Origin of the sequence: uncultured Abiotrophia sp. (assembly GCF_938010525.1) — a bacterium.
Lineage (GTDB): Bacteria > Bacillota > Bacilli > Lactobacillales > Aerococcaceae > Abiotrophia.
The window spans coordinates 57672-115342 of record NZ_CALLVK010000024.1 but is presented as its reverse complement, the minus strand read 5'-3'; the positions used below and the strand labels follow the sequence as shown (position 1 = coordinate 115342).

The following is a 57671-nucleotide window of genomic DNA, read 5'->3' as shown; positions in this document are numbered from 1 at the left end:
TGATATTGAAAAAGCTCAACACGGCATTATCTATGTCGATGAAATCGACAAGATTGCCCGCAAGAGTGAGAATGTCTCCATTACCCGCGATGTCAGTGGGGAAGGGGTCCAACAAGCCTTGCTCAAGATTTTGGAAGGGACAATTGCCAACATCCCACCTAAGGGTGGCCGTAAACATCCTAACCAAGAGTTCATCCAACTGGATACCTCGCAAATTCTCTTTATTGTAGGGGGCGCCTTTGATGGCATTGAGACCATCGTCAAGGAACGCTTAGGTAGCAAGGTCATTGGTTTTGGTAGCAGCAATGGCAAGTTGGATCAATCCAAGTCGCTTATGCAACAAGTCACGTCAGAAGACCTCTTGAAGTTTGGTTTGATTCCAGAGTTTATTGGGCGTTTGCCTGTTATGGCCATGTTAGAGAAGTTAACCCAGGATGACTTGGTTCGTATCTTAACAGAACCTAAGAATGCCTTGGTTAAACAATATCAACGCCTCTTCCAAATTGATGGTGTAGAGCTAGAATTCAAGGAAAAGGCCCTGATTGCCATTGCCAAGCAGGCCATTGAACGCAATACTGGCGCACGTGGCCTCCGTTCTATCTTGGAGTCCGTTATGTTGGATATTATGTTCATCGTGCCAAGTGACGAAAATATCAGCCGTATTGTGATTACGGAAGATACCGTTTTAGGCAGCCATCAACCATTTTATTACAACAAGCACAACAAACGTATGAAACCACAAAAGGAGACTGCTTCATGAAGGTAAGTCAGGCAGAATTAGTCATTAGTGCTGTCAGTCCAAAGCAATATCCACAAGATGCCTTGCCTGAAGTAGCCCTAGCGGGTCGCTCTAATGTGGGCAAGTCTTCTTTCATTAATAAAATGATTGGTCGAAAGGGTTTGGCGCGTACATCCAGCCAACCTGGTAAGACCCAAACCCTTAATTTCTATGACATTAATCAGACTTTCCGATTTGTCGATGTGCCTGGCTATGGCTATGCTCGGGTCTCCAAAACAGCGCGAGCAGAGTGGGGCAAGATGATTGAACATTATCTCCTTAATCGGGACAATGTTCGCGTGCTCTTTCTCTTGATGGATTTCCGCCATGAGCCAACCGAGTTAGATAAGGCCATGAAGGATTTTGCTGATGAAGCAGAGATTCCTTATGCCATCATCTTGACCAAGGTGGATAAGATTAAGAAGAGCCAATGGAATAAGCATTTATCCATGTATAAGAAGGCTCTAGATTTGCCGACGGTCGATGCGCTCTTCCCATTCTCAGCCGAAACGGGTTATGGCGCGCAAGATATCTGGGACGTCATTGAAGCCCAAATTCAAGACTAGGGAGGCTTGCTATGAAGAAATTTCTCTCAGGCTATACGAAGAAGGAGTGGGCTTGGATTCTCCAAGACTGGGCTAACTCCGTCTATTCTTTGATGATTACAGCCGCTATTTTTCCTATTTTCTATAAGGCGGTCACGGATAGTGTGAGCATGGCACCGGCCACTTCCACAGCCTATCTGGGTTACGCCAACTCCCTGTCCACCATTGTGGTGGCCGTCATGTCGCCTTTCTTGGGGACCAGTGCTGACTACAAAGGCGTACGGGGACCGCTCTTTACCTTCGGGACCCTGCTTGGGGTCGGGAGTGTATTGGCCATGATTTTTGCTGGGCCAAATGCCTGGCTCTATCTCTTGGTGGTTTATACCTTATCTGCTATTGGCTTCTCCTTATCCAATGTCTTTTACGACTCTTCCATTATGGATGTGACCACTGAACAACGTTTGGATATGGTCAGTTCAGCAGGTTATGCCTATGGTTATATTGGCAGTGTCTTTGCCTTTCTGATTTTCTTTGCTTTGCAAGTGTCTGGTTGGCTGTCATCGCGTGATCTAGTCAATGTTGGCTTCTTAATTACGGCCATTTGGTGGTTTGTTTTTACGGTGCCATATTGGCGTCATGTTAAGCAAGTCTCCTACATTGAACACCACGATGGTTTGGTTAAGTCCACCTTGCGCTCACTTAAGGAAACAGTGGGAGAGCTCAAACACTATCCAACCATTTTATGGTTCTTAGTGGGTTACTTCCTCTATATTGACGGGGTAGGGACCATTATCAAAATGGCGACCTCTGTGGGTAGCGATTTGGGCTTGCCTGCTAACCAATTAATTATTATTCTCCTAGTGGTTCAGGTTGTGGCCTTTCCGTCATCACTGGCCTATGGAGCCTTAGCTAAACGTTTTGGCAGCCGCACTTTACTCTTCGTCGGCATTGGGACCTATGTGGTCATCTGTGTCTTTGCACTAGGCTTGTCTGGTTTCCGGGATTTCTTGATTTTGGCTATCTTAGTAGGGACTGCCCAAGGTGGCATTCAGGCGCTGAGTCGTTCTTACTTTGGCCAGTTGATTCCTAAGCAAAAGACTAACCAATTCTTTGGTTTCTATAATATCTTTGGTAAATTTTCTTCCGTACTAGGGACCACCATCTTGGCCTTGGTCGCGCAGATGACAGGTGACTCGCTCAAGGGGCTCTTCGCCATCATTATTCAATTCTTATTGGGTGCTTACTGTCTCTATCGGGCTAAGCCCCGCAACAACTCTGTTTAAAGTAGTTCAGTAAGGGAGGGCGTCAGATGGCTGGTATTCCTAATGAAATTATCGAATCGGTAAAAAAAGAAGCCGATATCGTGGCCATTATCAACCAATATGTCGCCCTGACCAAGCGCGGTAATAACTATACTTGCTCTTGTCCCTTCCACGAAGACAACAATCCATCCTTCTCGGTTAGCCCGGACAAGCAGATTTATAAGTGTTTTTCCTGTGGTAGAGGGGGCAATGTCTTTGGCTTTCTGCAGGAAATGGAAGGAATTAGTTTTCCAGAAGCAGTTAAGAAGGTAGCTGAACTTTCCAATATTGCCCTCGATAGTCGCTATTTTGAGACGGGACAGGCTGTCAGTCAGCCCCATCAACGTTTGCTTGATTTACATGAAAAAGCCCGTGACTTCTATCACTTCTACCTAACTCAAACGGTAGCAGGGGAGGCAGCCTATGCTTACTTAAAGCAACGTGAGCTTAAGGAAGAAACACTGGCAGACTTTCATTTGGGACTAGCGCCTGATAATCCTCAGTTGCTGATTCAGTACCTGACGGAAGCGGGTTTTAACCATGAAGAAATGCTGCAATCAGGGATTTTCTATGAAGCTAGCCAAGGTTTGATGGATCGTTTCCATGGTCGGATTATCTTTCCCTTGGAGGACCGCCAAGGTAGGACGGTCGCCTTTTCCGGGCGTATCTACCAAGCCAATCCTGGCGATGACCCAAAAGTTGCCAAATACGTCAACTCTCCCGAGACCGATATTTTCCATAAATCATCCTTGATTTATCATTTTGCTCAAGCTCGGCCACATATTCGCCGTCTCAACCAGGTTCTAATCTGCGAAGGTTATCTGGATGTGATTGCCCTGAGCCAGGCCGGCTTCCCGCAGGCTGTGGCGACCATGGGGACTAGCTTGACCAGTCAGCACCTTGGTCAGTTAGGCAAGGTGACTCAGGAAATTATTTTTGTCTTTGATGGCGATGCTGCAGGTCAAAAGGCAACTGCTCGGGCTTTTGAATTAAGCCTAACTTTACCGCGTCATACCATTAAGGCTGTTTCCATTCCTGGTAAGATGGACCCTGACGAGTGGATTAAGTCCCGTGGGGCTGATAGCTTCAAGTCGCTGATTAACCAGGCTATTCCGCGTTATGAATTCCTCAAGCATTATCTTCAACAGGAATACCAGTTAGCAGACCTTGAACAGCGAGCGCTCTATATCAATCGACTTCTAGACTTAGTTGCCCAGTTACCTTCGCCAATCGAGCGAACCATGCGCTTGCAGGCTTTAGCCGAGGAATTTGGTTTAGACTTGGCCATGTTGGAAGAGCAACTGGCTCAAGTTTCCTATCGCCATCGCAAGGAAGAGGCTAAGGAGAGCGATAGACCTAAGCAAGATTCACCTGACAAGTGGGATAAGGCCCAATCTTCGGGATTCTCGGATCAGGCACTTCCTTCTAATCCAGTCCAAGCTAAGCCAGGGGCATTAGATGACCAAATCAAGTCGCTTAAGGCCTATCATTGCGAGCGTTACATCCTGTCTAATCTAATTTTTAATGAGCCAGCTTGGCAGTTTATTGAAGGGTTAGAGCAGCCTCTGCTCTTTGTCCATCCAAGCGCTCAAGCTATTTATTATCAGCTGGAACACTTCTATTATGAAAAAGGAGGCCGACTGCCTCTGACCGGTATCTTAGATGTGGAAGCCAGCCCTGATGAGCAACAATACTTGGCCAATCTGATTTGGGATTATGCCCAAACCGATTATTCGGAGCAGGCCATGCAAGATTGCGTCAAAACCATTGATGCTGCCTTTACTGAGATTCAGCTTAAGGAGCTACAAAACAAACTAAAACAAGCCCAAATACGTGGGGATAAGACCAAGATGAATGAATACTTGGTTGAAATACTGCGCTTAAGCCGGCAATTAAAGAAAAACTAGGAGGTTCTTATATGGCTGAAGAAAAAGATCTAAAGTTAACTCCAAATCAAGACATGACCTCACCCTATCTAGAGGCGGTCCAAGCCCTTATTCTGGCTAAAAAGTCAGAAGGACAAGTCCACTATGACGAATTAACGGAAAAAATTGCGAGCCCTTATGGACTAGATGCTGACGGGATTGATACCTTAATTCAAATCGTCGAAGATAATGGGGTTTCTGTTGTCGGTGATGATGGAGGACCAACCAAGCAACAAATGGTCCGTGAAGAAGAACAATTGCAGGCTGATTTAGCGGCTGAATCTAAAACTGCGACTTCCAAGCTCAAGGTTAGTGACCCTGTCCGTATGTACCTTAAGGAGATTGGGAATGTCCCTCTCTTAAGTGCCGAGGAAGAAATCAACCTGGCCGTTCGTATCCAAGGCGGTGACGACATCGCTAAGCAAGAACTGGCTGAAGCCAACCTACGTTTAGTGGTTTCCATTGCCAAACGTTATGTTGGCCGAGGCATGCAGTTCCTAGATTTAATTCAGGAAGGCAACATGGGCTTGATGAAGGCCGTTGAAAAGTTCGACCACACCAAGGGCTTTAAGTTCTCTACTTATGCTACCTGGTGGATTCGTCAGGCTATTACTCGTGCTATCGCAGACCAAGCCCGTACTATCCGGATTCCAGTTCATATGGTAGAGACCATTAACAAGCTGGTTCGGGTCCAAAGACAGCTACTGCAAGATTTAGGTCGCGAACCAACACCTGAAGAAATCGGGGCGGAAATGGACCTGCCAACTGAAAAAGTGCGTGAAATCCTCAAGATTGCCCAAGAGCCTGTTTCCTTAGAAACACCAATCGGGGAAGAGGACGACTCTCATTTAGGCGACTTCATCGAAGATGAAGGGGCAATGAGCCCAGAAGTCTTCACTTCTTCGGCTTTATTGCGGGAGCAATTGGAAGATGTCTTGGATACCTTGACCGACCGCGAAGAGAATGTCTTACGTCTGCGCTTTGGTTTAGACGATGGTAACATTCGGACCCTAGAACAAGTAGGGAAAGTCTTCGGTGTGACTCGTGAGCGGATCCGTCAGATTGAGGCCAAAGCCTTGCGCAAACTCCGCCATCCAAGTCGCTCCAAACAATTGAAAGACTTCTTAGAATAAGCAAGATAACTCAGCCTGATAGGCGTCCTGTTTGATCAAAAAAACAGGACGCCTATTGGTCATTAAAAGCGCGACTTTGCTTGACTTAAAGGCCGTCATGCCCTATAATAAAAGGGATTAAAAGCGCAATTATAAGAAGATAGCCTAGCGACTCTGGGACGGTGGAAGCCAGAGCAAATCGATGGTAGTTTTTAAGTCACTCATAGGCATAAATGAAGCGCTAGTTCAATGTAACTAGAAATAGGGTGGAACCGCGAAGTTATCTTCGTCCCTATGGTGATCAGTGGATTACCATAGGGACTTTTTATTTGTCGCCAGGGGTTTGCCGTCCCCGCTATAAAGGAGGAAGCATCATGAAGAAGAAAACCATGCAAGATATTATCATGACCTTACAGCAATTCTGGGCTAAGCAAGGCTGTCTGGTTTTACAAAGCTATGATACGGAGAAAGGGGCAGGGACTATGAGCCCTTACACCTTCTTACGTGCCATTGGCCCAGAACCCTGGAATGCCTGCTACGTCGAACCTTCCAGACGTCCAGCAGATGGTCGTTACGGGGAGAACCCTAACCGCCTCTTCCAACACCACCAACTGCAAGTCGTCATGAAGCCATCGCCCCTGAATGTGCAAGAGCTCTATCTAGAGAGTTTAGAAGCCATCGGGATTGATCCTTTGGAACATGATATTCGTTTCGTTGAAGATAACTGGGAGAATCCTTCCCTAGGCTGTGCCGGCTTAGGTTGGGAAGTGTGGATTGATGGGATGGAAATTACCCAATTTACCTACTTCCAACAAGTAGGGGGGCTTAAGTGCCATCCAGTGACGAGCGAGATTACTTATGGTCTAGAGCGTTTGGCTATGTATATCCTAGACGTTGAAGATGTCTATGAACTGGAGTGGGTGGAAGGCGTCAAGTATGGCGATATCTTCCGTCAACCTGAACGTGAGCACTCCGTTTATGCCTTCGAACAAAGCAATAGCGACTTGCTCTTCACCTTGTTTACCGAGTTTGAACAAGAAGCACTTAAATTGATTGACTTAGGTCTGGTTCATCCAGCCTATGACTACATCCTCAAGTGTAGCCATACCTTCAACTTACTCGATGCGCGGGGCATGATTTCCGTGTCAGACCGTGCCGGCTACTTAGGTCGCATTCGTAAGATGGCGCGTTCTGTTGCCCAAGCCTTTGTGGCTGAACGTGAAGCCCTTGGCTTCCCACTTCTTAAAAAATCAGAAAGCGAGGCCTAGACCATGGCAGAATTTTTACTTGAAATTGGCATGGAAGAAATTCCTGCACGCTTCCTCTTAGATTTATCACAACAATTAGAAAAACGGGTGGCTGATTTCTTAGCAGAAGAGCGCTTAGCTTACGAGAGCCTCAGCGCCTATGCTACGCCACGTCGTTTGGCGGTCCTAGTCCATGGCTTGGCTGAGCGTAGCCAAGATGTGTCCACTAAGGCAAAAGGCCCATCCCTTAAAATTGCCAAAGACGCGGAAGGTAATTGGACCAAGGCGGCTCTTGGCTTCATCAAAGGCCAAGGTGCTAGCCAAGAAGATGTGATTGTAGAAAGCATCAAAGGCGAAGACTATATCTTCGTTAACAAGCATATACCTGGTCAGACTGCTGACCAAGTCTTGTCAGGACTTAATCGTGTCTTGGAGGCCATGACCTTCCCAGTTACTATGACTTGGCATGACTATGAGACCCCATTCATTCGTCCTGTTCACTGGATTGTGGCCCTCCTAGACCAAGAATTGGTGCCTTTAGAGTTTGTTGGCGTAAAATCAGACCGTATCTCTCGTGGCCATCGTTTCTTAGGCCATGATGTGACCTTGGCAAAGGCCACAGACTATGTAGAGGCTTTGCGTGAGCAACATGTCCTAGTAGACTTTGAAGAACGTCGGGCTAATATCCGTCAACAATTGGCTGATTTAGCTTCTGCTCAAGGCTGGCAAGTACCAGTCGATGAAGATTTGCTAGAAGAAGTGACTGCCATTGTCGAATGGCCAACCGTCTTCTATGGCGACTTTGAAGAAAAATACTTATCAGTGCCACACTGTGTCTTGATTACGGCTATGCGTGATCACCAACGTTACTTCTATGCCTTGGATGCTAAAGGTGAGCTCTTGCCTGTCTTCATTTCAGTACGTAACGGGAATGATCAGCACCTAGCCAACGTCGTCAAAGGTAACCAAAAAGTCTTGCGGGCTCGCTTGGAAGATGCCTTATTCTTCTATCAAGAAGACCTCAAACATGACTTGAACTTCTTTGTCGATAAACTGGCTAACGTTAATGAACACTTTAAGTTAGGAACTTTGGCTGACAAGCAAACTCGCGTCGGCGCCTTAATTAGCCAATTACAAGGTGACCTAAACTTAGATCAAGCGTCTTATGAGGCAGCCTTACGGGCTAGCCAAATCTACAAGTTTGACCTCATGACCCAAGTGGTCGGTGAGTTCGACGAACTCCAAGGACAAATCGGTGAAATCTACGCCCGCCATTACGGTGAAGAGGCCTTGGTTGCCCAAGCTATCGGGACCCAATACCTGCCAACTACTAGCGGTGGCGCATTGCCAAACCAAGATGCTGGTGCACTCTTGGCCCTGGCTGATAAGCTTGACACCTTGTTCCAATACTTCAAGGTTGGCTTAATCCCAACAGGTTCTAACGACCCTTACGCCCTTCGTCGTACGGCCATGGGGATTGTGGAAATCCTCTTAGATCGTGGTTGGGAATTGGACTTGTTACCAGTCTTTAAGCAGTTAGTGGAAGCTCATGAGGGCGACCAAGAGCTTTTGAAGCAGCTTACAGACTTTGTCTGGGCGCGGGTCGCTGTGCATTTACGTAACCAATCAGTCGATATGGACCAAATCCAAGGGATTGGGGCGGCTAAGCACTTAGAAGTTGGCAAGGCCGACTATGTGGCGCATTTCCTCAAGACCCACAAGGATAAGAACCCAACGGCCTACAAACGCTTCTTAGAAGCCATTACCCGGGTGGTCAATCTGGGAGCTAAAGTTCAAGAAGAGGCTGAGCTTAACTTAGACCTAGCCCAAACTGATTCTGAGGCTAAGCTTCTTGAAGCCGCTGCTAAAATTGACCAATACAAGATTTCAGTTGATGCCCTCTATATGTATCTGGATAACCTAGTACCGGTGATTGAAGCCTACTTCGATGACAACAAGGTTAATGCCGACGATGAAACCATTCGAGCTAACCGTTTGGCTACGCTCAAGGTGCTGACAGAGGCTGTCTTGGAACTCTTTGATTCACGCTTATTGATTAATAAATTTTAAGACTCAGCTAGATGAGTTAGAGAAAGGAGTGCTTTCAATGTCGACCTTTTTAGATCGTGCAAGGGTCACAGTCAAAGCCGGTAAGGGCGGCGACGGAATGGTGGCCTTCCGACGCGAAAAGTATGTCCCAGATGGCGGGCCGGCCGGCGGTGACGGCGGTCGAGGTGGCAGTGTCATCTTCCGAGTGGATGAAGGCCTGCGGACCCTTATGGATTTCCGTTATAATCGTCACTTTAAGGCCAAGAACGGCGAAAATGGTATGAGCAAAGGCATGTATGGTAAGGCTGCGGAAGACTTGATTGTGTCAGTTCCACCTGGTACCATCATCCGCGATGCTGCGACCGATAAATTGCTAGCCGACCTAGTAGAGCAAGGCCAGGAATGTGTGGTTGCTAAGGGCGGTCGTGGGGGACGTGGCAATATTAAATTCGCTACCCATAAGAATCCAGCTCCTTCCATCGCCGAAAATGGTGAACCAGGTGAAGAAGCGGACCTGCAATTAGAGCTCAAAGTTCTGGCCGATGTAGGCTTGGTAGGTTACCCAAGTGTAGGGAAATCGACCCTCTTGTCTGTCATTAGTAATGCCAAACCTAAAATCGCAGACTATCAATTTACAACCTTAACCCCTAACCTGGGTGTGGTCAAACTCAATTACGACCAGGAATTTATCGTAGCCGATATGCCAGGTCTGATTGAAGGCGCCTCTCAAGGGGTTGGCTTGGGGATTCACTTTCTGCGCCACATTGAGCGGACCAAAGTCTTGTTGCATGTCATTGACATGGCAGCGACTCATGAACGGGATCCCTTCCAAGATTACCTCGATATCATGCACGAGCTAGCTTCTTATCACGAGAAATTACTCTTACGTCCTATGGTCATTGTGGCCAACAAGATGGATCAGAGCCAGGCCCAAGAAAATTTGCCTAGCTTCAAGCAGAAGCTAGAAGACTATTGCCAAAAAGAAGGCTTAGACTTACCAGCTATTTTTGAAGTATCTGCTTGGCAAGCCAAGGGGCTCAAGCCACTCTTGGCCTTTACCTATGACTTGGTCCAAAATTCTGACTTTATACCTTTATTCGAGGAAGAGCCAGAAGAAGTGCACTACCAATTGGAAGAGGAAGTGCCATTCACTTTAACCAAGCTCGATGCCGGTTACTGGCAATTGTCAGGGGCTAAGATTGAAAAACTCTATGCCATGACCAATATGGCCCACGATGAGAGCGTGGCACGTTTTGCCCGCCAATTACGTTCCATGGGTGTGGACCAAGCCTTGCGTGAAGCAGGGGCCGAATCCGGTGATTTAGTCGATTTAGCCGGCTATCAGTTTGAATTCATGGATTAAGGGGAGGGGATGTGCATGACCGATAAAACATCTAGTAAAAGTCCTCGTTTGGCCTTTTTCGACGGCTATCGTGGGGTCTTAATCCTCTTAATTCTGACCTATTATTTCTTCCAACACATCTTGCCTGGGGGCTTCCTAGCCGTTAATGCCTTCTTAATGGTGGCAGGTTTCTTCGCCTTCCGTCATTTCTATACGGCTCCTACGCTAAGAAAATCAGTCTCGATTAAATCCTACCTCAAATCCAGGCTGGAACGGATTTTCTTTCCGACCTTGTTTATGGTCTTGCTGGTAGCAGCCTATATTGCCTTGTTTGCGCCAGATTATTTCTATAATTTGCGTAATATGGGCTTCTCTAGTCTTTTCTTCGTTAACAACTACTATCAGATTTTGTCCAACCAATCCTACTTTGTCCAGGCGGCTAATCCTAGTGCCTTTACCCATCTGTGGTACATTTCCATCTACGCCCAGCTGATTCTCTTAACGCCTTTTGTGGTCAAAGTAGTCTATTCTTGGCATCGCAATCCGGCTACTGCTGCCATTATGTTGGTGGCTCTATCCATTGCTTCGGCAGTGCTTCTAGGTTATCTCTACCAAGATGGTCAGGATCCGAGTCGGATATATTATGATTTGTTGACGCGGGCCTTTGCCTTTACCTTTGGTGGGGTATTAGGTTATCTCTTCCCAGTGCATTTGAAGCCAAAAGTCATATCCAAGCGTCAGCAACAAGTCTTTAATGGGATTGGGATTGCCAGTGTCATTTTGATGACTTTTATGTTGCTCTTTATGTATGGGACTCAACCCTTTGCCTATCGTTTTGGTATGCTGCTATTCACTTTACTGTCCATGGTTTTTGTCATTGTCAGTCTCCATCCCTCTACTTGGTTACATAAGCTCTTAAGTCTGCCAATCTTTACCTTCTTCGGTAAACGCAGCTTATCCTACTACCTATGGTTTTATCCGATTCACTTAGTCATTCCAGACCGTTTGAATGGCTTCCATAATATTTGGATTTCAGTCGGTGTTCAGTTCTTACTGATTATGCTGATGGCGGAAATCTCCTATCAGCTCTTTGAACGTCGTCGCTTAATCTTGCCGTTTGGTCAGGATTTCAACTGGAAACAAACCCAAGCGCGGGTGCGTTACCTCATTCAACACCGGGCTAGCCTATGGGGCATTAAGACACTAGCGATTAGCTATCTCTTAGTTTCAACCATTGGTTTAGTGGCTTTGGCCATTACGCCAGAACAGAAGAACAAGGCTGCCGATGAGCTAGCAACGGTCATCGAATCTAACCAAAAATTGGTGGAGGAGACCAAGGAGCCTGAAAGTCAGGAAACCAAGGTTATTAATAATATTGAAGGCCTAAACCGCCAAGAACTCCTACAAGCCAATGCCCTTGAAGTAACCTTTGTGGGGGACTCCATCTTATTGGCTTCGGCTGACAAGATCAAAGAAGTCTTTCCTAAGGCAATCGTTGATGGCCAGATTGGTCGGCAGCTTTACCAAAGTAACGAAGTGATCAATAGCCTCAAGGCCTCTGGTAAACTCAAGGGAACTGTAGTGACGGTCTTAGGTTCTAATGGGACCTTTACCGACGGTCAGCTTAATGACTATATTAATGCCATTGGGACGGACCGGGAGCAGTACTTTGTAACTTCCTCGGTTGATAAGGTCTGGGTAGAAGATGCCAATAATCGTCTCTTCGCTGCAGCTAATCGCTTCTCCAATGTCAAAGTGATTGACTGGCGAACCTTTGCTAAGGGCCACGATAATTGGTACTATGAGGATGGTATCCATCCAAACCCAACCGGCGCCTTGGAATTTGCTAAATTCGTTGCCAATCAGATTTCGCAAAATCGCTAAAGGATTGGCAAGTCTAACAGAAAGGAAATGAGCATGAAGTTATTATTTTTAGGTACTGGGGCGGGTGTCCCAAGCCGCAATCGTAATGTGAGTGCTCTAGCCCTCAAACTCCTTGATGAACTCAATGAGGTTTGGTTATTTGATTGTGGTGAAGCCACCCAGCATCAAATTTTAGAAACCTCCCTCAAACCTCGCAAAATCACTAAGATTTTTATTACCCACCTACATGGCGACCACATCTTTGGTCTGCCTGGTTTCCTTAGCTCGCGTTCCTTCCAAGGGGGCGATCAGCCCTTGACCCTTTACGGGCCACCGGGTATTAAGGATTTTGTCGAATCAGCCTTACGCTTGTCTAAATCGCGCCTCTTATATCCTTTAGAAATCGTCGAACTGTCACCTAAAGGAGGGCGTTTGGATTTAGGTAAGGGCTGGCTAGTTGATTATCAAGCACTCAACCATGGTATTCTAAGCTTTGGCTACCGAATCATGGAGCCAAGAACCAGTGGCGAGCTCTTAGTAGATCGCTTGGCTCAGTATCAGATTCCTAATGGCCCGATTTTTGGTCACCTTAAACGCGGTGAGACTGTCACCTTAGCTGACGGCACCGTCCTTAACGGACAGGATTTTCTAGCGCCAGCCAGAGAGGGAAGAGTAGTCACCATCTTGGGAGATACCAAGACCTGTGATGCTATTCAAGAACTGGCTCAAGATGCGGATGCTTTAGTACACGAATGTACCTTTGAAGAAAATGAAGCTCGAATGGCTGCGTCCTATCACCATTCGACTAGCCGTCAGGCCGCTCAAGTGGCCCAGGCAAGTAATGTCAAAGCCCTCTATCTAACCCATATTAGCGCCCGCTATATGGGAAGAGAGGCCAAGCAATTAGAAGACCAAGCGCGCCGTATTTTTGAAGGAGCGAAATTGGTTTATGACTTTGATGAGTTTGATGTGATAGGAGGAGATAGCTCATGTCAAGAAACTTAGATAAGCAAGTCGTAATTATCACCGGTGCAACCAGTGGTATTGGCCAAGCTGTGGCCCGCCAATTGGCCCAAGAAGGCTGTAAGTTAGTATTGGCTGCCAGACGTCAAGACCGCCTGCGGGCCATTGCACAGGAACTTGAAGGGCGGTGGGGGACAGAGATTCTGGTCCAAGTAACGGATATGTCTCAGCCTCAAGCTATTGAGGCATTAGTGGCAGCTACACTTGAAGCATTTGGTCGTATTGATATTCTCTTCAGTAATGCGGGTTATGGAGACTTCCAAGCCTTCTCGGAAAATCAACCTCAGCAAGTAGTGGATATGTTCCAAGTCAATGTCTTCGGCATGATGTACTTGAGCCAGTTGGTGGCCATCCAGCAGTTAAACCAAGGTGGGCTAGGTCAAATTCACTTAGTAGGGTCTATTGCAGGGAAAATCCCGACCGCTATGACTAGCGCTTATGCAGCGTCTAAGGCGGCTATTATCGCTTATGCTGACGCCTTGAGACTGGAACTCTATGAGACAGCTATTCAAGTCTCCACTATTAACCCAGGCCCTGTTCAGACAGCCTTCTTCGACCGCTCACCGCAAATGCTAGCCTATGCCCAAGTAGTCGAGGCCTTCAGTCTTGAAGCAGATGAGTTGGCTGGTCGCATTGTAGCCAATATGAAACGCAAGCAAGTCAAACGAGAATTGAATCTGCCTTGGCAGTTAGCCTTTGCCTCAAAACTCTATCACTTATGCCCACAAGTCGGTGATTTTTTAGCTGCCCGCTTGTTTAATTTGAAGGAGGAATAGCCTATGCGTCAACAATGGAAATTAATCTTAGGTGTCTGTGCCGTTATTCTAGTGGTAGTATTCGCTCTACAAAACGTCAATAATGTGCAGGTCACTTTCTTGTTCTTCCAAACTCAAATGCCGATGGTCTTAGTCTTATTGATTTCGATTTTGTTCGGTTTATTAATTGGTTTCTTGTCCTCTTTATCCAGTCACATGGCTAATCGTACAGCCATTAAGAACCTAAATAAGGAACGCGAAGCCCTCAGCAAAGAACAGTCTACTTTTGAGACGACGAAGGCGGAATTAGAAGCCCAATATCAGGCCAATCTTGAAGAAAAGAATCAAGAAATTGCTAGTCTTCAAGAAGCCTTAGCTGATTTGAAGACACAGCTTGAAGCCCAGTCTCAAAGCCAATCGCAAGAAGAGACCAGTGATTTAGAGGCTGATTTGGACCAATCAGCTCAAGAACTTGAAGACAGTGTGGATGAATTTGAAGAGAGTTTGCAAGATGATGAGGATCCTCAGGTTTCGAGGGGGTAGAGCATGAACTTGACACACTATGAGTGGCACTACCGCAGCTTGCCAGACAATTGGCAAGACAAGGTGGCCGAATGGCAGCAAGCCGGTTTAGGCTATAGTGACACTTTTCTGCGGCTATGTTTGGCGCGTGGACTTGAGACTTTAGAAGAAATCAAGGATGCGACTAATCAGATGCCCCAAACCTTCCACGATGCCTTCCTCCTTCATGACATGGATCGCGCTGTGGAAAGAATCCAAGCAGCCATTGAGGACCAAGAAGTCATCTTAATTTACGGGGACTATGATGCTGACGGCATAACCTCAACCTTGATTCTCTATGAGACCTTGGAGATGTTAGGTGCCCGGGTCATTTACTATGTCCCCAATCGCTTGGTGGATGGCTATGGGCCTAATTTGACTCGCTACCAGGACTTTGTGGCGCAAGGCGTTCAGTTGATTTTAACTTGCGATAATGGGGTGGCAGGTTTTGAAGCCATCGAATGGGCTATGCAGGCTGGTGTGGATGTTATTGTGACGGACCATCATGAGGTCCAAGCCACCTTGCCTTCAGCTTATGCTGTGGTTCATCCCAGACATCCACAAGGCCATTATCCCTTCCCGGATTTGAGTGGAGCAGGGGTGGCCTTGAAGTTGGCAACTGCCTTATTAGGCGAGGTGCCAACGGAACTAGTGGAATTAGCTGCCATTGGGACAGTCAGTGACGTGGTCTCCCTTCGTGATGAGAACCGGACCATTGTCCTGAGCGGACTCCAGCTCATGCGTGATACCATGCGCATTGGCTTGCGCTTACTGCTTGAAGAAGATCAAGTCGATATGGAAAACATGACGGCTGACACGATTGGTTTTACCATCGGACCTCGGCTCAATGCTATTGGCCGTTTGGGAGACCCGACTCCCGCATTGGAACTGCTTAAAACCCAGGATGAGGAAGAAGCCCAAGAACTATTAGCGTTAATTAATGAAAAAAACCAAGAACGTAAGGACTTGGTAGCTAATATTATGGATCAGGTTAGCCAAAGACTGGGACAGGGACCAATTCCTCCTATAATTATTGAGTCAGACCCTAGTTGGCCAGCTGGGGTTGTTGGGATTGTGGCCGGTCGCTTGAGCGAACACTACCAACGTCCAGCCCTAATCTTCCAGTATCAGGCAGATAAAGGCCAATACAAAGGGAGTGGACGTTCGACAGAAGCTGTCCATCTCTTTGACTGGTTGACAGATATTAAGGAGCATCTGGCCCAATATGGTGGACATGCTCAGGCGGCAGGTATGACAGTTAATCAAGATCAATGGCAAGACTTTGTCACAGCCCTGCATGCCAAGGCTCAAGCTCAATCAGCAAGTGAGCCTAGAAAAGCACCCTTGACCATTGATTTGTCCTTGAAACTTTCGGAAGTAGGGACTGATTTTATCCAAGAAGTCCAGTTACTGGGTCCCTTCGGTATGGATAATGATAAGCCAGTCTTTGCCTTTGAGGAGGCAAAGCTCAACCAAGTGCGCTTGATAGGGACTAATGGCCAGCATGCTAAGCTAGTCCTAGGACAGGATGGTCAAGAGCTTAATGCTATTGGCTTTGACTTTGCAGATCGTATGCGAGATCGCCAAGTGGGAGATAGTCTGACGGCCGTAGGTCATTTGGACTTAAACAAATGGCAGAATCGGGTCAGCCCTCAATTGCTTCTGTCTGATCTTGGGGTCTCAGGTGCCGCCTGGTACGATTGGCGAGCCAGCGGTCAACAAGGCCGCCTCTGGCAACTGGATCAAGTGGTCTATCTTTGTCAGCGTCAAGCAGTCAAGGCCCAAGTCAGTTCCAGACTTCAGACCGCTTCTGCTCTCATGACCTATCAAGAAGCACAAGAAGCCAATCTTACCCATTATCAAGGCCTGGTGCTCTTAGAACCACCCAAGCAAATGGCGGATTTCGACCACTTGGTACTTAATCAGGACTGGCAGACCTTTTACTTGGTGCTTTACGCCCAAGAATCTAAGTATTTGGCAGGTCTGCCGCAAAGGGCTGACTTTGCTAAACTCTATCGCTGGTTAGTCAGCCAGGAGCCCTTCAATTTGCGGGCTAGGTTAGCAGAAATCAGCCAAGGACTGGCCATTAATCCAGTTCAACTCAAATTAATGTTTCATGTCTTCTATGAAGCAGGTTTTGTGTCAATTGAAGAGGGGCAAGTGGCAGTCCAAGAGGCGAGTCGCCATCAGAACACTAACTTGGAAGAAACTGCTGCCTACCGGGCTTATCAAGCTGCTATGTTCAGCGAGGAAGCCTTAGTCTTTGCCACCCTCGGCCAAATAAAAGAATATGTAAAAAGAATTAGGAGTTAACTCATAATGGAATTGAAGAATTATATTGCTAAAGTCATGGACTATCCAAAAGAAGGCATTGTTTTCCGTGATATTACCCCTCTCATGGCAGACGGTCCAGCTTACCACGAATCTGTTAAACAATTAGTGGACTACGCTCGTGAATTACAAGTAGATGTGATTGTAGGTCCAGAAGCGCGTGGCTTTATCGTAGGCTGCCCAGTTGCTTATGAATTAGAGATTGGTTTTGCCCCAGTTCGTAAGAAAGGCAAATTACCACGCCCAACGGTCGATGTAGACTATGAATTGGAGTATGGTACCGCGACTTTAACTATGCATGAAGATGCTATTAAACCAGGCCAACGTGTCCTCATTACCGATGACCTCTTGGCAACAGGTGGGACCATTAAAGCCTCTATCGACCTAGTTGAAAAATTAGGCGGCGTTGTCGTTGGCTGTGCCTTCTTAATTGAACTCGTTGACTTAAACGGGAAAGAAAAATTAGCAGGCTATGACTACAAGGCTTTAATGCAATACTAAGAGAAAAGAAAAATATGCCCCCAGTCTTAGACTGAGGGCATGGCTATAAGAGACTTAGAAATAACGGTAGAGGGAGACAACCTTACCTAGGATGGTCACCTGAGGCAAAATGATATCGTCCATGTGGTCGTTTTCTGGCCGTAGGATGACGTGATCGGACTTCTTGAAGAAGGTCTTACAGGTGGCTTCATTATCCTCGGTCATGGCAACCACGACATCACCATTATTGGCGCTTGCTTGACGGCGGACCGTGATGTAGTCCCCATCTAGAATGCCAATATTAACCATAGACTCACCCTTAATTTCTAGCATGAAGAGTTCGCTAGGTTCATAGCGCTCTAATCCAGGTGGTATAGGGTAGTAATCTGTGGCATGTTCGATGGCCAGAATAGGGGCACCGGCAGCAACTTGACCTAGCAAGGGAATTTGTTGGGGTTGGATACCTAAGGCTTCCTGAGCTAGGGGAGAAAGTTCGATGGCCCGTGTCTTGCTGGCGTCACGAATAATGTAACCAGCCCGTTCTAGGCGTGCTAGATGGCCGTGAACAGTTGAAGTAGAAGCAAGTCCTACTGCTGCACCGATTTCTCGAACTGTAGGGGGATAGCCGTTGGCTTCAATAGCCTCATGGATACATGAGAGTATGGTTAATTGTTTAGTGGATAATGTCGTCATGTCCTCACCTTCCTTATATCTTAAGCTTATTATAGCACACCTATTGTCCAAAATGCAAACGAATGTTCGTGGAGGTATCCAATGTTATCACCAGAAAAAATTGAGCGTATTAATGTCCTCGCGCGTAAGAAGAAAAGTCAAGGTCTGACACCTGAAGAAGCCCAAGAACAGGCCACTTTGCGTCAAGAGTATTTGGCTAGCTTGCGCCATGGCATGCGCAATCATATTGAAGGTATGAAGATTGTCGACCAAGAGGGGACCGATGTGACTCCTGACAAACTCAAACAGATTCAAAAAGAAAAGAAAATTCATAACCGTCATTTAGAAGATTAGACTAGGCTTTTGACGGAAAGTTGTGTAAAATAGAAGAGTAACATGAAAAGAAAGTGAGGAGAAGGCAGTGCAAACATGGATTTGGTTAATCATTGTCGTAGTCGCCTTAATCGGCGGATTTGTTGGTGGCTTCTTTATGGCGCGCCGTTACATGATGAAATACTTTAAGGAAAACCCACCGATTGATGAGCGCATGATTACGCAAATGATGGCTTCAATGGGTCAAAAACCATCTAAGAAGAAGGTTCAGCAAATCATGGCCCAAATGAAGGTTCGTCAATAATCAAGAGAATCAAAGTCCACCTAGGGTGGACTTTTTCTTTATCTAGGCACGTTACTTACAGATGAAAAGTCCTAGCAAACGTGGTACACTATAAGAGTATTGAAAGTTAAATCGAGGAGGAAGCTCTATGTCTATTATCAAGGAAAATTTCGACAAACTCATTGCTGAGAAAGAACTACCAGCTGAATACTTGGAGATTGAGGGAGGTCACCATCTCTATCGTTTCCGTTTTGGTGTAACCCCAGTACGTGACCTGATTGTGGAAGTCATCGTTCAAAATTCAGATTTACCTTATTGTGATGCTCAAGTCATCTACCGCCATGTTCATATGCTGAAAGACTATAAGCAACGTGCGCAAGCCTTGGAATTGATTAACGAATTAAATGAAACCCGTACCGGTTATTTTGCTCTTTATTTAGCGGGCGATGGGGAAATTTTCCAACGTAACTTGATGCGCGCTAGCGTGGATCCACAACCGCTCTATGAAACGATTGTCTATGGTTCAGCTATCGCTAAGGATATGGTAGAAGCCTTAACTGCTGGTTTAGGTCCTTCTGCTGAGGTGTAAAACTTCATGCTGACGTCTTTTGTTCGCTCCAGTCAAGGACAAAGAATCCTGTCCGGCGTCGTATTATGGCTTTCAGCCCTTTGTTTTGCAGTTGCCCTTAACTTATTCTATGTTCCGAATCTGATTTTTTCTAATGGCGTGCCTGGTTTGGCGCAAATTATCTTGGCCATCTTCAAGGATACTCCCTTAGCAAATCTCTTAACAGCTGGTAATCTCTATTTCATTCTCAATATTCCCTTGATGATTTTGAGTTGGCTCTATTTAGGACGGCGCTTTTCTATCTTGACCGTGACCAGTATTTTCTTGTCCACCTTGGTAAGTAACTGGGTGCCGATTGTACAAGTGACCGATAATACCTTGTTAGCTGCAATCGCTGGTGGGGTGATTTCGGGTATCGGGGTCGGCCTCTTGATTAAGTTTGGTATGTCCAGTGGAGGCTTTGATATTATTGCCCTCTTGATTGCTAAGAAAACAGGTCGCAATGTCGGCTTTATGTCCTTTTTGACCAATGGTTTGGTCATAGTAGGAGCTGGCTTCCTTAATAGTTGGGAATATGCTCTCTATAGTTGCATTGCCATCTTTATTGCGGGGATAGTCATTGATGCGATCCATACAGGTGAGCAACGTTTGACTGCTTTTGTAATTTGCCAAGACCCTAACCAAGTGGTTAAGGCCATTCAGGAACGGGTCATACGTGGCGTTACTTTGTTAGAAGGGCAGGGTGCCTTTTCGCAAGAACCCAAGCAAGTCCTAATGGTAGTCTTAAGTCGTCATGAACTCTATGATTTGCAGCAAGCAGTGCTTTCAGTTGATTCCCAGGCCTTTATTAACGTGGTCCAGTCCACCATGGTGACCGGCAATTTCTTAAATCGAGAGCAACAGGCCAACTTTAGAAAAGAATCAGTTGTTTAATGATCAAATCCCTTCTGATAGTTTCAGAGGGGATTTTTAGTTTAAATCGTTTCAATCAGAGTCAGAGTTTGTTATAATATAGTGGAATTTGAAGACAGGAGGGCTTGGCATGGCTGACTTAAGTAAGGTGCCTGCGCACGTTGCGCTAATTATGGATGGAAATGGCCGATGGGCTAAGAAACGTTTCCTACCTCGGGTAGCAGGACACAAAAAAGGTGTCGATACCATTAAGAAAATCACCAAACGTGCCAATCAATTGGGCGTTAAAATGCTGACGGTCTATGCCTTCTCAACCGAGAACTGGAAACGACCTGAACAGGAAGTCAGCTTCTTAATGAAGTTGCCTAAGGAGTTTTTTGCCAAGTTTGTGCCTGAATTACTGGAACAGAATGTGCGGATAGAGACTATTGGCGATTTGGAAGGCCTACCTGAAGGGACACGCAAGGTCCTCAAGCAAGCTATTGCCGATACAGCTCATTGTACCGGCCTGATATTGAACTTTGCCATCAACTATGGCTCTCAAGACGAAATTAGTCATGCGGTTCAGACTTTAGCCCGTCAAGTAGCTGGTGGGACTTTGAAGCCGGAAGACATCACCCCTGACTTAATTGGACAAAATCTAGAAACCGCCAAGTTTGGGGCCTTAGCCAATCCAGACTTGATTATTCGGACTAGTGGTGAAGAGCGTCTCAGCAACTTCTTACTCTGGCAGGCGGCTTATAGTGAGTTCTATTTCACTGAACGCCTATGGCCTGATTTTGATGAAGGCGATTTTGACCAGGCCCTAGCGGTCTATGCCAACCGACAACGACGATTTGGAAAGGTGTTGGATACTGAATGAAAGTAAGAGTAATCAGCGCCCTAGCGGCCTTAGCCGTCCTAATTCCGGTTGTGGTGGTTGGGGGCAAGGTCTTTACGGGTATGTTCTTAATTTTAGGGATTATGGCCCTCTTTGAATTAGCTAATATGAAGAAGATTGAATACTTCAACTTGGTCGGGGTCATTGCAACCATTGCGGTTGCCCTCATGATTCTACCCAGTAACTACCAATCTGCCTTGATTCCAGGTCTGAAATTCACTTATCTCTTCTATATTTGCTGTATGTTGCTTTTAGTCCTGACGGTCTATGAGTACAAGACCTTCAATATTGAAGAAGCAGCCCTTTTGATTTTTGGTGCCCTCTACATTGGCTATGGTTTCCGTTACTTGATTGAGTTACGACAAATTAGTTTAGACTTAGTTATTTTCCAATTTGCTATTATTTTTGCAACGGATTCCGGAGCTTATATCGTTGGTCGACGTTTGGGCAAGCATAAGCTGGCGCCTCAATTGAGTCCTAATAAGACCATCGAAGGTTCGCTAGGGGGGATTGCCAGTGCGGTAGTCATAGCAGTGCTCTATAATTACTTCTTTGATCCACATTTAGGTGGTTCGGAACACTATATATTACTAGCCATCGCCTTGTCAGTTTTAGGTCAGCTAGGAGATTTGGTAGAGTCAGCCTTTAAGCGACATTTTGGGGTCAAGGACTCCGGTAAGTTCTTGCCGGGCCATGGCGGGGTCTTAGACCGTTTTGACTCAACCCTTTTTACCAGCTTTTTTCTTATGACCTGGTTTAACTGGTTCAAATAGCAATCATGTCAGCCAAACTCTATGATTTGGAGTCTGGTTGACTATTTTTGCATTATGGGCCTAATTAGGGTATATTTAAGAGGTTAAGTTAAGCAAATTTTTGAATTGAAATAGATAAAGGAAGTTGACCATGCAAGCATTGATTGTATTTTTACTTGTTTTTACCGTAATCGTAAGTATTCACGAATTCGGCCATTTTTACTTTGCCCGTAAGGCTGGTATCTTGGTGCGCGAGTTTGCCATTGGGATGGGGCCTAAGCTCTTCAGCCATCAGGGAAAGGACGGGGTCCTCTATACCATTCGAATGATTCCCCTAGGAGGCTATGTTCGTCTAGCCGGGCTAGGGGAGGATCAGGATGCAGTTCAAGCCGGTATGCAAGTAGGCCTTGTCTTGAATGAAGCTGGGCTAGTAACCCGCATTAATACCTCAAAAGTAGCCCTTGAAGACGAAGTGCCAGTTCAAGTGGATCAGTTGGATTTAACGGATGCCATGACCATTACAGCCTTACCGCTCGGTAGTCAAGATCTGGTTACCTATCAAGTAGACCACAAGGCCCGCATCATTGAAGCAGACGGGTCTAGTATCCAAGTAGCACCGCGTCAAGTCACTTATGGAGCTGCTAAGCCATGGGCTAAGTTCATGACCAATGTAGCGGGACCTATGAATAACTTTATTCTTTCTATTTTGATCTTTGTTGTGGTGGCCTTTGTCCGCCCAGGTGGAGTACCGGTTGAGGCCAATGTCTTAGGTTATATTGAACCAGATTCTCCTGCAGCCCAAGCGGGTCTGCAAGCAGGTGACCGGATTGATGCTATTGGTCAAACTAAGGTTTCCAACTGGCGTCAAATGGTGCAAGCCATTCAATCCAAGCCAGGTCAAACGGTAGATTTCTCGGTCCATCGTGGCGACCAAGACTTGACATTACCAGTTGCTATCCGGGCTGACCAAGTGGAACAAGCAACAATCGGTCGGATTGGCGTAGCGCAACCAGAGACTCAAGATCTCTGGGCTAAAATTGCTTATGGCTTCACCGCAACTTGGTCTCAAATCACGGGTGTAGCTGCCGCTATTGTGGGTATCTTCCTTCGTGGCCTCAACCTCAATCAGTTCGGTGGGCCTGTGGCAATTGCTCAGATTACCTCTAAAGCAGCCTCTGAGGGCTTCATGCCAGTACTGTTCCTAACCGGCTTGCTGTCAGCTAATATTGGCGCCTTCAACCTATTACCAATTCCTGCCTTGGATGGTGGTAAGATTGTTCTCAATGCCATTGAGGGTGTGCGGGGCAAGCCCCTATCCCAAGAAAAAGAAGGAGTTTTAACCATCATTGGGGCTCTAATCTTAGTCGCCTTTATGCTGGCTGTCACCTGGAATGATATCAGCCGACTCTTCCAACAATAGTGATGAATAAGAGATCTACCCAGGGTAGGTCTCTTTTTTAGCGTGACCTCAGGTGATTTTAGAGGGGGCTTATGCTATAATAAGAAGGTATGCAAATCACCGTGGACGGAGGGAACTTATGGCCAAGAATCGCCAATTATTTGAACATCTATTGGACCAAATTGGGCTGCAAGACGCAGACATGCTGGCCGAACTATCCCAGACTCAGATAGAGTCTGTTAAGGTTCACGCTAAGTCTGGTGAATGGCATTTTACCTTAAGTCAGGTAGAACGTCTCCATCCTCACGTCTATGAAGCCCTTATGCACCATATGCGTTTAGCCTTCGAGGGGATTGCCAAGACAGAAGTCTGGTGGAAGTATCAATCACCGACTAGCCTAGATGATAGCCAAATGCTAGATTACTGGCAGTCTATTCTAGGGGTAATGGGCCAGGAATCGAGCTTTATTAAGCGTGCATTAGCTAATGCTACCTATCAGGTCAAGGATGGCCAAATTCAAGTAGGTTTAGCCACTGAAGACCAGGTCCAAGTGGTTAAAACCCGCTATGACCAAGCCTTCAAACTCAAACTAGCTCAAAACCAACTGAATGACTGGCAACTAGTCTACCTAGTAGATGATCAGGTAAGTGAACAAGCTAAGCTACAAGCTCAGCAGCATCTGGCTTCTGAAGTAGAGCGCGAGCGGCAAGAATTGGCTCAATTAGAACAACGACGCCAAGAACAAAGCAAGGTGGTCGTAGAGAATACCGATATTCCTCAAATTGGTAAGGACATCCCAGATATGCCAGCCATTTCGATTCAGGAAGTCTACGACAATCCTTTTAATCAGATTATTGAAGGTTATATTTTTGACTATGAAGTCCGCGAGCTCCGCTCAGGTTCCCAGCTCATGATTATGAAGGTGACCGACTATACTTCCTCCATTACGGCTAAACTGATGGCAGGGCGTAACATTAAGAAGGAATCCTTTGGCCTCTTCAAGAAGGGGGATTGGGTCCGTCTGGAAGGTAGCCTTAAGGCTGATAACTTTACGGGAGAGATGGACTTCTCGCCGCGTAGTATTCGCAAAATCTCCAAGGCCTCACGCCAAGACCGAGGGGTGGACGGCGCTAAGCGGATTGAGTTGCATTTGCACTCTAATATGAGTCAAATGGATGCCACCAATAAGGTAGGGGATTTGATTGCCCAAGCAGCTGCCTGGGGCCATTCGGCTATTGCCATTACCGACCATGCGGGCGCTCAGGCCTTTCCTGATGCCTATGCAGCAGGTAAGAAGCATGGCATTAAGGTTCTCTACGGGATTGAAGCTAATGTGGTCAATGACGGTGAACCTATTGCCTATAACCCGCAAGCCATTGACTTAGATCAGGCGACCTATGTGGTCTTCGACGTAGAGACCACGGGTCTGTCTTCTGTCTATGACCGCATCATTGAGTTAGCAGCGGTTAAAATGCGGGATGGCGAGGTTATCGACACTTTCGAAGCCTTTATCAATCCTGGTTATCATTTGTCGGCCATGATTACCGAATTGACCGGGATTACGGACGCTATGTTAGCCGATGCACCACCAGAAGAAGAGGTCATGGCGCGATTCGCTGATTTCTCCCAAGATACCATTCTTGTCGCTCACAATGCTAGCTTCGATATGGGCTTCCTCAATAAGACCTATGCGCGTCTTGGCATGCCAGTGCCTAATCAGCCCGTTATTGATACGCTAGAGTTGTCGCGTTTGGTTAACCCTGACATGCGGTCTCATCGTTTGAATATCTTGGCTAAGCATTATGGTGTGACCTTAGAACAACACCACCGGGCCGTTTACGACTCTGAGACAACTGGATATGTCTGCTACAAGCTATTGGATCAAGCCAAAGAACAATACGGCATGGTCCGTCATGACCAGCTCAATGAACAAGTAGGGAAAGGTGATAGCTATAAACAGGCTCGACCTTTCCATGCCACCTTGATTGCTAAGAACCAAGAAGGGCTTAAAGACCTCTTTAAGTTAATTTCAGCCTCCAACGTTCAATACTTCTTCCGTGAACCCCGTATTCCGCGCAGTTTGTTGACCAAGTATCGAGACAATCTCTTAGTTGGAACAGCTTGTTCCAATGGAGAAGTCTTTACCGCCATGATGCAAAAGGGCTACGATGAAGCGGAGAAGTTGGTTGATTTCTATGATTACATTGAGTTACAACCTAAGTCTGTCTATGGTCCCTTAATCGAGACGGAATTAATTCGTAGCGAAGCTGACTTAGAAACCATCATGAAAGAAATGGTCCGTCTGGGTCAAGACAAGAACAAGCTAGTAGTGGCGACAGGGGATGTCCACTACTTGGAACCTAAGGATGCTATTTACCGTGAAATTCTCTTGCGTTCCATGAAGATTAACGCCAATCGGACCTTACATCTACCGCCTGTTCATTTCCGCACGACAGATGAGATGATGGCAGAATTCGACTTTATGGGACGGGACCAGGCCTATGAGCTTGTCATCACCAATCCTCAGAAGATTGCGGATATGGTGGAAGAAGTCGAGGTTATCAAGGACAAACTCTATACGCCAAATATTCCTGGCGCCAACGAGGAGATTACTGAACTTTCCTATAAACGAGCCAGAGAGCTCTACGGTGATCCTCTGCCTGAGATTGTAGAGAAGCGGATTGAAAAGGAACTCAAGTCCATTATTGGTAATGGGTTTGCCGTTATTTATCTGATTTCGCAGAAGTTGGTCCACAAGTCAGTATCCGACGGTTATCTCGTTGGTTCCCGGGGATCGGTGGGTTCTTCCTTAGTGGCGACCTTGACAGGTATTACCGAGGTCAACCCATTGGCTCCACATTATTATTGTCCAAAATGCCAATATTCAGAGTTTATTGCGGATGGTTCAGTCGGTTCGGGTTATGACCTACCAGCCAAAGGCTGTCCTCACTGTGGCCACGCGCTAAACAAAGACGGACAGGATATCCCATTCGAAACCTTCCTTGGCTTCTATGGCGACAAGGTACCCGATATTGATTTGAACTTCTCTGGGGCCTATCAACCGCGCGCCCACGCCTACACTAAGGAACTCTTTGGGGAGGACTATGTCTATCGGGCAGGAACCATTTCGACGGTTGCGGAACGAACGGCTTTTGGTTATGTCAAAGGCTATCTAGAAGTAGCCCAACAATTCCTACCACAAGCTGAGAAGGAACGTCTAGCTAAAGGAATTGAAGGGGTCAAACGCACGACCGGTCAGCATCCGGGTGGGATTATTGTTATTCCAGACTATATGGATGTTTATGATTTTACGCCAATTCAATATCCTGCCGATGAAGTGACAGCTGAATGGCGGACTACCCACTTCGACTTCCATTCCATTCACGATAACGTGCTCAAGTTAGATATTCTAGGGCACGATGATCCAACCGTTATTCGTATGTTGCAAGACTTATCGGGGATAGATCCTAAGACCATTCCACCAACCGATCCGGATGTCATGAAGATCTTCTCCAGCCCCGAAGTTCTAGGGGTAACACCAGAGCAAATTTTCTCTAAAACTGGAACGCTAGGGATTCCAGAGTTCGGAACAGGCTTCGTACGAGGTATGTTGGAAGAATCCAAACCAGCGACCTTTGCCGAGCTACTGCAAATTTCTGGGCTCTCCCACGGGACCGACGTTTGGCTAGGCAATGCCCAAGAGTTAATTAAAAACAAGATCGCGCCTCTTGCTAAGGTAATTGGCTGTCGTGACGATATTATGGTCACCCTGATTTACTATGGTTTAGAGGACGGCTTGGCCTTCAAGATTATGGAGTCCGTCCGTAAAGGGAAGGGGATTCCAGAGGATTGGCAGGCAGAAATGCGGGCCAAGAAGGTGCCTGAATGGTATATTGATTCCTGTTTGAAGATTAAGTATATGTTCCCTAAAGCCCATGCGGCTGCCTATGTCCTCATGGCCTTGCGGGTTGCTTACTTCAAGGTTCACATGCCTATTATGTACTATGCCGCTTACTTCTCAGTGCGGGCAGATGACTTTGACATTGTGGCCATGCACCAAGGGAAGGAAATGGTTAAGCGCCGTATCAGGGAAATCAATGATAAGGGCTTTGATGCTTCAGTTAAGGACAAGAACCTCTTAACGGTCTTAGAATTGGCTAATGAGATGTTGGAGCGTGGCCTTAACTTCCAGATGATCAGTTTAGAGAAGTCTGATGCTGATCGCTTTATTATTGAGGGTAATAGCCTGATTCCACCTTTCCGGGCCGTACCTGGTTTGGGTGCCAACGTGGCCCAACAAATTATTAAGGCCCGTCAGGAAGCCCCATTCTTGTCTAAGGAAGACTTGCAGAAACGTGGCAAGGTCTCTAAGACCATACTTGATTACCTAAGTGAACAAGGCGTCCTTAATGGCTTGCCTGACTCAGATCAATTAAGTCTCTTTTGATGAATTAGCGCCCGCACCATGCGGGCGCTTTTTTATAATCGATATTGTGTATACAATTACAAATTTGAAACTTGATTGTAATAAAATGCAGGACCCCTTAAGTAAAGGATACGTGAATATTCAATCTATATAGCTAATCTTATATCATAATATTTTATCACTCAGTCAACAGAAATGTTCGAACAACATCTAGGTTAGCTTATTGAAATTACATTTCGTTAATGGAGGAGTTTGAAAAATTTAGCTTATCTAGTTAGATGTCTAATTATATAGGCGTAAATCTGTTATAAAAATAGCTATTCACCTCCTTTTTTGTATAAGCAAATTTATTGCAATGCATAGGTCTGTTTGTTACAGATTAAATAGGCATTTAGACTGATTTAAGTGTCTGAAAACCTTGATTAAACGCTATTTATAGGCTTTTTTTACAGGTGTTAAGAATGTTTCAGTAAAATGAATTAAGGGCATGAAGCATTGTGGTGGCTGAAAAAACTAGATATAATATTTGCATAACTAAAATTTATTGGAGGTTTTAAAATGAAGCTAACCAATACGGTCTATCGCTATGCGATCCGTAAGCTCAAAGTGGGAACTGCCTCAGTTGCGGTTGCTGCTTTGATGTTCTTGGGCTCTGGGAATGCTGTTGTTAATGCAGCAGACTTGAACCAACAATCAGCCTTAGTCGCTAAGGCAAGTTCACCAGAGATTACTCAAGTGAAGGAGGCAAGTCCAACTGAAGATAATCTTAAAACAGATTTAGAAGTTGACACCAAAGCCCTTGAGGCTGATAAGTCACCTGAAACTGATTTAGACGTCACTAAAGATTTGCCTAAAACAGAAGCGGAATCAGTTGCATCTGACTTAACTAAGTTGGAGGAATCTGAGGGACTTGCATCACAAGATGAACCTAAGCAAGAAGTATCAGCTGAGGACTTAAGCTCACAAGCTACTGAAGCAAAGGCAAGTGTTGATGAAGCAAGCACTAGCTCAGAAGAATCTGCACCAAGCGTTAAAGAAGCGGAAGCGACAGTTGCTAATCAAGTGGCAGCTGCCAATGCAGCTAATCAGATAGAAGAAGTAAAACCTTTGGCCAACGCAAATAGTGCGGCTGAAAATCGTATTATCTTGCCACCAGGCTTTACACCAAGTCTATTTGAACCAGGTGCCTATAGTGCGAGTCATATTGACGCAATTGCTAAGCCTGGACGTGCTCTCAATACTTACAAATCTAACGAAGCAGATAAGAAGGAAATCGTTGATGTTACGAACTTGACGGAAGCACAACGTAAAGAACTTTCGCTCTTCGTTGCCAACCTGATTAATCCGATTCGCCAACAATTCGGGAAAGAACCCTATAAGGTTAATGCAGGCTCTGTCAATGCCGCGCAAAAAGTTGCCAATGCCTACAAAGAGGATAATTGGTATGCATGGACAAGGAGCCATGATACGAATGCCACTTCCCGAGCTTTAGCAAATGTTGCCAATGGTTGGGGGGAGAACTTAGCAACCATTAATCCAAATACCACAACAATGGATGATCTTAAAAAGCAATTCCACTACCAAACAGTTTGGATGCTTTTCGATGATAGCCATGCTAATTTTGGGCATGCTAGAAACTTCTTACTTTTTGAAAATCCTTATGGTAATCACGATGTTTACTTAGGGATTTCAACAAACCGCGCGGGTGCAAGCGATGCTAAATCTTTTGGTACTCAGTATTACACCATGTTTGCACCAAAGGATGGATCTAGCGAGTTCACACCAGGTAATGATTATACGTCTGATCCGACTCCAAGCCAACCAAGTCAACCAACGACTCCGAGTCAACCGAGTCAGCCAACGACTCCGAGCCAACCGAGTCAACCAACGACTCCGAGCCAACCGAGTCAACCAACGACTCCGAGCCAACCGAGTCAGCCAACGACTCCGAGTCAACCGAGTCAGCCAACGACTCCAGGTCAGCCGAGTCAGCCAACGACTCCAAGTCAACCGAGTCAAGTAAGTGACCTTGCTGCTGATAGACTTGGTCAGGCCAACGCTAGTGATCCAAATAAGCCAAGTGAAATGGCACCAAAAGACAATGGTCAAAGTCCAGTAGAACAGGCATTGCCAAACACTGGAGAGAGCTCTAACCTGCTAGCGCTTGGAGCTGCCATTATGACAGCTATAGCAGGGATCGCATTATTGGTATTCAAGCGTCGTAAAATATAATTTGAAAAAGACAGCTTAGGCTGTCTTTTTTCATTTCGTCCATAATGTTAATAATATGACAGTAAGGTAAATTTTGGGTGTTAAGTCAGATTTAAGGTAGGTTTTGAGCCAAGAGATTGCTATAATAGGACACAGAATACTGAAGCGATAAGTGAGGAGGTTACCCCCATGAAATCCAGAATTAACCGCTATGCTATCCGTAAATTAAGTGTGGGTCTTGTGTCCGTTGCGGTAGCATCCTTCCTTTGGCTGACGTCTCATGGTCATCATGTTAGCGCTCAAGAAGAGAAAGGATCTGTCACTAGCCAAGAGTCTTCAGACGATCTACAGGTTGAAATCTCAGCAAGTCCTGCTAAGCCCATTCAATTAGATAAGAGTGGACATTCAGACAATTCGCAGTCATCTGAGCAAAACACTCGGTCATCCATCACTTTACCTGAAGGTTATACTGAGGAGGAACTCTTAAAAGATGAGCTAAACTTGATAGAAGCTAGTCAACGCGGCTTAGAGCAAAATTCTGGCTATCTACCAAGTAAACTAGACTCCGAAACTTCCCTGGCTATTGATAATCTGCAGGATAAAGAGAGGATGCAGTTGGCAAAGTGGCTGACTGATTTAGTCAATCCTTTGCGTGCTAAATGGGGCCATCAGCCTTATCAAGTTGATGCTTCTCTTCAAGAAGCCAGCCAAGTATTGGCTGATCGTTATCAATCACAGAATTGGCAAGCAAATGAGCAAGGGTATCATGGCCAATGGGAATACGAACTATTTGGCCCCTACGATAGTGCCTGGTATCAATATTGGATGCCAATGAAGACGAATTTTGCAGAAGCTAAGAATCTTGGTCAAGTAAAAGGCGCAATCTATCAGGGCATTATCGGAATGTTATTTGAAAGTCATGCAGATTCTTATCTGCCGGCGCGCTATTTGCTCAGTGTTGACAGTGCTAGGTCTAGCCGTAAGCCGCTTTTAGGCTTAGGTTTGACGCGTATTGTAAGCGAAAATCAAGAAAGTCAATATTTCTTGACACTTAATTTTCTAACAGCTAACAAGGTATCAGAGCCCAACCAACCAACGGATCCTAACAATCCTTTAGATCCTTCAGGACCTACTGAACCTAATTTGCCTACTGATCCAGTGGAGCCACAACCTCCATTAGATCCAATATCTCCTATTGATCCTATATTACCACAACCTGATCCTAAACCAAATCTAGAGGAGCCCAAGCCTCTTCTAAATCCAAATCAAACGTCACCTAATGAGGATGAAACGCCTAGTCCGCTGGAACAAAGGCCTCGTAGAGAATTACCAAGCTTAGTGGAAAAAGGTAACGTGATGGCCCAAAGAACACAAGCAAGTGGTGAATCAATTGAAGAAAAAGAAGAAAACGCAAGTGTGAGTTCAAGTCAAGTTCCCCATTCAAGCGCGAGTTCTTATAATGCGTCTAGCGATTCAACAGAACCTAATAGTAGTGGGAGTACGGAGCCTATATCATCATCGGCTTCTGAGGATGAAAGCTATTGGTTACTACTCGGGGGTGTCTCTGCTGTAGCGGCAGCTGCTGGCCTTATTTACCTCAAACAAGTTGAAATTAGACGACGCCAAGGATAAATTAAGTATTGTCTGACTAGAGAGTAAGTACTTTCTAGTCTTTTTTAGAATGACTTGTAGATGAGTGGCAACTTTGTTATAATAATGCCAAGTTCTATGAAATGAGGTATAGGATATGAAACAAAAATTCGCAATTCTTGTGGCTTTGGTAGCTTTAGCTATGAGTCAACCTTTGACTCTTATTCAGGCTAGCGAAAGTAGTGATCTCGCTAGTAGCACAGGCAACAATAGTCAAGATGAATCTCCTTCCAAGGAAAAAGGCTCACGACAAAACCCTATCCCTCTAGGGGAGGCCCTAGACTATGAGAAGAAGTCTCGTGACGGATCCAAGAGCCAGCTTTCTTTTACCATCCTTGAATCTTGGCGGGGGGAGAAGGCTGAGCATCAATTGCAGCAGCTAGCTCCATCCTACCAGCCCAACCGTCAGCCTTTGGATGACGACCAAGAGATTCTCTTATTGCATCTAAAACTAGCTTACAAGTCGGGCGATGAAAATCACCAAGAGTTTACTCACGCCGGTATCATCAATCCCTTCTTTGATTTGTCTGGGAGCGGGATTCCAAATGAATATGTCGCCGACTTGCCAGACCATTTGGCCTTTGATATGTTGTCTTTATATCCTGGTAATGAGCATGATGGCTATTTGGTCGCAATTGTTCCCAAAGATACTCCGCTTATCTTTAGTTATCCCAAGGACGGCCTATCAAATGAAGTTTTCTTCCAAGTAGAGAAGGGGCAAGACACTACAGTTCCTACTAAGGAAGTCCAAGCAGAAACTCCCGAACAAGCACAGTGGGGAACCAAGGAAAAGCCAGTTCCCTTCACTGAAACCAAACCAATTAACTATGTCATGCCCTATGAGGTGAGTGATGGTGGTTACGGTATCCTCGCTATATCTCACAGGATCACAGTTTTAAATGCTTGGCATGGAGATCAAGCTAATCAAAAGGCTATGGATTTACTTAGCCCGAATGATTATCAACGCATGGCTGATGATATGAAGTCTGACCAAGAGTTCTTAGTTTTACATATGGAGTCTAGCTTGGCGCCAACGCTTGAAGACAAGGTGTTTGAGTCTAGTCCAAGTATAAGTCATTTATCCTTAGTGGATAGTCAAGGTCAAGACCATGTCTTTAAGGGCTTCTACCAACTTAAGAAGGCTAGAGACCAATATGAATCGCGTTATATGCTAGGTGGGGGAAGTGTAAAAGGCTATGTCATTTTACCAGCACCAAAAGGGGAAAACCTACTTTTAAAGGTTAAGAACGAATTAGCCAATAAGGAAATCTATTTCGAGATAGAATCCAAAAATCCATAGGACGTCAACAGACAATCTGGTCCTTAAGTAACAAGGGGAGGAAATACTATGTCATCAAATCGCCAACCTGACTTCAGTCGTTACTTAATTATTATCTTGATGCTGGTCGCTGGGGTCGCATTCTTGGGACTCGGCTTTCTCCTTTATCAAGCCATGACACAAAGACCTAAGAAACCTGAAGTTTCGAGTACAGTCCTTGTGTCCAGTCAAGAGTCGGAGGCCTCTACTAGACTACTTGCTCTATCATCGGACAGTCCGTCTGTCGAATCCCAACCAAGCCAGTCTCTCTCTGATAAGAATCAAGCTGTCCAGTCAGCATTTTCTGATTTATATGGAACCAAATCAACTAAGCTTGCCTATTATTTCCAAGAAGTGACGCCAAGTAGTCAAGGGACTGCTTTGGTGAATCAGTCGGGGTCAATCAAGTCGGCTAGCATTATCAAACTCTTCATCATGCAAGTCTTGTTAGAGGAAATTAAGGCTGGACACTTAAGTTGGCAAGAGATGATTAGCATGATGGCTGAAGACCAGGTAGGAGGGACAGGCAATCTCCAAGCGGCAGAGCCGGGCACTTCCTATAGCCTTGAAGACTTGGCCTTAGAAATGTTAATTCACTCTGATAATACCGCAACCAATCTGATTATTGAACGTCTAGGTGGCCTATCTGCGGTTCAAGCCAAGATTCAGTCCCTTGGCTATCAAGATACTCGTTTACAGCGCTTAATGATGGACCAAGTCGCGATTGCTGAAGGAAGGGAAAACTTCACCAGTGCGCGTGAAGTCGGCCAGCTCTTAGCCAAGCTATATCAGCATAAGCTAGTAGGGCAAGAACAGGATCAAATTTTCTTAGACTTTTTAGCCCAACAAACAGACCGTCAAGGGCTAGTTGCGTCACTTCCACAAGGCGTCACCAGCTATAATAAGACAGGAACCAACTCAGCCCAGGGCTTGCAACATGATGCAGCCATTGTACAGGAATCTAATCAATCAGCCTATGTTTTAGTGGTCGTACAAGAAGGTCCAGGACAAGGTGACTTGTTAAAGCCGCTCCAAGAGATTGGTCAGCGGGTCTATGAGCTTATGAAAGACTAAAAGACAGGTCTTAGCTAGCTAGTCTTGAGCATATGTGTTAGCGAGTGCTAGAATTTCAAGTTTTTTCAAAAAAGGCTTGAGATTTATAAAGTGTTCGTGCTATAATACTTGAGTACTGTTGAGGTATCAGCAAGAAATGATTTGAGGAGGTTGTGACAATGCGTGTTAACATTAACTTAGAATGTACAGAATGCGGCGATCGTAATTACTTAACTACCAAAAACAAACGTAATAACCCAGATCGTTTAGAAGTAAAAAAATACTGCCCAAGATTGCGTAAAGTAACTTTACACCGTGAAGTGAAGAAGTAAGACGCGGCATAAGATACAAGCCACAGCTCGTAGTACTGACTACGAGCTGTTTTCTTACTATTTGTCCAGAAACTATATTACGTTTAGATGACAAGCACAATCATAAGTTGAAAATACAGGAAAACGCTTGATATAATAGATTAGCATTAGTGAAAGGAGGGGAAATAAAGTGCAAAAGTTTAATAAATTAGGCCAAGCTATGCGGTCACCACGCTATTTCCCCTTGCTAGTCCTTCTTGTGATCCTGACTCTGTCCAGTCTGGTGGTTTTCTGGGTACAAACATCGAGTCAGGTGACCATTCAGAATGCTAGTGTCACGCTGAGACAATCACCGGATACCAACGCTAAGTCCATTAGCTCTATTGCCAAAGATCAAGTAGTCCATGTCATTAAGAAGGAAGAGAACTGGCTTAATGTTCGCTATCGTCAACGGGAAGGTTGGCTACCACAATGGCTATTAGACCAACCAAGTCTGTCATCTGACCAAGGCTTGACAGCACAAGTTAAGAAAACTACACCTTTCTACCAAAAGGCATCCACTTCGAGTGCCAAGATTCGGGATTTGACCGAAGGTTACCAATACGATGTGGTGAGTGAGTCAAAGGGCTGGACTGAACTGATTGTTAATAATCAACCGGGCTATGTGGCCACAGCTGACTTAACCCTTTCTACCAAGGAGCAAATTCAAGCTCAACAGGAGACGATTCGGCCTGAGGATATTGACATTACCAATGCCCAATATATTCAAGTTCGGTCAGAAGGTCAGGCCTTCCACAGTGAGCCAAATCTTGAGAGCACACCTTACTATAACCCAAGCTTTAATCAGCGTTTCAAATATCTGGGAACGGTTAATGGCGACGACGGTACAGAATTCTATCATGTAGAGGACCAAAATGGTCAACGTGGCTATGTAGAGTCTCGTATTGTAGCCTTTGAAGATGCCTCTAAAGACCATGTGGATGGTCCGATTGCACATTCCCTCAATGGGGCGGTTATCTTAATTGATGCGGGCCACGGTGGGAGCGACCCAGGGGCTATTAGCCAAGATCCATATGCTCAAGAGAAGGCCGTAACCTTAGCTGCTTCAAATGTCTTGAAGGCTAAATTAGAAGCTCAAGGTGCAGTTGTCATGATGACTCGTACGAGCGATACAGATGTCAGCCTTGAAGAGCGCGCACAGCTAGCCAACCAAGAGAAAGTGGATGCCTTTATTAGTATTCACTTTGATGAGGCAAGTAGTAACATCGCCTCGGGGATTACAACTTACTACTATCATTCTCAAGATGAATCCTTAGCTAATTTAGTTAATACAGAGTTAGCTAAAATCCAACTCAATAATCAAACCCTCGGCAACAATGGGGTTCACTTCGGTAACTATTATGTCTTAAGAGAAAACCATCAGCCAAGTCTGCTCTTAGAATTAGGTTATATGAGTAATAAAGACGACTTGAAACTAATTCAAAATTCTGGTTACTATGATGCAGTTGCTGAAGGAATTGTTAAGGGCTTAGAAGAATATTTGGAATCTTCGGCTAGAGCACAATAGGCTTGACGTAGAAAATAAAACGCGGTAAAATACATAGAAATAAGCAAAGAAATCGATGACGTAGACAAGTAGAGGTTTTACTTCAGAGAGTGTTCCCTAGGCTGCAAGGACACAAATTAAACCTTCAAGACACTACCGAGATGAATAAGTGAAAACTTATTCCGCTGACCCCGTTAAGGTCCAAAGGCATGTAGTAATCATGCGAAGAATAGGTGGTACCACGTTTCAACACGTCCTATAATCCTCAGGGGTTATAGGACGTGTTTACTTTTATAGAGAACCATCACCAATATTACTAGGAGGCAATAATCATGGCACAAGTAAAAAGAATGAAGGGCACGGTTGATATCTTGCCAGCAGAAAGTCGAATCTGGCAGTATATAGAAGATTCAGCCCGCGCTGTTTTTGAAACCTATAATTTCCAAGAAATCCGGACTCCCTTATTTGAAGCCTATGAGCTATTTGCTCGCTCATCAGGGGATACTTCGGAGATTGTATCCAAAGAAATGTATGACTTTAAGGATAAGGGCGACCGCCATTGCGCTCTGCGTCCGGAAGGGACAGCAGGGGTGGTTCGGGCATATGTTGAAAACAAACTTTTTGGCCCCGAACATGCTAAACCATACAAAGTCTACTATATGGGGTCCATGTTCCGTTATGAACGCCCTCAAGCCGGCCGGCAACGTCAATTTAACCAAATTGGGGTAGAAGTCTTCGGTTCGACCAATCCAGCGACAGATGCGGAAACCATCGCTCTGGCATGGGACTTCTTCCAGGAATTGGGTATTGAAGGTTTAACCCTCTATGTCAACTCCCTAGGGTCAGCCCAAGACCGAGCACGCTACCGTCAAGCCTTGGTTGACTATTTCACACCATTGGCTGACCAGTTAAGTGCAGACTCACAACGTCGCCTGACTGACAATCCTATGCGGATTTTAGATTCTAAGGCACCAGAAGATAAGGCGCTAGTAGCTAATGCGCCAAAAATTCCAGACTACCTCAGCCCAGAAAGCAAGGAACACTTCGAGACCGTAAAGGCCATGTTAGAGGCCCTAGAGATTCCATATCTTGTTGATCCATCAGTGGTTCGTGGTTTGGATTACTATCAAGATACGATTTTTGAAATTATGGTAGATGATCAAGCCATTGGGGCAAAATCTACCATCTGCGGTGGTGGCCGTTATGATGGTTTGGTAGAGGCTCTTGGTGGTCCTGCAACACCTGGTTTTGGTTTCGGGATTGGGGTAGAACGTCTCTTACTACTCCTCAAGCAACAGGAAGTGGAAGTACCTGAAGCTGAACCCTTCGATGTTTATGTCATGGGATTAGGTCAGGCAAGCAATATCATGGCCTTGCGTCTAGTTCAAGCAGCCCGTAAAGAAGGCTTGTTGGCAGAACGGGATTACCTGGATCGCGGCCTCAAGGCACAATTTAAGCAAGCTGACAAGCTCAAAGCCCAAGTGATTTTGACAATCGGGGAAGACGAGTTAGCGGCCGGGACCGTACAAGCCAAGCATCCAGCTAGTGGCAAGCAAGTCACACTGCCACTTGATCAAGTATTAGAAGACTTTATGGGGACTTACCGCCAATTAACGGTGGATACCTCAGTCATTGATAAGTATTTTAAGGGGGAATTATAATGACTACAAAACGTTTGTACTGTGGTCAAGTCGGCCAAGAACAAGTTGGCCAAACCATCACACTAAAAGGTTGGGTACAAAAACGACGCGACCTCGGGGGCTTAATCTTTATTGACTTAAGAGACCGTGAAGGTTTCTGTCAGGTTGTGCTCAATGGTGACCACTTAGGGGAGGCCATGGCCGACGCTGAGCGTATTCGTAGCGAGTATGTCCTAGAAGTGACGGGGACGCTACAATACCGTGATGAGAAACAACGTAACCCCAAAATTCCGACTGGTGATTTTGAATTGGTGGCTGAGAAGCTGACTATTCTAGCAACTTCTAAGACACCACCTATCTACTTAGACGATGAGGCTGAGATTCAAGATGATCTCCGTATGCGGCATCGCTTCTTAGACCTTCGCCGCCCACGTATGCAGGCTAACTTACGCCTCCGTCATCAAGTAACTAGCGCCATCCGCCGTTATTTGGATGATTTAGGCTTTATCGATGTTGAGACACCTTATTTGACTAAGTCTACTCCTGAAGGGGCGCGTGACTATTTGGTTGCGACTCGTGAAGCAGGTAAGTTCTTCGCCTTACCTCAATCACCGCAATTATTCAAGCAGTTGTTAATGGGGGCAGGCTTTGACCGTTACTATCAAATCGTGCGTTGCTTCCGTGACGAAGATTTACGGGGCGATCGTCAACCAGAGTTTACTCAGATTGACTTAGAAACTAGCTTCTTAAACCAAGCCGACATCCAAGAAATCGTGGAACATATGCTAAAAGAAGTGGTCAAGGCTACCAGAGGTCTGGATATGACTGATGCCTTCCCAAGCATGACTTATGCCCATGCCATGGCTCATTATGGGGTTGATAAACCAGATATTCGTTTTGACATGACCTTGAAGGATTTAAGTGACTTTGCTGCCAACTGTCAATTTTCTGTGTTTGCTAACACGGTCAAAGAGGGTGGCCAAGTTAAGGCAATTAACCTTAAGGGGCAAGCAGACGCATACACTCGCAAGACTGCAGATGCTTTAGTAGAAGTAGTCAAACCATATGGTGCTAAAGGCCTTGCTTGGTTGAAAGTAACCGAAGAAGGCTTGAACGGTCCAATTGCCAAGTTCTTTGCTGAACCAGCTGACACGCAAGCCATTCTAGACTTGACCCAAGGGGAACCTGGTGACATTCTCTTCTTCGTAGCGGATAAACCTCAAGTGGTTGCTGCTGCTTTGGGTGAGTTACGGGTTAACCTAGCCAAAGCTCATCAACTCTTTGACGAGGATGCCTTAGCCTTTGTCTGGATTACAGACTGGCCGCTCTTCGAATATGACGAAGAAGCAGGGCGCTACTTTGCAGCCCACCATCCATTTACTTCGCCACAAAACCTTGATTTAGAAGTCCTAAAGGCCAATCCAGATCAAGCCCTAGCGCAGGCCTATGACATCGTACTTAACGGCTATGAGATTGGTGGGGGCTCCATCCGGATTCATACCCGTGCCATGCAAGAGCAAATGTTTGACTTGCTTGGTTTCACACCAGAAGAAGCACAAAGTCAATTTGGCTTCCTCTTGGACGCCTTAGACTACGGCTTCCCACCACATGGTGGTTTGGCACTTGGTCTAGACCGTTTGGTCATGCTCTTAGCCAAAGAGCCAAACATCCGGGAAGTCATTGCCTTTCCTAAGAATGGTCGTGGGGTGGATACCTTTATCCAAGCCCCAAGTCATGTAGCTAGCGCTCAATTACAAGAGTTGCATCTCCAAGTAGAAGCAGAATAAGCATAAAAAATGCCCTGACAGAATTTTCTGTCAGGGCATTTTGCCTTAGTTTTCATGTTTGTGTAGGTCTAGCATCTTGAGGATAATGGCAGCTGATTCTTCAATGCTACGTTGGGAGACGTCTAGGGTTTGGCAACCAATGCGTTCATAAACTTCTTGGGCAAAGTCAAATTCTTCCTGAATGCGATCGAAGGAGGCGTACTTAGTTGGACTAGTAATGCCATATTCCCGCATGCGAGCATCCCGGTGTTGGTTAATAACTTCAACCCGGTTAGTCAGTCCGACAATCTTGTTAGGGTCTAACTTGAAGAGAATTTCTGGTAATTCATTTTCTGGAATTAGTGGCAGGTTAGCTGCCTTGTAACCTAACATAGCCAGATACATGGAGAGGGGCGTCTTACCTGTACGGGAGACACCCAGTAGGATGATATCGGCTTCTTCGAACCCTTTAGGGTCCTTACCGTCATCAAAAGACATACAATATTCCATAGCCCGAATCTTGTCGAAGTAGCGGTCAGATAGCTCGTGTTGGGCCCCAATAATCTTGGTTGGTTTCATGTTGATTCGGTAGCCAATCTCGTCCACAATCGGTTGAATGAGATTGTAGTAGGTCAGCTGGTGCTTGTTGAAAAAGCGTTCAGCATAGGCTGCCATTTCATTGTCAATCATGGTCATGAAGATTAAGCCTTCATGGGCCGCCGCATCTTCTAAGGCAATATCCAAATCGTTTATATTTGAAATAAAGTTGTATTTGTGACATACTTTATGTGCAGACGGATATTGAACTAGGGATGATTGCGCAACTTTTTGCGCAGTTTCTCCAATCGCATCCGAAATAATAAAGTAATGTAAAGTTGGACGTGTGTCTTCCATGGTGAGTCGCCTCCAATTCTTAATCACTTATATCATAGCATATCAGAAGGGGGCTTGTATATGGTTGATCATCACCATCATGATTGCCATGGCCATCATCACTGTCAATCGCATGACCATCAGGAGACTGAGGACATGTCAGTGGATGAAATTGTTAAGCGTGGCATGGCACAGTTAAAAGCAGCTGGCTACAAAATGACCAAGAAGCGTCAGGAGATTCTGCATTTATTTGCGGAAAATCAACGCTATCTGAGCGCCAAGTATATTCATCAACAATTAGCCAAAGACTATCCGACTATGAGCTATAATACGACTTATCGCAATATTTATGATTTTGTGGATGAAGGCCTCTTAGAAGCCACGGAGTACAATGGTGAGCAAATGTTCCGTATTAACTGTTGGAACTGCGACCATGGACACCACCATCACCATTTTATCTGCACCGTGTGTGGCCGGACTATCCCCTTGGATGCATGTCCTATGGACCAGGTTAAGACCGACCTATCCCAAGTGGAAATCGAATGGCATCGTTTTGATGTTTTTGGTAAGTGTGCGCAATGTAAAGGTAAATCATGAAAATTATGGTAGTAAAACCTTAAAAAATGAAAAAAGCCTATTGAAAAATAGGTAAGAAGTAGGCTATAATAGACAAGGAATCTTATTTAGATGCTTTATCTAGGAAAGGTTACTAAAAGCTCGGAGGGAGGGAAACCCATGTCTAAAACAGTCGTTCGTGAAAACGAATCTCTAGATGACGCTCTTCGTCGCTTTAAGCGTAACGTTTCTAAAACAGGTACTTTAAGAGAGGCACGTAAACGTGAGTTTTACGAAAAACCATCTGTACGTCGTAAGAAGAAATCAGAAGCAGCTCGTAAACGTAAGTTTTAATAACATTACGCTAGCTTATAAATAGCGATACATAGCGATTCAAAACACTCAGTGACCAAGGTCATTGGGTGTTTTACTTTGCTTGCAAATTTGGCCTGAAAAGGGGATAATAAAAACATCATTAGGACAAGGTGGGATGACCATGAATCAACAAGTAGCTGATTTCTGCCAACGGTATTTTACAGACCGTCGTGGTAGTAACTGTAAGAAATGGGACTTAAGTCAAGAACTTTTCGGAGCACCAGATCTACTGGGAATGTGGATTGCGGATATGGACTTTAAGGTACCTGAAGCGGTCCAAAAGGTTTTACATGAGCGGGTAGACCACGGGGTCTTTGGCTACTCCTATCCTTGTCCAGAATACTATCAAGCCTATGCTAAGTGGCAACAAGAAAGAGCTGGCGTACAGATTGAGTCTGACTGGGTACGTTTCTCACCAGGGGTGGTTAGCAGCTTCTATTGGTTGGTTCAAATCTTGACCCAGCCGGGTCAAGGGGTCATGATTATGACACCTGTTTATCCACCCTTCCATGGCGCTGCTAAAGACACGGGCCGTAAATTAGTGGACTACCAGTTGCAATTGCGCAATAACCGCTATGAAATTGACTTCGATGCCTTGGAGAAGCAAATTATAGAGGACGAGGTCAAATTACTCATTCACTGCTCACCGCACAATCCAACAGGTCGTCTATGGAGTCTAGAGGAGTTGGAGCAGCTCCTTGCCATTTGCCGTCGTCATCATGTTTATCTGATTTCTGACGAAATCCATCAAGACTTTGTAGCGGCAGGCAATCAGTTTGTTTCTGCCTTGGATGACCGCCTAAGCGTCTATCGTGACCTAGTCATTGTCTTAAACTCACCCTCTAAGACCTTTAATTTAGCGGGCCTGCTTAATTCCCATGTGGTTATTCCAGATGAAAAATTGCGTCAAGCATACGACCGAGGCGTGGCACCTTATCAGCAAGCCAGCCACTCCCTGATGGGCTTACTGGCCACACAAGCAGCCTATGAATCTGGTAGCCAGTGGTTAGAAGGTCTTAATGCAACAGTAGATTACAATGATGACTACTTACGCCGAACCCTATTAGCTGCCTTTCCGGATTTGGTTATACCTGACCGTCAAGCTACCTATGTCACCTTTATAGATTTTGGGGCCTATTTGCCAGTAAGTCAGATTAAGGATTTCATGATTCATGAAGCGGGGCTGGCAGTTAACTTTGGGGTGACCTTTGGCCGTCAAACTGCCACTTTCGTTCGTCTCAATTGTGCCACCCATCCAGATTTTGTGGCTGAGGCTGCAGAACGCATCATTTCCGCTTTGAATAAGCGATTAAATCAAGAGTAAAGGAGTTTACTTATGTCTATCCAACGTATTATTTCAGATAAGTTACCCAAAGCAGTAGGACCTTATTCACATGCTAGCTATGTCAAGGGTTGGCTCTATGCCTCAGGCCAATTGCCAATCGACCCTGTTTCTGGTAATATGCCGGCCACTATTGGGGACCAAACCCATCAAGTCTTTGCCAACCTCAAAGCCTTATTAGCTGAAAAGGGCATGACATTTGACCATGTCGTTAAGACGACTGTTTTCCTCAATGACATTGCCGACTTTGCAACAGTCAACGGAGTGTATGGCCAATACTTTAGCCAAGACCACTATCCAGCTCGATCAGCCTTTCAAGTGGGGAAACTTCCACTTAATGCAGGCATTGAAATCGAATTGGTAGCCTATAAGGAGGAAGCCTAATGACTTTAACAGAACGGATTAATCAAGATATTAAAACTGCCATGAAGGCTAAGGACAAGGATAGCCTTAAGGTTTTGCGCATGCTGAAAGCAGCTCTTCAGAAAGAGGCGCTAGAACAGCCTGAGCCCTTAAGCCAAGACCAAGAAATTACCATTATTTCACGGGAACTCAAGCAACGTCGTGATTCCCTGGCTGAATTTAAGAAAGCGGATCGCGAGGATTTGGTGTCAGCTACCCAGGACGAGATTGTCATCGTCCAAAAATACTTGCCAGAACAACTCAGTCCTGAGGCTTTAGAGGCCAAGATTCGTGAGATTATGGCGCAAGTGGGAGCTACTAGCAAGGCAGATTTCGGCAAGGTCATGGGATTAGCTGCTAGTAGCCTTAAAGGCCAAGCAGAAGGCAAGGCCATTAATGAGACAGTTAAACGTCTCTTAGGATAAGCTATGTTAACAGGAGCTGTGCTCCTGTTTTTTGTTTTAAGGCCCAAAAATGGCACAAATCATGACTTTTAGTCCAAGACAAGGTATAATAGAATCAACCTAGTGTGTCCACTAGTATCTAGCCTGACGTCGTCTGAGACGTGAAAAAGAGAGGGATTGCTTATGACGGAACAACACCCATATAGTCAGACATTAATTATTTCCAATCCGGATTGGCTTTTAGCCATTTTGGGCAATCAAGATCACCATATTCAATTACTTGAAGAACACTTTGAAGTGCTTATCACGACGCGGGGTGAGCAATTAACCATTACCGGTCGTCAAGCGGCTGTAGAGTTGACCTTAGAGGTTGTTAACCAATTAGTGCAGTTGCTAGAACGCCATATTACGCCACACACCATGGACATTGTGACTGCAATTAAAATGGCCCAGAACAATACCTTGGATTACTTCCTCAACCTCTATGAAGAAGTCATTGGTCGAGCAGCAGATGGCCGGGCTATCCGGGTCAAAAACTTTGGTCAGTTACAATATACGCGCGCCATTGCCAAACAGGACGTGGTTTTCGGCATTGGGCCTGCAGGGACTGGTAAAACCTTCTTAGCTGTAGTGCTAGCGGTTCAAGCCTTGAAGGAAGGCCGAGTGAAGAAGATTATCTTGACTCGTCCTGCGGTAGAAGCAGGGGAGAGCCTAGGCTTCTTGCCTGGTGACCTTAAGGAAAAGGTCGATCCCTATTTGCGTCCGGTTTATGATGCGCTCTACACGATCTATGGGGCAGAACAAACCAACCGTCTGATGGAACGCGGCGTCATTGAAATTGCGCCTTTGGCCTATATGCGGGGCCGCACCTTGGATGATGCCTTTGTTATCTTAGATGAGGCTCAAAATACGACCATAGCCCAGATGAAAATGTTCTTAACGCGTTTAGGTTTCGGCTCTAAGATGATTATTAACGGAGATAGAACGCAAATTGACTTACCAAAAGGGGTAAAATCAGGTTTGGTTGATGCTCAAAGCAAGCTCAAGGGAATTGACCGCATCCAATTTGTGACCTTTGATTCCTTCGATGTGGTGCGTCACCCTGTAGTGGCAGATATTATCAAGGCTTATAGTCGCAAGTTGCCCGATGAGAACATGGGCGAAGTGTAGGTGATAGGAATGAATCGACGTTTAGAGCGTCTGCAAGCTAAGATGGGCTTGAGTTATCAAATCCTAGTGGGGCTAGTTCTGGCACTTTGGCTCTTGCTTTTGGGCTATTCCAGTGTTCAACCTAGAACTTATAATTTTGCCCTTAACCGAGTAGCTGATATTACCGTTCGGGCTCCTAAGACAGTAGAAGATACTGAACGAACAGAAGAATTACGCCAACATGCACGCAGTCGTGTTTCCGATGTTCGACTTTACTCACCCGAAGTTAAAAACCAACAGGTTGATTTGTTGAATCAGTATTTTTCATTTGTCAAAGGCGTAAGGCAGAAGGATTATCGTGCCAGCGACCTTGAGTCGGCTGCCCGCGCTCAAGGCTGGTCTGATAATGACCTTGAGACCCTTAAGGCATCCTTTACTAGCAACAGTCAACGCCTCTATTGGACTCAATTAACGGAGGCAGAGCGACTCTTGCTCTATAATCAAAGTTTAAAACAAGGGTCAGTTGCCCTCATGAGTTTGAATGAATCCTTGCCAGATAATGCCCGGAATCTTTGGCTATCACTCGATGATAAGCAGTTTGAAACAATGTCAACTTATGTGGTTGATTTGCTGAGTCAAACCTTAAGTCAGGAAATTGAGCCTGCTAATACTGCGGCTAACTTAAGCAAGCTACGGGCTAGCCTTCGTGAAGCAGGGCAATATAGTCAGTATCAGTCGGCCCTGGTAGACTTCATTCAACCATTTATTGTACCAACCCTGGTTTATAACCAAGCAGAAACTAACCGCTTGAAAGAAGAAGCGGCGGCTGCCGTTCAACCAGCTTATATTCTTCAAGGTCAAATTATTGTACAAGAAGGGCATGTCATTGATTCGACAGTCTTGCGTCAGCTCAAGCTCTTTGGTTACTTGGATGCCAGTGTTGGACGCTATAATGCTTATATCTTTTATGCCTTAATTATTGCGCATTTCCTCTTGCTCTTAGGATTGAATACCGACGGTTTCCGTTTCAAACAAGCCCCTAGTGCCAAGGTGCAAATGAATATGACCATCTATGCGCTTGCCTTTGGTGGCCTATTCGCTGTCTTGAAGGCCCTAGAATTTATTCAAGTAGGGGGCTTGGCCTGGGCAACGCTCTTGCTACCAATTAGCCTGTGGCCATTGCTTGTGGTACCTAAAACCAGTATTCGAGATGGTTTAATTGGCTTGGTTTCTTTTAATGTTATGGCACTCTTTGTTTTGAGCGATGTTTTTAACGTTTTGGAAAGTCTCTTGCCCTTGGTCTTTTATTGCTTCACAGGTTTAATCGGTATGATCTTGGTTAACGCCAAGGTTTGGTTAGGGCGCAAACGACGCTTTGTGCCAGCCTATATCGGCCTGCATCTATTGACCATTCTGCCTTTAATATTGGGCTTCAACATGGATTTAGCAAGCTTCCAAGGCCAACGTATGGCAGGTCTAATGCTAGCTAATATCCTGATGACGGTTATTTTCTACCTGTCCTTATCTCCTTATTGGGAGCGACTTTTCAATCCTAGTGCAGAGTTAAGTCTACAGCAGTTGGCCAATCTCAATCATCCCTTACTGAAGGTTTTGATTGAAAAGGCACCAGGGACCTATCATCACAGTATGATGGTAGCCAACCTCAGTGCCAACGCAGTAGAAGCCATTGGCGGAAATTCTCTGCTAACGCGGGTGGCAAGCTACTACCATGATGTAGGTAAAACACTGCATCCACTCTTTTTCGTTGAGAATTTGCCTGCAGGCGTTGAAAATCCACATAAGATGATTAAGCCAATTGAAAGTGCCAAGATTATTACAGGCCACGTAGCGGCTGGGGTAGAAATTATGGAGGCTCATGATTTACCTGCTTCTATTCAAGATATATGTTGGCAACACCATGGAACTACGCTAGTCCAATACTTCTTCTACCAAGCCCAACAGGAAGGACATCCTGTAGATCAGGCGGATTTCCGTTATCCAGGACCTAAGCCGCGAACTAAGGAAGCTGCTGTCATCATGATTGCTGATTCGGTTGAGGCTGCTAGCCGTACGCTTAAGGAGTATAGTCAAGCAAGCATAGAAGGACTTGTAGGCGGTATTATCCAAGGTAAAGTGGCGGATGATCAGTTTTCTGACTGTGGCTTAACTGTTAATGAATTAAAAATCGTACAAGCCTCTCTAATTCGTGGAGTCGCAAGTATGTATCACACCCGTATAGAATATCCTAAGTAGGCCATTTAGGATTAGAAAGGACATTTATGTTAGTTGATATTATTGATGACCAAGCCTACCTGGCATCTGGTCAAGAAAAATTGCTTCATGAAGTCATTGAAGCAGCTGCAAAGTATCTGAACTTGCCTGAGGGAATTGAATTGGATTTGTCCATTGTTTCTAATGAGGAAATTCAGACTCTCAACCGTGACTACCGCGGTTTGGATAAGCCAACGGATGTTTTGAGCTTCGCCTTGACTGAAGTAACTAGTGAGTTTGATGTGGACTTCGCCCATCTAGATCTTGCTGAAGAGGAGACAGAAGATTTAGATGATGCTGATTTTGAGGAAGAAGAAGATTTACCCCAACACTTAGGGGACATCATCATTTCCTACCCACGCGCCCTAGAACAAGCTCAGGACTATGGTCACAGTCTAGACCGTGAACTGGCTTTCCTAGCGGTTCATGGTTTCCTTCATCTCAATGGCTATGACCATCAGACAGAAGAAGAAGCGCAGGAAATGTTTAGAATCCAAGAAGAGGTGTTGACGACTTATGGTCTCACGCGATAAACACCCCTACAAGCATCATGCCAATCCAAGTATCTTGGCTTCCTTCCGCGCTTCATTGTCCGGTTTGGGCTATGCCTTAGCTAATGAGCGTAACCTCAAGGTTCACGCGGGGGTGACCGTCTTGGTTTTAATCATAGTGGGCTTGCTTGGAGTCAATGCCGTTGAGGCTAGTCTCTTGCTGCTTGTGACAGGATTGGTTTGGTGCATGGAGCTGGTCAATAGCGCCGTGGAGGCCACAGTTGACTTGGTAGTTGGAGAACAATTACATCCCTTGGCCAAGGTTGCCAAGGATGTAGCAGCAGCTGCAGTTGTTGTGGCGGCTTTGGTGGCAGTAGGAGTGGGATTCCTGGTCCTAGGCCCTAAAGTCTGGCATGTGCTAGCCATTCTGTTAGGTCTTGCTTAAGTCTTAGAGAAAGAGAGCGTGAAACGTGAGTAATCAAGCATTTAAATCTGGTTTCGTAGCCATTATAGGTCGCCCTAATGTTGGTAAATCAACCTTACTTAATCGTTTTGTAGGGCAGAAAATCGCCATTATGTCGGATAAGGCACAGACCACTCGTAATCGAATTCAAGGGGTCTTAACCAATGATCAAGCCCAAATTGTTTTCATTGATACACCGGGTATTCATAAGCCTAAACATGCCTTAGGTGACTTTATGGTCAATACGGCTTATAGCGCCCTCAAAGGGGTAGATGCCGTATTATTTGTGGTTAATGCTGCAGAAAAAATGGGCCCTGGCGATCGATTGATTATGGAACGTATCCAGAATGTTAAGGTTCCTGTCTTTTTAGTCATTAACAAGATTGATTTAGTCAAACCTGATGATCTTTTGCCTATTATTGAAGGTTACCAAGAAGTCAGAAGCTTTGACCAAGTCTTTCCGATTTCGGCTACGCAAGGCAATAATGTGCCGGAATTGGTGGCTAAGTTGCAAGAAGCCTTACCGGAAGGACCTAAGTACTATCCAGATAGTCAAATTATGGACCATCCCGAATATTTTGTAGTGGCCGAATTTATCCGTGAAAAAATCTTACTCCTGACTCAGGAAGAGATTCCCCATTCTGTTGCAGTTCAAGTGCAAAGTATGCAACGCAATGAGAATGGCAAGATTGAAGTTCAAGCATCTATTATTGTGGAACGCAAGAGCCAGAAGGGGATTATCATTGGAGCCGGCGGCCAAATGATTAAGAAAATCGGCCAACTTGCTCGGCGTGATATTGAGCAATTGCTGGATGATAAGGTTTATTTAGATTTGTGGGTCAAGGTTCAAAAGAATTGGCGCGATCGTCAAACTAATCTTAGCGATTTTGGCTATCGTCCAGATAACTACTAAGAGATGGTGATAGAAGGGAGAAGGGGGCATGAATGAACGGTTTGAGGGCATTGTCCTCTTCAAGCGTCCTCACCGCGAACATGATGGCTTGGTCAAGATTTTTACCCAAGAATTTGGGACTAAGATGTTCTTTGTGCGCGGTCTTTATCGGGGCCATCATCGGCTGACAAGCGCCTGCCTCCCTATGACCCATCATGCCTATATTGGTGATATTCAAGACGACGGCCTCTCTTTCCTAAAGGAAAGCCAGTCAATCCAACTTTTCCAAAGATTGCAGGCTGATATCTTGCTTCAGGCCTATGGCATCTATGTCTTACAACTCCTGGATGCTGCTCTAGAGGACAATCAAGCCAATCCTAAGCTCTATCAGCTTCTACTACAGGTGCTTGAGGCCTTAAATCAAGGCTTAGCTCCTCAAGTCATTGTGGCTTACCTAGAAATTCATCTCTTGCCACTTTTTGGCATTCATATTCAATGGGCTTCTTGTGCAAGTTGCCAGGTCAGTGATCGACCCTTAAGATTTAGTCTCAAGCGTCAAGCCGTCTTGTGTGACCGTCATGCCTCTTTGGATATTCATTGCTTACCAGTTTCTAGTCGAGCAGTGCACCTAGCCCGACGTCTGTCTCAAGTGGATTTAAAACAAATCCAGAACATTAACTTAAGTGATCAGACTCTTAAGGACTTGCGAATACTCATGGATGCTATCTACCAAGAATATGTCGGTATTCGTCTCAAGAGTAAGTCCTATTTGAATCAGATTACGCAATTAGACTGGTCAAGTACTTAGTTTAAGCTTTTTTGTCGCTTAATGGGTGATGAATAGCTAACAAATTACTGAGATTCTAGGCTATGGGCTAATCCCTAAAAGATTAAGAATTTGGAAATCAGGTGAATAATTCGTCTTTTCGTGGTAGAATAAGTGGAAACAAATTTCAATTAGCAAAATAGCTACGGGAGGTTCCATGAAAAACATCAAAACCAATGCCCTCGCGAATTTCTTAGTGCGATTTGCAAACGTGGTGGTGCCTGTCCTCACAGGAACCTATATTAACCGGGTCTTTCAAAACTCGGTAGAATATAACTACTTTAATGCTGGCGACACGCTGATGAACATTTTTTTACCTTTTGCCTCATTAGGGGTTTATTATTTTGGTGTCCGGCAAATTAGTAAGGTTAAGCATGACCGGGATCAGGTCAATTACTTCTTCTCGAGCCTGTTCTACATTACGGTTATTTCATCCATTCTAACGACCCTATTCTATGTGGGCTATGTCTATGCGACCGTTCACCAGAAGAGTCAGTTGGCAATCTACTTAGTTTTGGGAAGTCAGATTCTATCTAGCTTCCTCTATATTGAGTGGATGGTGGAGGCTTTCGAGAATTATCGTTTTATCTTAATTAAGACCATCATCTTGCGAATTATTATGATTGTGGCGCTCTTTGGCTTTGTTAAAACGGCGGAAGATATTATCATTTATGCAATGGTCATGTCTGGTGCTCAAATTCTCAACTATCTCTTCGGTTTTGTCTGGATTAAGCGCCAAGTCAAGCTTGTTAAGGTCAAGGTTAAAGACATGTTGTCCATGATTCTGCCTTTGATTAGTTTGCTGCTTATGTCTAGTGCAGTGACCCTTTATACGGCTTTAGACAAGCTCTTCCTATCCTATACAGATTCAGAGGATGCCGTCAGCCTTTATAGCCAAGGTCAAAAAATTTCAACTATGATTGCGACTCTGATTAGTAGTCCAATCTCAGTAAGTATTCCGCGTTTGGGCTACTATCTAGGCCAGAATAACCGTGAAGCCTATGACAACCTAGTCTACAAAGGGGCACGTCTCTTTGCCTTCTTGATTGCGCCAATTAGTTTAGGGCTCTTCATAACAGGCAATTATGCTGTCTTGCTTTATGGTGGGGGCGCCTATATGGGAGCCGCGACTGTAACAGCTATCTTCGGGATTCGGAGTATTACTTGGTCTATTGAGACCCTTTTCGCTAATCAAATCATCTTCATTCATGGCTATGAACGGAGTTTGACCCTTTATTATTTCGCCTGTGGCTTACTCAACCTAGTCTTCAAGTTCCTACTCCTTAATATGCATTTCTCATCTCCAGAAATCTATATCTTAACCACTTGGTTGTCAGAAGGGGTCCTAATTGCCCTCGAAATCTACTTTATCAAACGCCATGGCTTAATTAAGTTAAAACCTGTTATTGGCAGTTTCTTACGCTATGGGCTGATTGCAGCAGGGTTTATCCCAATCAGCATAGTGGTTAAGGCACTATCTCCAGTGCAAATGACGCATTTAAACTTAGCCGTCTTAGTAAATCTTGCCATTTTAATGACCCTATGTGGTATCTACTACCTTGCGGCCCTCTGGTTGCTTAAAGATCCTGTACTGACCGGCATGGTAGAAGCAGTTGGCAATAAATTAAGAAGAAGGGGATAGACCATGTCAGACTTAATTACGGTTGTAGTTCCTGTATACAATGTGGAATCATATCTGGAGCGATGCGTGACCAGCATTCGCAAGCAAAGTCATACTAACCTTGAAATCTTGTTAGTCAATGATGGCTCTACTGATAAGAGTTTAGAAATCTGTCAGCGTCTAGAGCAAGAAGATCAACGCATTCGCCTTATCTCGCAGGCCAATGGTGGTCTATCTGCGGCGCGTAATTCGGGCATTGCCCAAGCAAAAGGGCAGTATATTGCCTTTATTGACAGTGATGATGTGATCTCATTAGATATGATGAAGACTCTTTATCAAGAGATGGTCTCTGCCCAAGCAGACTTGGCCATGTGCTCACACTATGATATCTATGATGACCAGATTCCGAGTGGACCAGAAGCAGAAGCACAGACTTGGATCTTTACAGCCAAAGAGGCCATTGGCCATGTGATGGCGGCTAAAGGCTTTACAGTCATGGCCCCAACTAAACTCTATAAGCGCTCACTTTTCGATGACTTGAAATTTGAGATAGGAAAAATCGCTGAAGATGCCTTTATCATGATTCGCTTGTTAGCCAAGTGTCAGCGAGTGGTAGCGACGGATGCCAAGCTCTATTACTATATGCATCGCCCGAATAGCATTACCACCCAGAAATTTTCGCTCAAGTACCTCAATGTGATTGAGGCTTATCAACAAAACTATGAAATTATCAAACGGGACTACCCAGATTTGTTGCCAGTAGCTATGACACGGCTCTATTGGGCGCATTTCTATGTCTATGATCGTTTGTTGCTAGATTCAGACTATCAAGATGACAGTCTTAAAAAACGCCTACGGTCCTATCTAACAGACCACTTTTGGCAGATTATGCGTGATCCGCTTTTCACCAAGGGGCGTAAACTTAGTATGCTTGCTTTACAGATTAGTCCTGCTCTCTATAAGCAAATCATTAGTAAGAAATACAAAAAGGAGTTGCATGGATAAATGATACGATTAGATTGGATTGAGAAACATTACTACCAAATCAATACTTGCTTTCTTTTAGCGTTGATTATGTATTGTATGGCAGGGTTGATTGTTCCCTTACAATTTCTCAGTGCCCATCCTTTAGTATATGGTACCATCACCTTAATGGGGTGCTTATTAGGGCTCTATAACTTATTATCCAAGAAAGTTCATCTCAAACTCAGTTTACTACCTTGGCTAGTTGCTTTCTTCCTCTTGAATATTGTAACAAGTCTCTTGGTGGTTAACTTTGGTTATATGGCAAACTTTAAGAATATGGTCATATTCTTCCTTTATTTCTTTGCCATTTACCCAATCTTTATTAATTTGGGTCAAGGACAAGCTAAGCGTTTGCTCAATAACATGTTCTGGTTAGTTGTCATCGTCAATACTATCGGTGATTTAATTTCCATTGGCCAATTCGTTGCCTTAATTGGCTATCACGTCAGCGACTATAAAGGTTTAATTATTCGTCAAGGCTTTATTGAGTCGCGTTTGTTTGGGATTTTGGCTAGCCCTAACTACTTGGCTATTATCTCGCTATTGGTAGTCCTATTCCTCTTAAGTCAATGGCGCAAGAGTCAGGTGACTTGGATGAAAGTGGCAATCGTCTCGTCGATTTTCATAAACTTCGTTTACATCGTCTTATCAGGTTCTAGAACAGCCTTATTATGCTTGCTTGCTGCTACCCTAATCTACAGCATGGTCAACATCTCTGGCTGGCAATTGAAGAAGCGTTTCTTGACTATCTGTGTGGTCTTTGCTGCTATTGGTGTAGGTGTCTACAGTGTCGACACAGTAGGGGAATTTTACTTACAACAATCAGGTGGCGTTCGTATCTTGAATGACGAGGAGAGCCTAGCAGGTAAGCCAAATGTGACCACTGGTGAAGGTACATTAAAACGGTCAGATACTGAGGAAACCAATATCTCTAATAACCGTTTTGATATTTGGAAGTCAACCTTAGCTCTAGTTCCTTACCGTCCAGTCTTAGGTTTTTCTTCAGGTAACTGGCACAGTGTAGCCAAGTCATATGATGCCAATAGTTATGTGGTTAAGCAACACTATCTCACTCATAACGGTTATATTGAAGTCCTATTCTACAATGGTATCTTAGGCTTTATCACCTTAGGCTTCTTTATCTTGGCATCTACCAAGCGTCTTTTAGCCAAATGGTGGGCACTTAACAAGAAAGGAGTTAGCCGTCAGGATTTAGACATGATTCTAGCTATGATGGCAGCTATCTTTACTTCCAACTTGTTCTTAAGTTCGACCTTATACGGGATTTCCTTCTTAGGGGTCATCTTATTCTCTATTTTAGGATATTATGAAGCGGTTATATCTAAGGATTATGCTGGATACCGTCAGTTAAATGACCAAGAAGTCCGTCGAGTTGAACTTGAAATAATGGACTATATCCATGCCATTTGCCAACGTGAGCAAATCCAATATAGTTTGGCTTACGGCACTTTACTTGGTGCAGTGCGCCATCAAGGTTTCATTCCTTGGGATGATGATATGGATATTGCCTTAGTTCGTTCAGAGTATGAGCGTCTCTATCAAGCCATCAAGTCAGACCGTCATCCAGTTTACCAGGTGACGGGTTACCAAGATGCTTGGCATTATCCTTTCCCGTTTTATCGTGTGGTCGATAAGCGTACTTTCTATGAAAACAATACTTTAGCATGGCCAAGTAAATTAGGTATCTGTGTAGACGTCTTTCCCTTTGACCATGCTAAGGGCGATCAAGCAAAAATGGACCGCCTAGATCAGTTTCGTCAACTTTCGGCCTATTCTTGGAATGGCATTCGTAACGAAGAGGGCGGCTTAGGTAACCTTATTCGCTATGCCGTGAATTTCTTCTTCCGTCTCTTGCCACCTCGTATTTGGAACCGAAAAATGGACCAATTAGCACAGAAGGGGAGCGACTCTAATCGCCTTGATTACTTGATGGAGAAGAAGCGTCGCGATACAAGTTTTGTTAAGACGGCACATGAACAAGTTCAAGAGGCCCAATTTGAAGATCGCCGCTATCAAATTCTGTCAGATTACGATCAAGTTCTGACGGCTATCTATGGAGCAGATTATATGCAATTGCCTGCAGAAGAAGACCGTGTTCAACATGCACCATTTACTGCTTACAGGGAGGAAGCCTAAATGTCACTTATGCAATGGGCTAAACGGAGTTTGGCCAGCCTCTTAGGTAAACACAAGGATAGCATTAAAAAATTGCCGATTATTAAGCAGCTAAATCAGAAGGCTAACAAAGAATTAGATGAAGGGCGTCAAGCTCTATTAAGGGCCAATTTCGACCGAATTTTAGAGATTGTCTATGATCAAACTCATTTAAACTTTGACTTATGGCTAGATTTCGGTAGTCTGCTAGGTTACTACCGTGAAGGTGGACGCATTGAGCATGATATTGATATGGACTTTGCTCTCAAAGTCAGTGACTTAGAGGCCTTTGATGTCTATGAAGGTCATCTCTTAGCCAATGGATTTCGTAAACGCAAGGACTTTACCTATGAGGGGAAAGTCGTAGAACGGGCCTATGATTTCAATGGGCTTAACATCGACTTTATCTTCTATGAGGTTACAGAGAGTCAATTTTCGAGTGTCACCATTGATTTCAAGATTAATGCCATTGGCCAGCCAACTCGCTTGATGTCTTATCGTTATCAATTACCACTAATGGAGATTGTTTGGGCCAATATTGAAGAGCATAAAGTAATGGTACCGCAAGATTGCCATCGCTATCTGTCCTTACTCTATGGCGCAGATTTCATGGAGCCTAACACTCACTATCATTGGCAAGCTAACCCGATTTATCAGCAAGTATCGTCTGAACCAGCTCAAGTTAAGCTCTTACCTTAAGCAAGAATATAAAGAAAATCCCCGTCACTGATTCATTCAGTGACGGGGGTTTTCTGCTATCTAGTGATTGCCATTATTTTGATTCTGTTGTGTATTCTGCATCTGTTGGTTAGACCCTTGATTGGTGGTTGGATTATTAGTGTTTTTACCACTGACATCAATGCCTTCAGAATAATCACCGTTAGCATTCCAGAGTAAGAACTCGTGAATATTGTGCTTGGCTAGGGCATTAATTTGTGCCTGAACCTGTAAGGTGCCGTATTCTTGATAGGTACCTATTGGTTTGCTTGAGTCAGTGAAGTCTTGGATCCATGGGCGGCTGATTACCTTATTTTGGACGTTCTTAAGTACCTGTTCCTCTGAGAACATATATTCATCGACTAACTCATAAGGATGTAAGTCAGGTAGCTCAATTCCAAAGAAGGCTGTACCCCAGTGAGAAGGGTAGATCATACTCGAAATAACATCTAGCTGTTCGGCCATTTTTGCAAAGTCCTGACCAATCCCGGTTGTTTCGGTTTGACCACTAGTAACGGCTGTAATACCGAAGACATCGGCACCAACTTTAACGCCATAAGGCGCAAGTTGTTCTTTGGCGAGTTTCAAGAAGTCAGTAATAGCCGCAACACGGTCTTCACCTTCAATTTTATTGCCACTTGCGGATACATAGTTGCTGTAGTTGCCTTTGTCGAAGCGCAAATCTTCAGCAAAGGTCTCAAAACCTTCTGGAAAGCGGACATAGTCAAACTGAATTTCCTTGAAGCCCATCTTAGCGGCAGCAATGGAAACTTCGATATTGTATTTCCAGACTTCTTCTAGGTAGGGGTTAATAAACTGAGAGCCATTGCCATCCGACCAGATGCTTCCTGTCTCACGTGAGTGGAAGGAGAGTTCTGGGTGTTTTTCCGACATCATGTTATCTTTGAAGGTAACAATACGGGCAATTGGATAAATCTGGTTGGCTTCTAAGGTCTTGAGCGCGGCTTTTAAATCGGCCACTTGGACTATATTTTCTTTAACCATGGCATTATCAGTGTCGATTTGGGTGACAATTTGGCCATAGTCATCCTTGAAGTCGATAACAGCAGCATTAAGTCCGTTGCGCTTCATCATAGCGATGATATTTTGGAACTTGGTCTCGTTGGCGATAATCTCAGGTGAAAGATAGATGCCTTTTACACCGTTTTTAGGATAGGCAATATTTATGCCGCTATCGTAGAATAAAGCCTTAGGTAAATTGGTTGGAGTCACGAGGATACGACCATCTTCAATCTTAATACCCTCATAACGGTTGGTTTTGCCTTGACTCCGCCGATTATTGAAGTCGGCTATCTCATCTGCAGTGTACTTAGCCTGTACCTGAGGGAGCGTCTGATAGGTCGGTTGGGCGGGTTCTTGCTTCTGACATGCGGTCAGAACGAGCATCAAGAGCAGCAAGATAGCGCCGGGTTTGACTGATTTCATGCATTACCTCCTGAAGCTATTTTTTCTGTTCTTTCAACTTAACTAGTTCAACTTTAAGGTTGACTAGATTAGCATTTAGTTTCTCAAAATGGGGCAGAACCTTGTCTAGATTCATAAGATTTGTTGTAGAGAGTGTGTTAACGTTTTTTAAGACATCAAAGAAAGACTGGTAGTTAGATTCTGGATTAGCAATAGACTTGAATGATTGAGATTCCAGGGCCAAATTCGCCGCATAGTCCGTTACATAAGTAGCTAAATCCTGGTCTAATTGATTAATGGCAGTACTGATATTTTGGAATTTGTCAGTGGGAAGATTCTTATTATCAGTTCCCTGACTAAGTTCCTTGAGCATCTCTTGAAGGTGAGTCCGCTTTTTATTGATATCATCAATTCTTGATTTCCGTTCTTGAATGTTTTTCTCAACTTGGCTATCATTTTTGTTGAAAAGCGCCAAATCATTTTGGCCTAAGTCTGTTTCAAAAGCTGCTTGCAAATTCTTTTCTTGTGTTTGAATTTCGGTTAAATCATTGAGAATGGCAGTAGTATCCTCTTGAATTAGACCTACAGCGCGATCTACGCGAGTTAAGGAATTGTCGCAAGCCACAAGAAAAAGGCAACTACAGAGCAAAATCAATAGATATTTGAATCGCTTCATAAAGACTCCTTTACTTTAGTTTTTAGGTGCCACCTAGGTGTTTTCTTCACCATTTTGAGGTATAATAGAACTTATACATCTTTATTATACCAAAAAGAAAACGCATTTAACAAGGAGAACGACATGTTAGTCGCATTGGTTACGATAGTTGGCCTCATAATAGCCGACCAGGGTCTGAAGTTTTGGGTTGTTTCAAATCTTGCGATAGGATCCCAAATTAAGCTTATTCCGGGATATTTCAGTTTAACCTACGTACAAAATAGGGGCGCATCTTGGGGCATCTTACCCGGAGCTCAAGGTCTCTTTATTGCTATTACAGTCTTAGCAGTTACTTTTTTCAGCTATAAGATTTATAAAAAACAAGCTAGCTCTTCCTGGGTCAATTTTGCCTATGGATGTCTAGTAGGCGGAGCATTAGGCAACCTGATTGATCGTCTTGTCAATGGCTATGTTGTTGATATGCTACAAACGGATTTTATTAATTTCCCAATTTTCAATCTTGCGGATTCAGCCTTAACGATTGGTGTTATCATTTTACTTGTACTCGCAAAAGAGCAAGATTTGACTTTATTTTAAAGAATGTCGCAAAGAAGGAGTTGCTTATGACAGCAGAGAAATTTCAATTAAAGGGGCAGGCAGGACGTCTGGATAAGATCTTAACCGACTTAATGCCTGGCGAAAGCCGCTCAACTATTCAAAAGATTATCAAAGACGGCCTTGTAAGGGTAGATGGTCACCATCAAAAAGCCAACTTTAAACTAAAGGGAGATGAATGCCTCCTGGTTGAGCGTCGGAGCCTTATAGTAGAAGAAGACACGCTACCAGAACCTGAGGCAATGGATCTCAATATTGTTTATGAAGACGACGATATCCTAGTCATTAATAAACCAGCAGGACTAGTCGTGCATCCTTCGAAAGGCCATCTACAGGGAACTCTGGTCAATGGCTTACTTCAT

51 protein-coding genes (2 of these 51 cut by a window edge) are annotated in these 57671 nt (G+C 44.8%); 47 read left to right on the top strand and 4 right to left on the bottom strand.

Annotation, left to right across the window (positions count from 1 at the left end):
- From clpX to Q0339_RS08395, 14 genes are all read left to right on the top strand, one after another.
- Positions 1 to 760, top strand: partial view of an ATP-dependent Clp protease ATP-binding subunit ClpX gene (gene clpX, locus Q0339_RS08460; protein WP_298078389.1) — the 3' portion only. 515 nt of this gene lie to the left of the window's left edge; the window shows 760 of its 1275 coding nt (coding positions 516–1275); its start codon lies off the left edge, out of view; the stop codon is at positions 758 to 760.
- A complete protein-coding gene (gene yihA / locus Q0339_RS08455) occupies positions 757 to 1344 on the top strand; it encodes a ribosome biogenesis GTP-binding protein YihA/YsxC (protein ID WP_298078388.1) in 588 nt (195 codons plus the stop codon). Before clpX ends, yihA begins: the two co-directional genes overlap by 4 nt.
- A gap of 11 nt (positions 1345 to 1355) precedes the next feature.
- The gene (locus Q0339_RS08450) at positions 1356 to 2606 is read left to right on the top strand and encodes an MFS transporter (protein WP_298078387.1); all 1251 of its coding nucleotides are present in this window, start codon (positions 1356 to 1358) and stop codon (positions 2604 to 2606) included.
- A gap of 26 nt (positions 2607 to 2632) precedes the next feature.
- Positions 2633 to 4531 carry a DNA primase gene (gene dnaG / locus Q0339_RS08445; protein WP_298078386.1) on the top strand — a complete coding sequence of 633 codons (1899 nt, stop codon included), beginning with the start codon at positions 2633 to 2635 and terminating at the stop codon, positions 4529 to 4531.
- A 53-nt stretch (positions 4532 to 4584) separates the two neighbouring features.
- Positions 4585 to 5682, top strand: a complete 1098-nt coding sequence (gene rpoD, locus Q0339_RS08440) for an RNA polymerase sigma factor RpoD (protein WP_298078410.1) — start codon at positions 4585 to 4587, stop codon at positions 5680 to 5682.
- Positions 5683 to 6035: 353 nt separating this feature from the next.
- Positions 6036 to 6929, top strand: coding sequence for a glycine--tRNA ligase subunit alpha (glyQ, locus tag Q0339_RS08435; protein WP_070755037.1), 894 nt, complete (start codon positions 6036 to 6038; stop codon positions 6927 to 6929).
- 3 nt (positions 6930 to 6932) lie between these two features.
- Entirely contained in the window at positions 6933 to 8978 is a 2046-nt protein-coding gene (glyS, locus tag Q0339_RS08430; protein ID WP_298078384.1) for a glycine--tRNA ligase subunit beta, read from the top strand.
- 37 nt (positions 8979 to 9015) lie between these two features.
- Entirely contained in the window at positions 9016 to 10320 is a 1305-nt protein-coding gene (gene obgE / locus Q0339_RS08425; protein WP_298078383.1) for a GTPase ObgE, read from the top strand.
- 15 nt (positions 10321 to 10335) lie between these two features.
- On the top strand, positions 10336 to 12183 hold the full coding sequence (locus tag Q0339_RS08420) for an acyltransferase family protein (RefSeq protein WP_298078382.1): 1848 nt from the start codon (positions 10336 to 10338) through the stop codon (positions 12181 to 12183).
- A gap of 33 nt (positions 12184 to 12216) precedes the next feature.
- Entirely contained in the window at positions 12217 to 13167 is a 951-nt protein-coding gene (gene rnz, locus Q0339_RS08415) for a ribonuclease Z (protein ID WP_298078381.1), read from the top strand.
- Positions 13152 to 13961 (top strand): SDR family oxidoreductase, encoded by an 810-nt coding sequence (locus Q0339_RS08410; protein WP_298078380.1) that lies wholly within the window; start codon positions 13152 to 13154, stop codon positions 13959 to 13961. The genes rnz and Q0339_RS08410 overlap by 16 nt, the downstream gene beginning before the upstream one ends.
- Positions 13962 to 13964: 3 nt before the next feature.
- Positions 13965 to 14483 (top strand): lipopolysaccharide assembly protein LapA domain-containing protein, encoded by a 519-nt coding sequence (locus Q0339_RS08405; protein WP_298078379.1) that lies wholly within the window; start codon positions 13965 to 13967, stop codon positions 14481 to 14483.
- A 3-nt stretch (positions 14484 to 14486) separates the two neighbouring features.
- Positions 14487 to 16814, top strand: coding sequence for a single-stranded-DNA-specific exonuclease RecJ (recJ, locus tag Q0339_RS08400; protein WP_298078377.1), 2328 nt, complete (start codon positions 14487 to 14489; stop codon positions 16812 to 16814).
- Positions 16815 to 16820: 6 nt separating this feature from the next.
- Positions 16821 to 17333, top strand: coding sequence for an adenine phosphoribosyltransferase (locus Q0339_RS08395; RefSeq protein WP_023392013.1), 513 nt, complete (start codon positions 16821 to 16823; stop codon positions 17331 to 17333).
- 54 nt (positions 17334 to 17387) lie between these two features.
- Here Q0339_RS08395 and lexA read toward each other — a convergent pair whose 3' ends face one another.
- Complete coding sequence (gene lexA, locus Q0339_RS08390; protein ID WP_023392014.1) at positions 17388 to 18005, bottom strand: transcriptional repressor LexA; 618 nt, start codon at positions 18003 to 18005, stop codon at positions 17388 to 17390.
- Between the two features lie 81 nt (positions 18006 to 18086).
- Here lexA and Q0339_RS08385 point away from each other — a divergent pair, with 81 nt between their 5' ends.
- The 16 genes from Q0339_RS08385 to aspS all read left to right on the top strand — a co-directional run bounded on the left by Q0339_RS08385 (position 18087) and on the right by aspS (position 39053).
- Positions 18087 to 18338, top strand: coding sequence for a DUF896 family protein (locus Q0339_RS08385; RefSeq protein WP_298078375.1), 252 nt, complete (start codon positions 18087 to 18089; stop codon positions 18336 to 18338).
- Positions 18339 to 18405: 67 nt separating this feature from the next.
- The gene (locus tag Q0339_RS08380; protein ID WP_023392016.1) at positions 18406 to 18621 is read left to right on the top strand and encodes a YneF family protein; all 216 of its coding nucleotides are present in this window, start codon (positions 18406 to 18408) and stop codon (positions 18619 to 18621) included.
- A gap of 127 nt (positions 18622 to 18748) precedes the next feature.
- Positions 18749 to 19189, top strand: coding sequence for a hypothetical protein (locus Q0339_RS08375; RefSeq protein ID WP_023392017.1), 441 nt, complete (start codon positions 18749 to 18751; stop codon positions 19187 to 19189).
- A gap of 6 nt (positions 19190 to 19195) precedes the next feature.
- Entirely contained in the window at positions 19196 to 20101 is a 906-nt protein-coding gene (locus tag Q0339_RS08370) for a YitT family protein (protein WP_298078374.1), read from the top strand.
- Positions 20102 to 20210: 109 nt separating this feature from the next.
- The gene (locus Q0339_RS08365) at positions 20211 to 20942 is read left to right on the top strand and encodes an isoprenyl transferase (protein WP_298078373.1); all 732 of its coding nucleotides are present in this window, start codon (positions 20211 to 20213) and stop codon (positions 20940 to 20942) included.
- Positions 20939 to 21733 (top strand): phosphatidate cytidylyltransferase, encoded by a 795-nt coding sequence (locus Q0339_RS08360; RefSeq protein ID WP_298078372.1) that lies wholly within the window; start codon positions 20939 to 20941, stop codon positions 21731 to 21733. The genes Q0339_RS08365 and Q0339_RS08360 overlap by 4 nt, the downstream gene beginning before the upstream one ends.
- A gap of 130 nt (positions 21734 to 21863) precedes the next feature.
- Positions 21864 to 23132, top strand: a complete 1269-nt coding sequence (gene rseP, locus Q0339_RS08355; protein ID WP_298078371.1) for an RIP metalloprotease RseP — start codon at positions 21864 to 21866, stop codon at positions 23130 to 23132.
- Positions 23133 to 23250: 118 nt separating this feature from the next.
- On the top strand, positions 23251 to 27558 hold the full coding sequence (locus Q0339_RS08350; protein WP_298078370.1) for a PolC-type DNA polymerase III: 4308 nt from the start codon (positions 23251 to 23253) through the stop codon (positions 27556 to 27558).
- Positions 27559 to 28095: 537 nt separating this feature from the next.
- A complete protein-coding gene (locus Q0339_RS08345; protein WP_298078369.1) occupies positions 28096 to 29769 on the top strand; it encodes an SEC10/PgrA surface exclusion domain-containing protein in 1674 nt (557 codons plus the stop codon).
- 168 nt (positions 29770 to 29937) lie between these two features.
- Entirely contained in the window at positions 29938 to 31380 is a 1443-nt protein-coding gene (locus Q0339_RS08340) for an SEC10/PgrA surface exclusion domain-containing protein (protein ID WP_298078368.1), read from the top strand.
- A 115-nt stretch (positions 31381 to 31495) separates the two neighbouring features.
- Positions 31496 to 32698, top strand: a complete 1203-nt coding sequence (locus Q0339_RS08335; RefSeq protein WP_298078367.1) for a hypothetical protein — start codon at positions 31496 to 31498, stop codon at positions 32696 to 32698.
- 48 nt (positions 32699 to 32746) lie between these two features.
- Positions 32747 to 33790, top strand: coding sequence for a serine hydrolase (locus Q0339_RS08330; protein WP_298078365.1), 1044 nt, complete (start codon positions 32747 to 32749; stop codon positions 33788 to 33790).
- Positions 33791 to 33948: 158 nt separating this feature from the next.
- Positions 33949 to 34101 (top strand): 50S ribosomal protein L33, encoded by a 153-nt coding sequence (gene rpmG / locus Q0339_RS08325; RefSeq protein ID WP_070755656.1) that lies wholly within the window; start codon positions 33949 to 33951, stop codon positions 34099 to 34101.
- 169 nt (positions 34102 to 34270) lie between these two features.
- On the top strand, positions 34271 to 35647 hold the full coding sequence (locus Q0339_RS08320) for an N-acetylmuramoyl-L-alanine amidase (protein WP_298078363.1): 1377 nt from the start codon (positions 34271 to 34273) through the stop codon (positions 35645 to 35647).
- A gap of 311 nt (positions 35648 to 35958) precedes the next feature.
- Positions 35959 to 37287, top strand: a complete 1329-nt coding sequence (gene hisS, locus Q0339_RS08315) for a histidine--tRNA ligase (protein WP_298078362.1) — start codon at positions 35959 to 35961, stop codon at positions 37285 to 37287.
- Positions 37287 to 39053 (top strand): aspartate--tRNA ligase, encoded by a 1767-nt coding sequence (gene aspS, locus Q0339_RS08310; RefSeq protein ID WP_298078361.1) that lies wholly within the window; start codon positions 37287 to 37289, stop codon positions 39051 to 39053. The genes hisS and aspS overlap by 1 nt, the downstream gene beginning before the upstream one ends.
- A gap of 45 nt (positions 39054 to 39098) precedes the next feature.
- Here aspS and Q0339_RS08305 read toward each other — a convergent pair whose 3' ends face one another.
- Positions 39099 to 39926, bottom strand: coding sequence for a pyruvate, water dikinase regulatory protein (locus tag Q0339_RS08305; protein WP_298078360.1), 828 nt, complete (start codon positions 39924 to 39926; stop codon positions 39099 to 39101).
- A gap of 60 nt (positions 39927 to 39986) precedes the next feature.
- Here Q0339_RS08305 and Q0339_RS08300 point away from each other — a divergent pair, with 60 nt between their 5' ends.
- The 15 genes from Q0339_RS08300 (at position 39987) to Q0339_RS08230 (ending at position 54596) form a co-directional block, all read left to right on the top strand.
- Positions 39987 to 40502 carry a Fur family transcriptional regulator gene (locus Q0339_RS08300; protein WP_298078359.1) on the top strand — a complete coding sequence of 172 codons (516 nt, stop codon included), beginning with the start codon at positions 39987 to 39989 and terminating at the stop codon, positions 40500 to 40502.
- A 138-nt stretch (positions 40503 to 40640) separates the two neighbouring features.
- Complete coding sequence (rpsU, locus tag Q0339_RS08295) at positions 40641 to 40814, top strand: 30S ribosomal protein S21 (protein WP_035364261.1); 174 nt, start codon at positions 40641 to 40643, stop codon at positions 40812 to 40814.
- A gap of 142 nt (positions 40815 to 40956) precedes the next feature.
- Positions 40957 to 42159, top strand: a complete 1203-nt coding sequence (locus Q0339_RS08290; RefSeq protein WP_298078356.1) for a MalY/PatB family protein — start codon at positions 40957 to 40959, stop codon at positions 42157 to 42159.
- Positions 42160 to 42171: 12 nt separating this feature from the next.
- Positions 42172 to 42561: a Rid family detoxifying hydrolase gene (locus Q0339_RS08285; RefSeq protein ID WP_291454942.1), complete on the top strand. Its 390-nt coding sequence runs from the start codon at positions 42172 to 42174 to the stop codon at positions 42559 to 42561.
- Positions 42561 to 43004, top strand: coding sequence for a GatB/YqeY domain-containing protein (locus tag Q0339_RS08280; RefSeq protein ID WP_070755649.1), 444 nt, complete (start codon positions 42561 to 42563; stop codon positions 43002 to 43004). The genes Q0339_RS08285 and Q0339_RS08280 overlap by 1 nt, the downstream gene beginning before the upstream one ends.
- A 162-nt stretch (positions 43005 to 43166) precedes the next feature.
- Complete coding sequence (locus Q0339_RS08275) at positions 43167 to 44153, top strand: PhoH family protein (RefSeq protein ID WP_298078354.1); 987 nt, start codon at positions 43167 to 43169, stop codon at positions 44151 to 44153.
- Positions 44154 to 44162: 9 nt separating this feature from the next.
- Positions 44163 to 46385 (top strand): HDIG domain-containing metalloprotein, encoded by a 2223-nt coding sequence (locus Q0339_RS08270; protein ID WP_298078353.1) that lies wholly within the window; start codon positions 44163 to 44165, stop codon positions 46383 to 46385.
- A 26-nt stretch (positions 46386 to 46411) separates the two neighbouring features.
- Complete coding sequence (ybeY, locus tag Q0339_RS08265) at positions 46412 to 46936, top strand: rRNA maturation RNase YbeY (protein WP_298078352.1); 525 nt, start codon at positions 46412 to 46414, stop codon at positions 46934 to 46936.
- The gene (locus tag Q0339_RS08260; RefSeq protein ID WP_298078351.1) at positions 46920 to 47339 is read left to right on the top strand and encodes a diacylglycerol kinase family protein; all 420 of its coding nucleotides are present in this window, start codon (positions 46920 to 46922) and stop codon (positions 47337 to 47339) included. The genes ybeY and Q0339_RS08260 overlap by 17 nt, the downstream gene beginning before the upstream one ends.
- Positions 47340 to 47364: 25 nt before the next feature.
- Complete coding sequence (gene era, locus Q0339_RS08255; RefSeq protein WP_298078350.1) at positions 47365 to 48270, top strand: GTPase Era; 906 nt, start codon at positions 47365 to 47367, stop codon at positions 48268 to 48270.
- 28 nt (positions 48271 to 48298) lie between these two features.
- Positions 48299 to 49057: a DNA repair protein RecO gene (gene recO, locus Q0339_RS08250; protein ID WP_298078349.1), complete on the top strand. Its 759-nt coding sequence runs from the start codon at positions 48299 to 48301 to the stop codon at positions 49055 to 49057.
- Between the two features lie 175 nt (positions 49058 to 49232).
- Positions 49233 to 50717 (top strand): oligosaccharide flippase family protein, encoded by a 1485-nt coding sequence (locus tag Q0339_RS08245; RefSeq protein WP_298078348.1) that lies wholly within the window; start codon positions 49233 to 49235, stop codon positions 50715 to 50717.
- A gap of 3 nt (positions 50718 to 50720) precedes the next feature.
- Positions 50721 to 51701, top strand: coding sequence for a glycosyltransferase (locus tag Q0339_RS08240; protein ID WP_298078347.1), 981 nt, complete (start codon positions 50721 to 50723; stop codon positions 51699 to 51701).
- Positions 51702 to 53879, top strand: a complete 2178-nt coding sequence (locus Q0339_RS08235; protein WP_298078346.1) for a LicD family protein — start codon at positions 51702 to 51704, stop codon at positions 53877 to 53879. It begins immediately after the preceding gene.
- Positions 53880 to 54596 carry a phosphate ABC transporter permease gene (locus Q0339_RS08230; protein ID WP_298078345.1) on the top strand — a complete coding sequence of 239 codons (717 nt, stop codon included), beginning with the start codon at positions 53880 to 53882 and terminating at the stop codon, positions 54594 to 54596. It abuts the gene before it with no gap.
- Positions 54597 to 54656: 60 nt separating this feature from the next.
- Here the strand turns inward: Q0339_RS08230 and Q0339_RS08225 are convergent, their stop codons facing one another.
- Both Q0339_RS08225 and Q0339_RS08220 read right to left on the bottom strand, forming a co-directional pair.
- Complete coding sequence (locus Q0339_RS08225; RefSeq protein WP_298078344.1) at positions 54657 to 56060, bottom strand: putative glycoside hydrolase; 1404 nt, start codon at positions 56058 to 56060, stop codon at positions 54657 to 54659.
- Positions 56061 to 56076: 16 nt separating this feature from the next.
- Positions 56077 to 56715 (bottom strand): YkyA family protein, encoded by a 639-nt coding sequence (locus Q0339_RS08220; RefSeq protein ID WP_298078343.1) that lies wholly within the window; start codon positions 56713 to 56715, stop codon positions 56077 to 56079.
- A gap of 123 nt (positions 56716 to 56838) precedes the next feature.
- Here Q0339_RS08220 and lspA point away from each other — a divergent pair, with 123 nt between their 5' ends.
- Both lspA and Q0339_RS08210 read left to right on the top strand, forming a co-directional pair.
- Positions 56839 to 57291 carry a signal peptidase II gene (gene lspA, locus Q0339_RS08215; protein ID WP_298078341.1) on the top strand — a complete coding sequence of 151 codons (453 nt, stop codon included), beginning with the start codon at positions 56839 to 56841 and terminating at the stop codon, positions 57289 to 57291.
- Between the two features lie 26 nt (positions 57292 to 57317).
- Positions 57318 to 57671 carry the beginning of an RluA family pseudouridine synthase gene (locus Q0339_RS08210; RefSeq protein ID WP_298078340.1) on the top strand. It continues 576 nt past the right edge of the window, so 354 of the gene's 930 nt are visible here — the first part of the coding sequence; its start codon is at positions 57318 to 57320; its stop codon lies off the right edge, out of view.

Bases quoted from the DNA above. Each gene is read 5' to 3' on its own strand.
- yihA (WP_298078388.1), top strand. From the start codon at position 757: ATGAAGGTAAGTCAGGCAGAATTAGTCATTAGTGCTGTCAGTCCAAAG.
- recO (WP_298078349.1), top strand. From the start codon at position 48,299: ATGAATGAACGGTTTGAGGGCATTGTCCTCTTCAAGCGTCCTCACCGC.
- rpsU (WP_035364261.1), top strand. From the start codon at position 40,641: ATGTCTAAAACAGTCGTTCGTGAAAACGAATCTCTAGATGACGCTCTT.
- Q0339_RS08260 (WP_298078351.1), top strand. From the start codon at position 46,920: ATGGTCTCACGCGATAAACACCCCTACAAGCATCATGCCAATCCAAGT.
- Q0339_RS08340 (WP_298078368.1), top strand. From the start codon at position 29,938: ATGAAATCCAGAATTAACCGCTATGCTATCCGTAAATTAAGTGTGGGT.
- rpmG (WP_070755656.1), top strand. From the start codon at position 33,949: ATGCGTGTTAACATTAACTTAGAATGTACAGAATGCGGCGATCGTAAT.
- Q0339_RS08270 (WP_298078353.1), top strand. From the start codon at position 44,163: ATGAATCGACGTTTAGAGCGTCTGCAAGCTAAGATGGGCTTGAGTTAT.
- Q0339_RS08220 (WP_298078343.1), bottom strand. From the start codon at position 56,715: ATGAAGCGATTCAAATATCTATTGATTTTGCTCTGTAGTTGCCTTTTT.
- hisS (WP_298078362.1), top strand. From the start codon at position 35,959: ATGGCACAAGTAAAAAGAATGAAGGGCACGGTTGATATCTTGCCAGCA.
- Q0339_RS08300 (WP_298078359.1), top strand. From the start codon at position 39,987: ATGGTTGATCATCACCATCATGATTGCCATGGCCATCATCACTGTCAA.
- rpoD (WP_298078410.1), top strand. From the start codon at position 4,585: ATGACCTCACCCTATCTAGAGGCGGTCCAAGCCCTTATTCTGGCTAAA.
- rnz (WP_298078381.1), top strand. From the start codon at position 12,217: ATGAAGTTATTATTTTTAGGTACTGGGGCGGGTGTCCCAAGCCGCAAT.
- Q0339_RS08410 (WP_298078380.1), top strand. From the start codon at position 13,152: ATGTCAAGAAACTTAGATAAGCAAGTCGTAATTATCACCGGTGCAACC.
- ybeY (WP_298078352.1), top strand. From the start codon at position 46,412: ATGTTAGTTGATATTATTGATGACCAAGCCTACCTGGCATCTGGTCAA.
- Q0339_RS08225 (WP_298078344.1), bottom strand. From the start codon at position 56,060: ATGAAATCAGTCAAACCCGGCGCTATCTTGCTGCTCTTGATGCTCGTT.
- Q0339_RS08375 (WP_023392017.1), top strand. From the start codon at position 18,749: ATGTCTATTATCAAGGAAAATTTCGACAAACTCATTGCTGAGAAAGAA.
- Q0339_RS08240 (WP_298078347.1), top strand. From the start codon at position 50,721: ATGTCAGACTTAATTACGGTTGTAGTTCCTGTATACAATGTGGAATCA.
- dnaG (WP_298078386.1), top strand. From the start codon at position 2,633: ATGGCTGGTATTCCTAATGAAATTATCGAATCGGTAAAAAAAGAAGCC.
- Q0339_RS08245 (WP_298078348.1), top strand. From the start codon at position 49,233: ATGAAAAACATCAAAACCAATGCCCTCGCGAATTTCTTAGTGCGATTT.
- Q0339_RS08360 (WP_298078372.1), top strand. From the start codon at position 20,939: ATGAAAGTAAGAGTAATCAGCGCCCTAGCGGCCTTAGCCGTCCTAATT.
- Q0339_RS08420 (WP_298078382.1), top strand. From the start codon at position 10,336: ATGACCGATAAAACATCTAGTAAAAGTCCTCGTTTGGCCTTTTTCGAC.
- Q0339_RS08330 (WP_298078365.1), top strand. From the start codon at position 32,747: ATGTCATCAAATCGCCAACCTGACTTCAGTCGTTACTTAATTATTATC.
- obgE (WP_298078383.1), top strand. From the start codon at position 9,016: ATGTCGACCTTTTTAGATCGTGCAAGGGTCACAGTCAAAGCCGGTAAG.
- Q0339_RS08275 (WP_298078354.1), top strand. From the start codon at position 43,167: ATGACGGAACAACACCCATATAGTCAGACATTAATTATTTCCAATCCG.
- recJ (WP_298078377.1), top strand. From the start codon at position 14,487: ATGAACTTGACACACTATGAGTGGCACTACCGCAGCTTGCCAGACAAT.
- Q0339_RS08370 (WP_298078374.1), top strand. From the start codon at position 19,196: ATGCTGACGTCTTTTGTTCGCTCCAGTCAAGGACAAAGAATCCTGTCC.
- Q0339_RS08235 (WP_298078346.1), top strand. From the start codon at position 51,702: ATGATACGATTAGATTGGATTGAGAAACATTACTACCAAATCAATACT.
- Q0339_RS08305 (WP_298078360.1), bottom strand. From the start codon at position 39,926: ATGGAAGACACACGTCCAACTTTACATTACTTTATTATTTCGGATGCG.
- Q0339_RS08280 (WP_070755649.1), top strand. From the start codon at position 42,561: ATGACTTTAACAGAACGGATTAATCAAGATATTAAAACTGCCATGAAG.
- Q0339_RS08290 (WP_298078356.1), top strand. From the start codon at position 40,957: ATGAATCAACAAGTAGCTGATTTCTGCCAACGGTATTTTACAGACCGT.
- Q0339_RS08405 (WP_298078379.1), top strand. From the start codon at position 13,965: ATGCGTCAACAATGGAAATTAATCTTAGGTGTCTGTGCCGTTATTCTA.
- Q0339_RS08350 (WP_298078370.1), top strand. From the start codon at position 23,251: ATGGCCAAGAATCGCCAATTATTTGAACATCTATTGGACCAAATTGGG.
- aspS (WP_298078361.1), top strand. From the start codon at position 37,287: ATGACTACAAAACGTTTGTACTGTGGTCAAGTCGGCCAAGAACAAGTT.
- Q0339_RS08385 (WP_298078375.1), top strand. From the start codon at position 18,087: ATGTTATCACCAGAAAAAATTGAGCGTATTAATGTCCTCGCGCGTAAG.
- Q0339_RS08230 (WP_298078345.1), top strand. From the start codon at position 53,880: ATGTCACTTATGCAATGGGCTAAACGGAGTTTGGCCAGCCTCTTAGGT.
- rseP (WP_298078371.1), top strand. From the start codon at position 21,864: ATGCAAGCATTGATTGTATTTTTACTTGTTTTTACCGTAATCGTAAGT.
- Q0339_RS08395 (WP_023392013.1), top strand. From the start codon at position 16,821: ATGGAATTGAAGAATTATATTGCTAAAGTCATGGACTATCCAAAAGAA.
- glyS (WP_298078384.1), top strand. From the start codon at position 6,933: ATGGCAGAATTTTTACTTGAAATTGGCATGGAAGAAATTCCTGCACGC.
- Q0339_RS08450 (WP_298078387.1), top strand. From the start codon at position 1,356: ATGAAGAAATTTCTCTCAGGCTATACGAAGAAGGAGTGGGCTTGGATT.
- Q0339_RS08365 (WP_298078373.1), top strand. From the start codon at position 20,211: ATGGCTGACTTAAGTAAGGTGCCTGCGCACGTTGCGCTAATTATGGAT.
- Q0339_RS08285 (WP_291454942.1), top strand. From the start codon at position 42,172: ATGTCTATCCAACGTATTATTTCAGATAAGTTACCCAAAGCAGTAGGA.
- Q0339_RS08345 (WP_298078369.1), top strand. From the start codon at position 28,096: ATGAAGCTAACCAATACGGTCTATCGCTATGCGATCCGTAAGCTCAAA.
- glyQ (WP_070755037.1), top strand. From the start codon at position 6,036: ATGAAGAAGAAAACCATGCAAGATATTATCATGACCTTACAGCAATTC.
- lexA (WP_023392014.1), bottom strand. From the start codon at position 18,005: ATGACGACATTATCCACTAAACAATTAACCATACTCTCATGTATCCAT.
- lspA (WP_298078341.1), top strand. From the start codon at position 56,839: ATGTTAGTCGCATTGGTTACGATAGTTGGCCTCATAATAGCCGACCAG.
- Q0339_RS08335 (WP_298078367.1), top strand. From the start codon at position 31,496: ATGAAACAAAAATTCGCAATTCTTGTGGCTTTGGTAGCTTTAGCTATG.